Consider the following 55,752-nt stretch of genomic DNA (forward strand, 5'->3'; position numbering starts at 1 on the left):
AATTACACGTTGCAACAACTGTTAGGAATGGATAGAATGACTTAATAGGTGTACTTTTTTCTACTACGCGCTTTTTTCACACATTATTAAACACTTGCGCGTGAGGCATCCTTAAATTCTGATGGAGTCTGATTGGTATATTTCTTGAAAAAGCGACTGAAATAATGGGGGTCGTCAAATCCCAGCTTATAAGCTATTTCCTTGGCGGAAAGGTCTGTATTATAAAGATAGCGCTGTGCTTCCAGGATAACGCGGTTGCGGATATGCTCTCCTGCGGTGATACCTGACAGCTGCTTGCTGATCTCGTTCAGCAAAACCGGTTTTATATGAAGAATGCCGGCATAGTCCGACACATTCTTCAGGGTTGTATATTTTTCTTCGATCAGGTTCTTAAACTGGAGGAATAAGGAGCTGTTATGACTGGCATGTTGCTCGGGTGCCGCCAGCATACTGCTGCCCTTAATACGGGACGCCAGCACGAGGAAATACCGTAATAAACCGTGAAATGCCGTCTCATAATCCGCAGCCTGCTCATTTACCTCCTTCATCATCATATGCACCACCATCTCAAAATCCTTTTCCTGCTCGGTGGTGAGTGTAATGACACTACTGAACTGATTATTGAAGAAAAGAGAAGAATTAATGCCCATCAGGGTGGCAGCCTGGTCTTTCAGACACATGAAAGCATCCTGGAATGCGATCATATATCCTTCTATTTTCTCACTGAACTCCATTTTATGCACCTGTCCCGGAGCCAGGAAGAAAAGCGTGTTCTTTTTCACAGCATGGGTTACTGTGTCAATGGTATTGATAAGCTGCCCTTTTTTAATCCAATAGATGGTATAGAAGTCATGCCGGTGGGGAACGCCATTGCTGGCGAAGAACCCATCGCCCAATTCACACAGGCCGGACACCACAAATTTGGGATCTGTCTGTGCATACCGGGGGAGTGGTACTACTTCTATATGTGCACGCTTATCGCTCATTCAAATGTACCGGGTACTTCTACTTCCCGGTCTTCAGGTTCAATGTAGTCAATTATAAAGTTATTTCTGCCTTCTCCCACCATAATTCCCAGATATTTCATTTGCACGAGTTCCAGCATACCCAGGAACAGGAAGATAGCATGTACTCTATCCCGGCACAGATCGAAGATCTTTTCGAAAGCCATGGTCTTTTCCCTGCTGGCCAGGTCGATCATATATTCACGGGAACCTTCCATAGTGTAGTCATACTTATATACTACGTGCTGTGGCTTGTTTTCCCGCTGTTTTACGCGCTGCATCACCTTTTCGAAGGTCTTGGTCAGCTTAAAGAGCGTCAGGGTCTGTACCTCTGTGCCTTCGCTGGTAATTTCCCCGATAGCAGCCAGTTCTTTCTGGATATTACCACGTTTGATCTGCAACATGCGCTCTGCTTCCTTCTCTGCCAGTTCTGCCGCAGCCTGTTTGAAACGCTTGTATTCCAGGATCTTATCAATCAACTCCTGACGGGGATCTATTTCTAATCCCTGCTCATCCAGTTCTTTACGGGGCAGCAGCATTTTAGCCTTGATACGCATCAGGGTTGACACGAAAAGGATAAATTCACTAGCCAGCTCGATGTTCAGGGATTCCAGATGATGTATATAGTCCAGGAAATCCTGGGTGATGGTCGTAATGGGAATATTATAAATGTCCAGCTCGTCCCTCTCTATAAAGAAAAGCAACAGGTCAAATGGCCCCTCGAACTGGGGCAGTTTTATCTTGTAGGAGTTGTCACTCATAAAGTTATGTATGGCTTTCACTCATCTGCCGGCAACTGATCTGTTATCCGTTGAAAGTGAAAGCCATCAAAAATAACGAAAATTCCCCGCTCGTCAGAACTTGGCCGTAAAACCGACCCCTATCACCTGCTTGACCTGCAATCGTGGTCCCATTACCCCCGTTTTCTCATTTTTAAACACCTTCACATCATCGTCATAGATCATATCTACGGATACATTGGCAGAAATATGTTTGTTCACCTGCAGGTTCAGGCTATTGGTCCAGAACAGGTCAATGTTCTGCGGATTGTGCTTGTAATCGGAAAAGAGGTCCATCCTCGTCTTATACACAATATTCTTGGCGAGGGTCTTTACCCAGTTAACGGTCAGGTAGGCGCCTAACTCATTTTTTACGTGTTTGCCAGTATCCACCCCAAAGGCCCCCTGCGCGGCCAGATAATCATCCACTACCACCACATAACGCGCGGTAACGGGAGAAAAGAACACAGAAAGCTGGTCATTGGGTTTATAATCAAGACCCGGCGATACCAGGATATAAGCAGGCGAAAAGAAACGGGATACCAGGGTTGGCTTTGCTGTATCCGAAGAAGGATATAAATAACCGTCAGTAAACTGAGTACGGAGGTCCAGCAAAGCACTGAGGAACAGGTTCTTACCTACTTCGTAACCATACTTTGTAGTGACGCCGATACGGTCATCGCTTTTACGGCCACCAAGACTGGTTGTATTTACATAACCATAGGCGAGATCCAGTACGTTATCCCAGTTATTCTTTCCCTTTTTATAAAAGGCATATGCGTTCAGATTAGATGCTACTGAGAAGGAGAACTTATCACCACCCGCAGCCCAGTTCGTCAGGCTTCCCTGGTTGATATTCACATTAAAGATTCCTCCTTTTTTCCAGAGGGCAGGTACGGTGTCGTTGGCATCCTTTTTAATCTTTCCGCTGGCTTCTTCCCGGGATGTCTTCATCCAGTCGTTTTGTGCATAGAGCAGTGAAGAACATACCAAAAAACAAATAATAGTCAGAACGGATCTTTTCATCAGTATAAACATTTAATTAATTGCTGTAGATAAAATATTGTCGCTATGTGGCGCTACAAACAGGTCACGCTAACAGGAACGTGCCGCAAAAATATAAAACTAACGGGGAACTTTTCCCAGGCGGGATATAAAGGCAGCCGGCCCAAAGCATGGTCATTGCAGCGATAATGGTACGCTCCAAAACTCAGGGCCGGCGTTGTATGCAGGATTACTTATTCTTCAATGCATCACGGATTTCCATAAGCAGTTTTTCCTCTGTTGATAATTCAGGGGCAGCCGGGGTAGGCGCTTCTTCTTTCTTCCTTGTGAGACGGTTGATAAATTTCACCAGCAGGAAGATGCAAAACGCCATGATGACAAAATCAATACAGTTTTGTATGAAGACACCATATGACACCACAGGTATCCCGGCTGCCTTCGCGGCTTCGAGTGTATCTACTGTACCCTTGCTGTGATCCAGCTGAAAGAATTTTTCCTTGAAGTCTACCTTGCCCGTAAGGATGCCCAGTACTGGCATGAATATATTATCAACCAATGAAGAAACTATTTTTCCAAAAGCAGCACCTATGATAACACCGACAGCCAGATCAATAACATTCCCTTTGGTGGCAAATTCTTTAAATTCCTTGAAGAATGACATAATAAACTTTTTAAGGGTGAAGACAATCTGCGCGCTAAGATAATTATTATACTTTATAACTATATAACTGTTAACATTTTACTTCTCAAGCTTCGGATATTCCATCCTGAAAGACCGAAGTGTGTCCCTTAACGTTTGCGCTACAACGTATTCTTTATACCAGTTCTGATCTGCCGGCACGACTATCCATTTAACATCATTACAGTTTTCAATCGCTTCTTCATACATTTTCATGTAATCCGTCCACAGCTTGGCTTCCGTTGAATCATTCCTATTATACTTCCACATTTTACGTGGATCTTCCAGTCTTTCTTTCAAACGTTCCTTCTGTTCTTTTTCTGAAATATGCAGATAGAATTTCAGGATAGCAGTGTTATTGTGTTCAACCAGCAGCCGTTCAAAATCATTGATGGCCCTCATTCTCTTCTCTGCAGTTTCATCATCTATCCATTTATGTACACGTTGTATCAGGATATCTTCATAGTGCGAACGGTTGAATACATGTATCATTCCCTTAGCCGGTGTAAACTTGTGTATACGCCAGAGGAAGTCATGGTCTTTTTCTTCTTCCGTCGGAGCTTTGAATCCGCGCACATTGACCCCCAAAGGATTCATATTACCCAGTACTTTCCTGATAAGTCCATCTTTACCGCTGGCATCCATTCCCTGCAATACTACCAGTACAGCATGTTTATGCTCTGCAAATAACAGGTTTTGCAATTCATCCAGTTCTTCCACTATTTCCTGGGTTACAGCTTTGACAGCCTTTTTCTCCATTCCGTCGGGGGCTTTTGTACTGATCTCTGAGAGATTGATCTTATTCATCTGTCAAGGGTTAAGTTATGTTACTGTAACAAAATATGCTCCGAAGTGTTGTATCCCGGATAATTTCTCCTCATTCATATAGCAAAATATACGGACCTTTGCTGGCTTAAAACAACCTTGTGTGAACAACCGTGCCCTTAACTGGAGTATTTTCCTGTTATTATCATTGACCTGGGGTAGTTCCTTCATACTGATGAAAATCGGTCTGGAAGCTCTTTCACCCTACCAGGTAGCCAGCTTGCGCCTGTTTAGTGCTGGTATAGCCTTATTACCGTTTTTCTTCAAATTCATTCGTAAGACGCCGCTGAATAAAATCCCTGTCATCATCTTGTCCGGCATCCTTGGTAATCTTATACCGGCTTACCTGTTCTGTATTGCAGAAACCCATATTGACAGCGCCCTGGCAGGTATCTTAAACGGTCTTGTGCCGCTGATGTCACTGCTGGCAGGCTTTTTCATCTTCCGCGCACCTATTGTCAGGCAGCAGCTGCTGGGTATTTTTATCGGCTTACTGGGCGTCGTGCTGCTCTTTGTAGTGAAAGGTGTAGATACCGGCTATTGGTACTATGGCTTGTGGATCGTGTTAGCCACTGCCTGTTATGGGATCAACATTGCCCTGGTACATCATTACCTGAAAGGATATAGTTCCTTGCAGCTGGGCTCTATAGCGCTGTTCTTCTGTGCTATTTTTGCGTTGCCGATCCTTATATACACTGACTTCTTTTCTTTACTGTCAGGCCCTTCGGTTCCATGGCGCTCAATGGCGGCCAGTGTTACGCTGGGCATATTAGGTAGTGGTATAGCCTCCGTATTATTCTATATTCTGATCAATAAGGCCGGGGCTTTATTCGCATCTATGGTCACTTATGCCTTGCCGGTGGTTGCTATTGGCTGGGGTTTGCTGGCAGGGGAGCGGATTTCCTTCCTGCAGGTATTATGCCTGGGCGTTATATTGGCCGGCGTGTATATTGTAAATAAAGCAAAACGCTGATCCTGAGGGACCAGCGTTTTGCTTTAAGTTCTTTCTTCCTGTTAGATTAGATCACCATGATCTCTTTTTCTTTCTGGGCAGTGTGTTTATCTACCACCTCAATATATTTGTTAGTCAGGCTCTGGATATCAGCTTCTGCGTCTTTTGCAGTATCCTCGCTCAAACCTTCTTTCTGTAGTTTTTTGATAGCCTCGATCGCATCCCTGCGGATATTTCTGATAGCAATTTTCGCCTGCTCACCTTCACCGAGAGCGCGTTTCACAAATTCCTTCCTTCTTTCTTCTGTCAGCGGTGGCAGGAACATACGGATAATCTGACCGTCGTTCTGTGGGTTAATGCCAATATTGGACGCGATAATCGCCCTTTCGATCGGCTGCAGCATATTCCTTTCCCATGGCTGGATAGTCAGGGTACGGGCATCCGCCACTGCAATGTTAGCTACCTGCGCGAGGGGAGTAGGCGCACCATAGTATTCTACCGTAATTCCATCCAGTATCTGTGGGTTAGCTTTACCGGCCCTGATCTTGGTAAGTTCCACCTCCAGGTGTGCGATGGCCTTTTGCATTGTTCCGGTGGCATCGTCTATAATTAACGTTAGATCATCTTGCATAGCAAAAAATAATTAAGTGCCTGCAAACCTACAGGATTTATCTGAAATTGGAAAGTCGTTGCAAAGGGAGGGGCACCGGTTAAGGCTAACCGGGCCTTAAATTATTTGTCCTGCAGGATACCTTTTGTATTTACACGCAGGATTTTGGGATGATTAACAGTTGTTTGCGCCTCACTGGCTGCATCCTTAATAGCGGATACTGTAAGCGCACGCAACATAGCTTCCTTTCTCTTTTTCATCTGGTACAGTATGCCGGTAAGCAATAAAGCTGATACCAGGATCACACTCAACAGGTAACCGGAGCCGATGTCCTGCAAGGCAAAAGCCAGAGCGATATAGCCTGCATTGATCATCACCATTACCACGGCAGTCTGTTTGTGGTTCAGACCCAGTTCCAGCAGATAGTGGTGAATGTGGTTACGGTCTGCAGAGAAAGGTGATCTCCCGTGCATCATACGGATGGCAAACACACGTAATGTATCAAACAGCGGCATGATCAGGATAGCGATTGCCACGATAGGTACAGAGGTGACTGGCAGTTTACCGGCGGGGTTACCGGCAACTTCGATGAATTTCACAGCCAGGATGGCGTTTACCAGCCCAACCATCAGGGAACCAGTGTCCCCCATGAATATACGTGCAGGAGAAATATTATAAATAAGGAAAGCTGCCAGGCCACCAGCCATGGCAAAGCCCATCACCGCATACAGCAGTTCGCCCGTATACAGGAAATAGGTGCCCAACACACCGGATACCAGCATACCAATGCTACCAGCCAGACCGTCTACACCGTCAATCAGGTTAAAGGCATTAATAATAACCAGGAATGTAAAGTAAGTCAGTAAGAGGCTGAAATGCGGAGGAAGAGCATCAATGCCCATGATCCCATACATGCTACTGATCTGTAAATTGCCCAGGTATATTACGGCAAAAGAGGCCATTAACTGGCCAATCAGTTTTTTAAGCGGAGAAAGTCCCACTATGTCATCCTTCATCCCAACCATGAAGATTACGATGAATGCAGCCACCATATACTGGAAAGGGGAATCAGCAAAAGCGGGTACACATACCGCAGATGCCATCACAAATCCTGAAAAAAAACCGATACCCCCTAAAGTTGGTATACGAGCTTTGTGAGATTTCCGTTCGTCTGGTTCGTCATAAAGATGCTTCAACTCTGCAACCCGTATCAATACAGGGATTGCAAAATAGGTTATAACAAAACTCAGGACGGTCGCAATTAAAACATTCTCCATGTTGGGAGGGGCTTGATTATTACAAAGATATTAATTTCAATCAAATGTGTATCAAAAAAATAGGAAATTAAATAGATTTGGTTTCCGGAATCATTAAAAACTATTAGCTTAGAGACTAAATATGCCAGGAATCTATCTAATTTTTCTATTAATTTAGCAATTCAAAATTTGCAATTATCATGCCTCAGTTGAAAGACATAGCAACACAAATCAGACGGGATATAGTTCGTATGGTGCATGGCTGCCAAAGCGGTCATCCAGGCGGTTCTTTAGGATGTGCAGATTTCTTTACTGCCCTTTATTTCAAAGTAATGCAGCATAAGCCGCAGCCTTTTGACATGGATGGTGGAGATCAGGACCTGTTCTTCCTTTCAAACGGGCACATTTCACCAGTATTCTACAGCACTTTAGCCCACGCAGGCTATTTTCCAAAAGAAGAACTGGCTACCTTCCGTAAACTCAATTCCCGCCTTCAGGGTCACCCTACCACCCACGAACACCTGCCAGGTGTAAGGGTTGCTTCCGGTTCCCTCGGACAGGGTATGAGCGTAGCCATTGGTGCTGCACTGACAAAAAAGTTAAACAATGATGACCGCTTCGTATTCTCCCTCCATGGTGATGGTGAACTGGAAGAAGGTCAGAACTGGGAAGCTATCATGTTTGCTCCTCATCATAAAGTAGACAATCTCATCGTAACGGTTGACTGGAATGGTCAGCAGATCGACGGTACAGTGGAAGATGTAGCAGGCCTGGGTGACCTGGAGCCTAAATTCGCTTCCTTCGGCTGGAAAGTGCTGCACATGAACGGTAACGATATGGATGAAGTAGTTGCTACCCTCGAGAAAGCTGTTAGCCTGACCGGCAAGGGACAGCCTATCGTGATCCTGATGAAAACCGTAATGGGTAAAGGTGTTGACTTCATGGAAGGTCACCACGAATGGCATGGTATCGCTCCAAGCGACGAACAACTCGCCAAAGCACTCGCACAGTTACCGGCAACAGAACTGGGCGATTATTAATTGATTGATCAGTTGGAATCAGGGAATTGGCAGTCTTCGCAGGATAACTCTTACGGGAGCTATTTCTATATGGCCATCAATTGCGGGTGAGTATTGTAATTTTACATAGCTTCCCGGAACCTTTTTCTGAGAATAATATAAATAAGAAAGCATCCGTCTCAGGGCGGATGCTTTCTTATTTATATTATGTATATCAGATATTATGTTGCTTTTAGCTCAATGTCCTGCCGGCCAGCCCTTCGGGCAGGGTACCAGCTGGCCCCGAGACCGATCACGATAATAGTAACACTTACGAGGATGAAATCGCTCACATGCATACTTACCGGGTAAGCACTTACCAGGAAGGACTCTTCTTCCAGGGTTATCAGTCCGAACTTCTGCTGCAGCAGGCAGAATAAGATGCTGATCCCAAATCCGATCAGGGTCCCTATTCCTGCAATGATCATTCCCTCCATCAGGAAAATACGTGTGATCAGCTGTGGACGTGCCCCCATCGCCTTCAGGATAGTGATATCCTTTTGTTTTTCCATGACCAGCATATACAGGCAGCCAATCATATTGAATGCAGCGATCATCAGGATGAAACTCATGATCACATATACCGCCCAGCGCTCTGTTTGCATAATGGCATACAATGCCTGGTTCTGCTCATAACGGGTTTCAATTGTATAACCATTACCCAGTAATGCCTGTAAACGTTGTTTGAGCACCATGTCATCCAGACCGGGTATACCTTTCACCTCCAGCGCCGACATCTCATCTTCATTCATCCCCAGCAGTCCGCGCATGAAGGCAATATTTGTGATCACGTATTTACTATTGAACTCCTGCTGAATGGCGAAAGATCCCGCAGGATACAATACACCACTACCCAGCGCTTCTTCCGGGGTTGTAAAGCTCTTCACATTCCGGCGGGGCAGATATACGCTGATAGGAGTCATGTCCCGCTCCAGGTCTACACCCAACGCTATCTCTAACTCTATACCCAGTACCGCCTTGTAACCATTTTCATCACCCGTTTCGAATTTACCATGGGCAATACTCTTATCTACAGCCGCCACCTTATTGTAGTTACTATCCACACCTTTGAGGATAGCAATGGTCTGGTCACCCTCTCCATAGCGTAACACTGCTTTCTCTTCCACTACTTCCGTCATATCCGCTACCCCTTTCACTCCGGCGATCTGTTTCAGTTGTGCGGCCGTAAGTGTAATACTCTTGCCAGTCACCGCGCTGATCTTTACTGAAGGATAAAAAGTGGTATATAAAGACTTCACCAGTCCTTCAAATCCGTTAAATACGCTGAGGATTATTATCAGTGCACCTGCCCCCACTGCAATAGCGGATACACTAACCCAGGCAATAATATTGATGGCATTGGTACTTTTTTTAGCCCTGAAATAACGGGACGCGAACTGCCAGATCAAATTGATACGATTTTATTTGTTTTCCTTCCCTCCTTCGTCGTCTTTGATCTTCTTGAACAGTTCTTCCATCTTGAATACGTAATCCAGCGTATCATCGAGGAACAGCGAGATCTCGGGTACACGGCGTAACTGTTTGCCTACGCGATTTCCCAGGTCTTTCTTGATCTCACCCATTCTTTCCTTGATCCGGTTTACCATAGCGTGGTTATCGGGTATCTGGAACATACTCAGGTATACCCTTGCCTCCAGCAGGTCTGGTGTCATACGTACAGCGGATATGGAGATCATTCCCCCTTCCAGTACGTTAAACCCCATACGCTGAAAGATATCACTGAGTTCTTTCTGTAACAGCTGCCCTATCTGTTTCTGTCTTTTGCTTTCCTGCATAATATTTTAAGATTTGAGATTGTATTAACTTGCACCCTTAATTCAATCTTCTCCGGCAAAGATAAGGAAACGGGCATGTGCTGACAGATATAAAATCGGCTCCTGCTTCCGGAAAGGATAAACAGACAAGATAAATAATCGTAAGATGAAGACTTTTTTCAGGTTGCTGAGTTTGTCGAGGCCCTATCACCACTACATTCCGGAATATGTTGTGTATGTATTGCTTTATACCATTTTCGGCTTAATGAACTTTTCATTGCTCATTCCTCTCATGGATGCATTGTTCGGCACCGGTGGCAAACATGAAGCAGTAACGCACCTGCCCTCTTTTTCCCTGACAGCAGCTTATTTCAAAGATGTTTTCTATTATTATCTGTCAGACCTGCTCAGACGGTATAATGGTAATAAATTCCCTGTATTGGTATATGTGTGTATCATCCTCTTCATCAGCATACTACTGAAAAACCTGTTTGGCTACCTGAGCCAGAAGGTGCTGACACGTATGCGTGTGAACATCGTACGCAAGATGAGAGAGATCGTATTTCACCAGTATACAACACAATCCCTGGGATTCTTTCACAACGAACGCAAAGGCGACCTGCTGTCTGTTCTCAGTAGTGACGTGGTAGAGGTGGAGAACTCGGTGATCACTGCGCTGCAGACTATTCTCCGTGATCCATTGGTGATTATTACCACCTTCATTGCCTTGTTCTATATCTCGAAAGAACTGACTTTTTTCACGCTGTTATTCTTTCCTATTTCAGGACTGGTTCTCAGTACCGTTTCCAAAAAGCTGAAAAAGCATTCCAACATAGGACAGAACATCCTTGGTAAAATATTGAATATCACGGAAGAAACATTATCAGGTGTACGTATCATCAAGGCGTTCAATGCCGAGAAGTTCATCAAGGACAAATTCCAGCAGGATAATGTTGCTTATGCCAATACTATTAGGGCAATGCAGAATCAGCGTGAGATGGCGTCTCCGGTATCTGAAATATTAGGTGTACTGGTGGTAATTGTGATCATGCTGTATGGAGGGAACCTGATCCTGTCGGGATCCAATGCATTGACAGCAAGCGCCTTCATTGCCTACCTGGGTTTCTATTTTCAGATCCTGGCCCCTGCCAAATCAATCGGTACTGCCTTTACTGCTTTACCACGAGGTATATCCGCCGGAGATAGGGTATTACGCATCATTGACCAGGCCAATACTATTGTTGATAAACCGGATGCAAAAGCACTGACTGGCTTTGAACGTGAGATCAGATTTGACAATGTTTCCTTTTCTTATAAAGCAAATCCAACAGAAAAGAGCGTAGAACTGGGTCCGGTATTGAAGAACGTACAACTGGGAATAGCCAAAGGCCGCATGGTGGCACTGGTGGGTAAAAGCGGTGCTGGTAAATCTACCATGGCCGACCTGATTCCACGCTTCTATGATGTTACTTCCGGAAGTATCCGGATTGACGGACAGGACATCCGTGATGTGAAAATGCATGACCTCCGTGCATTAATAGGCATGGTATCCCAGGAGGCTATACTCTTTAATGATACTGTTTTCAATAACATCGCTTTCGGCCAGCCGAACGCTGACAGGGAAGCCGTGATCAATGCGGCTAAGATCGCCAATGCCCATGAGTTCATTGTGCAACTTGAAAATGGTTATGATACGTCTATCGGCGACCGGGGTATGAAACTCAGTGGTGGCCAGCGTCAACGTCTGACCATCGCACGTGCTATTTTTAAGAATCCGCCCATTCTCATACTCGACGAAGCGACTTCCGCATTGGACACAGAATCTGAAAAACTGGTGCAGGACGCACTGGACAGACTGATGGAAAATCGCACCACTATCGTCATTGCACACCGTCTTTCTACAATTCAACATGCCGATGAGATTGTGGTACTGGATAAAGGAGAGATCAAAGAACAAGGCACACACGATCAGCTGATAGCCAACAACGGAATATACAGGAAGCTCGTAGAGATGCAGGAGTTCAAATAGCATTAACACAGCAGCCCCTGCTATGGCCCCATTTTTGCGGCCCATAGGCCCTATGTCAGATACGGTCTATGGGCTGTTTTATTTTTACTATAGGCTGATTATTCACTTAAAACAAGCATTCGCCTATGATTTCCATTATTATTCCGGTTCTGAATGAAGGCGCAACATTACGTCAGGTAATAAAAACCATCAAAAAGACAACTAGAAAGATCGAGATCATTGTGGTAGATGATAACTCCAATGATAATTCCGTTGAAGAAGCATTAAAGGAGAAAGTACGTGTGATCACCAGTAGTCAGCGGGGAAAGGGTATATCCATGCGGGAAGGTATGATGGCGGCGAAAAGTGATATTGTGATGTATGTGGATGGCGATATTCTTACCTATCCGGACAATATTGTAGAACTGCTGACAGACCCTATTGCAGATGGTAACGCAGACTTTGTAAAATCCTATTTTGAACGGCAGGCGGGCAGGGTTACCCAGCTGGTAGCGAAACCCTTGCTGAGTATTCTTTTCCCGGAACTGGCCGGCTTCAATCAACCGCTCAGCGGTATGATCGCAGCAAGAAAATCACTCTTGTCGCAGGTCCGTTTTGAAAATGACTATGGTGTGGACATCGGTCTGTTGATAGACATGCACCTGATGGGCGCCCGCATTGTCGAAGCTAATATCGGACGGGTAGAAAATTCCATGCAGACCTGGGAACAGTTGAGTAAGATGTCAAGAGAAGTATCCCGTACTATTCTCCGGAAGGCGGAAAATATTCCCCAGGAGAATCTTGAAACCCTGGGTAAGATCAATATTATCAGGGAGCAGATGGAGTATTCCATCCTGGAATCTATTGACAAGCTGCACAAGATGGTCATCTTTAACCTGGACGAGGCCATCTTCGGGGAAGATTATCTCATGGCTGCCGCCAGGGAATTTGGGTTTGGTCATTCCCTGCAAAGGATCAGGGAGCATTTTGATGACCCCGCGATTGTCCTGGAGCATACGGCGACCCTGTTCCAGGACAGAAATCTCGCAGAATTGCTGGAGGTAGCGGATGCCATTCCGCTGGTGCCGGATATTAAGAGCGTAGTGAGAGAATTGAAAAAGCGGGGATATACCTGCGGTGTGATTACTGATGGCTTTGAGTGTGTGGCGCGTCATATTAAGAATAAACTGGGGATGGATTTTGCCTTTGCGAACAAGTTGCACCTCTACAATAGTGTGGCTACAGGAGAGGTAACGATCCCGGAATACTTCCTATGTCCGGATAAAAATATACCTTCGCAGCCCGCCGTTTATTGTAAGAGCAATATATTAACCTATATTGCAGACAAATACCACGTCACGTCACAGAACATTATTTATGTAGGCAGCGGTTCTGATGGCATACAACTACTCGAAGAAGCAGGAATAGGTGTCGCATTTGATGCAGTAAGCCCCGACACAGAAAAAGTTGCCGATAAAATTATTCCCGGCCCATGGATGGAACCGTTGTTGCAGATAGCCCAGGCCAGTCCTGAGAGGTTTAAGCTACGCCTACCGGCGATCAGTAAGAAACAGGCAAGACGGATAGGCGTAGGCAGTCTTATCGGATTAGCGTCCGCTGGATTGTTATACTTTGCGGCCAGGCAGATCAGTAAAAGCAAGAAACCAGTGGTTTCATAAAGATAATCTCCTTGAAGCCCCTGTTTATTTACACTGGCGTTCCTTCTGTTGACAGGGGGGACGCTTTTTTTATGAATCTGAATCCTTTTGAAATTTATTAGCCAATCGTCCGGACTTAAAGGCAACTCAATTAGAAAGAAGGCAACTAAAACCAGCCACAAAAAAATCCTGATCTGCCCTCCGCTTTCGCACAGTGGCAGTGCCATTTGTGTGCTTAACGGATTCGTAGATCAGGATCTTAATATGATCGAACCGGTATTCGGTTACTTTTCCTTATTTGCTTTTCGCCAGTTTCGCTTCGATGCTCAGCGTAGCATGCGGTACAGCACGCAGACGGGCTTTATCGATCAGCTTACCGGTAACACGGCAGATACCGTAGGTTTTGTTTTCGATACGCACGAGGGCTTTCTCCAGGTGATCAATAAACTGGATCTGGCGGCTGGCCACCTGGTTGAGCTGTTCCCTTTCCTGGGAGCCGCTGCCATCTTCCATGCTCATGTATTTGTTTTCAGTGTCATCAGTACCAGCTTCATCTTTACGGGTAATGAGACCCTGCAGGTATACCAGTTCCTTTTTAGCTGCTTCCAGCTTTTTCAGGATGAGGTCTTTAAATTCCTGCAGATCAGCGTCACTATAACGGTAAACCGGACCGGCTGGTTGTTCCGGCTGGTCAAGAACAGATTTAGTGAACTCTGGCTGGTAGGTAACCAATGTAGTTGCTTTGCTGCCTTTTTTGTCAGTTTTTTCAGCACGTTCAGCAGGCTTTTCAGCTTTCGCTGGCGCTGCCTTTTCAGTTTTTTGCACTTTGTCCGCTGTTTTTTTACCGGCGTCCTTTGCAACAACTTTTTCTTTATCTTCTTTATTATTCTTTACTGGCATTATTACTTCTTTTTCTTCTGGCTTGGAAATTAGTTTTACTTTATCTGCAGTAACGCTCGGCGTCACCACTTTCTTTGTATCAGGCACTTTCGCGGAAGAAGCTGCAGGCTTAGCAGTAGCTGCTGCTTTCTTTACGGGTTGCACCGCCGGAGCTGCTATGGGTGCTTTCTTTACTACAGATTTACTGGACGAAGCCGTCTGGGAAACCGTTGATTTGCTGGCAACAACTTTCGAATTTGCAATTGGTTTGACCTGTTTGGTAGCAACTTTAGGCGCTGAACTCTTGGCGGCCGGTTTTGCCGGAGCTGCTGCTTTACTGGCGGTAGCAGGCTTAGCTGCCGCAGCCTTTTTTGCAGGCGTAATCTGCTTCGCCGGAGCTTTTTTGGCCGGTGTCGCTGCTGCCTTTTGGGTCTTCTTAATAGCAACTTTCTTGCTTGTTGCCATGGGATTAGCTTTTTTTGTTAACTAATACGTTGAATGTCAAATCATTTACTTCTATTTCAATACCTTCCTGTAATTCCGGCACTATCTCCAGACTATCTGCCAAAATTTCCGTGCAAATATAGTCATTATAGTTAATAATCGCCGATTTCAGACTGTCTATTACTGCCACTTTTACGTGTATTCTGTCAGTAAGTTCGAAGTCACTATCCTTCCTGATTTTCTGTATACGATTCACCAATTCACGGGCATTTCCCTCATCAAGCAGCTCTGGTGTAATAGTAATATCAAGCGCTACCGTAAGGGCGCCTTTATTAGCTACTGTCCAACCGGGAATATCTTCTGAGATGATCTCTACGTCTGATAACTGTATAGGTAGCTGTTCATCTTCAATCTGAAGGATAAATTCTCCACTGCGTTCAAGGGATGCGATATCTGCTGCTGAGAATGCACTGATAGCTGCTGCCACGGCTTTCATCTTGGCCCCCATTTTTCCACCCAGGGACTTATAATTCGGCTTGATCTTTTTCTTTATGAAACCTTCCGTTTCCGTAAGATAGTCAATACCTTTCACATTCACCTCACTTTTTATCAGGTCCTCTATTTTTTCTATTTGCTCTTTTATATGAGCATTCTGAACAGGTATTAATATCTTCTGTAACGGCTGACGAACCTTAATGTTCACTTTCTTCCTGAGAGATAGTACCAGCGATGATATATCCTGCGCCAGCTGCATTCTTTCCTCCAGGTCGGCGTCTATTGCTGATTCCACCACTACAGGAAAATTCAAGTGGTGTACTGAAGCATCCGCATGACGATTGCTTACATTATTGAGGTTGCCAAATAACCAATCTGCAAAGAACGGTGACACAGGCGCCATTAAACCAGCCAGTGTTTCAAGACATTCATACAAGGTCTGGTAAGCCGAGATCTTGTCATGAGCGTATTCACCTTTCCAGAAACGGCGACGGCACAGGCGCACATACCAGTTACTCAGGTGCTCGTCAACAAAAGCCTGCACGGCCCTGCCCGCCTGGGTAGGCTCATAATCATTAAAGTAACCTGTTACGTCTTTCACCAGTGTGTTCAGCAGGGAAATAATCCAGCGGTCTATCTCCGGACGGTCCTTCAACGGGATGTATGCTTCCTTGAAAGTGAAGCTGTCCAGGTTGGCATACATTGCGAAGAAATTATACGTATTGTACAGGGTGGAGAACAGCTTACGCTGTACTTCACGGATGCCTTCAATATCAAATTTCATGCTATCCCATGGGGAAGCGTTGGTGATGAGGTACCACCGTGTTGCGTCCGCCCCAAATTGTTCCAGTGTAGCGAACGGATCCACAACATTACCCAAACGCTTACTCATCTTATTGCCGTTCTTGTCCAGCACCAGTCCGTTTGACACCACCGTTTTATACGCCACACTGTCAAACAGCATTGCAGCCAGTGCATGTAGGGTATAGAACCAGCCACGTGTCTGGTCAACACCTTCAGCAATGAAATCGGCCGGGAAGCTTTTCGCAAACTCTTCTTTATTCTCAAATGGGAAATGCCATTGTGCATAAGGCATTGCTCCACTATCAAACCACACATCTATCAGATCCGGCTCACGTCTCATCGCTTTACCGGAAGGACTTACCAATATTATATTATCTACATAAGGCTTGTGCAGGTCTTTTGTAAGGTACTGGATATATTCCTGTACTGTGGAAGTACCTGCTGTACCAGGGGTATATTCCATGATACCGGCATCCAGGGACTTAGCCAGTTCAGTGCGCAGTTCTTCTATGTTACCGATGCAGATCTCCTCTGATCCGTCTTCCGTACGCCATACCGGCAAAGGAGTACCCCAGTAACGGCTGCGGCTCAGATTCCAGTCCACCATATTTTCAAGCCAGTTACCAAAACGGCCTGTACCTGTGCTGGCAGGCTTCCAGTTGATGGTCTTATTCAGTTCCACCATTCTGTCCTTGAGAGCAGAGGTTTTGATGAACCAGGCATCCAGCGGGTAATACAACACTGGCTTGTCTGTACGCCAGCAGTGAGGATAGGTATGCTCGTATTTTTCTACTCTGAAGGCCCGGTTCTCTTTCTTCAGTTTCACTGCGATATCCACATCCACATCCTTATAATCAGGATCGCTCTTGTAATTCTTTACATAACGGCCGCCAAATTCCCCTACTGTATCAAGGAACTTACCCTGGCGGTCTACCAGTGTCATAATACCGATACCATATTTCTTTCCTACACGGTTGTCATCTGCACCGAAAGCAGGAGCTGTATGCACGATACCAGTACCATCTTCGGTGGTAACAAAGTCGCCCAGCAGCACACGGAATGGATCGCCTTCTTCCGGTTGTACATAAGGCAACAGTTGTTCGTAGCGGATATTCTCCAGCTGGCTACCTCTGAAAACAGACAGTATCTGCCACGGAACGATCTTGTCGCCTTCTTTATAGGCAGCAAAATCACCATCCTCACCTTCTTTCTTAAAATACTTACCGATCAGGTCTTTCGCCATTACAACAAACACCGGCAAGTGCGTGTAAGGATTGAAAGTACGTATGAGTGTATATTCTATATTAGCGCCTACTGTCAGACCAAGGTTTGATGGCAGGGTCCATGGAGTAGTGGTCCAGGCCATAAAGAATACTTCCGCTGCAGGATCCGCTTTTCTGGCAGCTTCAAAGAGGAAAGCAGATTTGTCTGATTCCAGGGCTTTGAACATCGCCACCACAGTTGTATCCTTTACTTCTTTATAACAACCTGGCTGGTTTAGTTCATGAGAACTGAGACCGGTACCGGCAGCAGGAGAATAAGGCTGGATGCTCACACTCTTGTATAACAATCCTTTCTTATATAATTCCTGCAGGCACCACCAGAGACTTTCTATATATGTATTGTCGAAAGTAATGTATGGAGATTTGAGATCTACCCAATAACCCATTTTACGGGTCAGGTCATCCCACTTATCTTTATATTTCAGTACTTCTGTGCGGCAGGTATTATTATATTCCTCAATGGTGATCTTTTTACCAATGTCTTCCTTCGTGATACCGAGCATTTTTTCCACACCCAGTTCCACAGGTAATCCATGGGTATCCCAGCCACCTTTACGTTTTACCTGGAAACCGCTCATTGTTTTGTAACGGCACACCAGATCTTTCAGGGTACGGGAAATAACATGGTGAATACCAGGCATACCATTCGCACTGGGCGGACCTTCATAAAATACGAAAGGAGTAGCGCCTTCGCGCAGGGACACGCTTTTCTCGAAAGCCTGTATTTTTTCCCAATGCGCCAATATGTCCTTTTCTATCTGCGGTAAATTCAGCTGGTTATATTCCTGATATTTGCTGGCCATAAAACAATTCTCCGCCCTTTGACGTTATAAAATAAGTTGATTAAAATTCTGCAAAGTTACGGATTTTAGAGCAGCCTGGAAAAAGGCCTGACCACTAAAAAACACAGATTTGCTTTTAATTGCGGTTTTTTTTGTATTTTTACCGGGCATTAGTTCGTTGCTAGCCTTTTTGGCATTGTTTTGGTAACTACGACGGAAGAATAAGTTGAAAAACTCAACCCAATTGAAAAACCATATCTGATTATTTATGAAAAAGTTAGTATTAATAATTTGTGTGGCACTCATATCTTCCGGCACAACTTTTGCACAAAAGAAATCAGCAAAAAAAACAAAGAAGGTAGTTGCTAAAGAGGTGGTAGCTCCCGTAGCTGTAAAAGATGCATTTCAGCAGACTTTTTCAGGATCGGAAGCGAAGTGGTCAAAGAACTATAGCGGACATTGGGTCGCAAACTTTACAAAAGAAGATGTAAAGACTGCAGCTGAATATGACGCAGATGGTAAATGGGTAGCTACCCGTAGTTCATATGCAGGTGACAGGATACCAGAAGCAGTATCCTCTACACTCAGATCAAAATATCCAAGCGCCACTATAAAAGATGGCTGGAAAATTGAGAGATCAGATGTAGCTGCATATTATAAGGTTAATATTCAGGATAACGGTGTTGAAAAGGTGGTGTTGATTAATGAAAATGGAACCGTTACAGAATAATAACCACATTAATTAGTATTTCATAGGTATAGGGATAAATAGGACAGACCCTGCTCTTTTGGGCGGGGTTTTCTTTTTCTATCTGTTTGTTAATTAATACGTTCTCTCCTTATACACATAATGTCACATGATGCGACTATCTGTCGTCCGGACTGCCAAACCTGGCGATATCCCATCCCCTTTCAAACACCACCAGTCTTAACATTAGTCCATCCTTTGCATCAATCTATATATTAATCAATGCATTAATATTCCCCTACCTGCCTTCCTATCACTCTTTAAACCTGCCTTGTATTCAGTACGACTGTAGTGGAAAGGCGCAGCTATGCCTGCCTACTTTTAAAGTGGGAAGCAATACATGTCAAAATCTGTGCTGGCAAATTGAAGAATATGCAGGATAATGTTTGCCGGGAGTACCTCGTACAAGCTGTATGAGAATATTCTTTAACAATGGCCATAAAAATGGCTTTGAGGTTATCAATACAAAAGCTTGCTGTCTTAGTGCGACTAATATACAAATAGCTATGCAACCGGGCATCACAATAGTATTTATAGGTCACCTCAATATCCCTTTGATATATAGATACCCTTTAAATAGCCTCTTGATGTCATTTAACCACCTTAATAGTAAGCCGATTCCAGGCCGATGGTAAGCCGACAGTAAGCTATCCGAACGCTGTGGAAAGATTATTCAGCTCTGCAGTCTATTATTTTGATGTGCACGGTAGATCCGGATTGGCTGCTAATAACAAACAGGCTATATAAAACACAAACCGTCTCGTTTGAGACGAGACGGCTTTATGTAATTACGGTAGAAAGCTTACCTGGCAAAAATTGCACTTTCCAAAAGGTCAAAATTGGGTGTTAATGAGGTGCAAAAAAAATTAATGGCTTTACTCATTTTTGCCCTGTAAGCTCTCACCATGGTCAAATCTGATAAGGAAGCTTATAAGGAAGATCAGGATAAATATCTGCCGATCGTGATACAAAGAAACGCCAATATTCCGGGGACTGTTTGTGTATTCGGGAAAACAATTGATCAAATCGGGAAAAGTATGTGGCAGGAACGGAAATAAAAAATCCCGCTCTGATCAGAGCGGGATCCCTATATAATAGCTTTCGATCTTAACGATTGATTTTCAATTATCTCAACAACAATTCACAAGGCTTCAAACCAGTATGTTTCTTAAATGCCGTAGAGAAATGGGAAATACAGGAATAACCCATCAGGATCGCTACTTCAGAAACAGACATGCCTCTTTCATACAACAGGTTCTTCGCCTTCTCCATTCTTTCCTTCTGGAAATAATCATAGATAGTGGTGCCATACATTGCCTTGAAGCCCTTCTTCAGGTAACATTCGTTCATGGCAACCCGGCGGGCCAGATCACGGATCGTGATAGGCGCATCCAACTGCTCTAATAATATATCACGGGCTTTTTCTATCTTCTCGCGGTCTTCCAGTTGTGTCAGAAAGCGGCAACCGAAACGGTCGTCGGTATCATTCTGGGCAAACTGGTCTGAACTGAAGAGGAGTAATTCCAGCGCCTTGCTCTGAAGGAAGATGTTTTTGAGAGCGCCATCATAGTTATGATGCACCATTTGCTCCAATACTTCTTTGGATTTGGTACTGGGCTGGATCGTTTTAACAAAAGGCTTGCGGGACTGCATGTCGAAAAGGGTGGAATTAGTGGCCCCTTTCTGCAGCGATTGTATGAAGGAAGGTTGGAAACGGACAGTGATCATGTCGATGGAGGGAGATTTCTGCACGCAGTTATCTTTATGTCCATCCACACACACACGGTCAGTACAACCCGGATTCTGGCAATACTTGTTACCCGCCACGCAATAACGTAATTCGATGGCAGCAGTCTGCCCTCTTTTAGCCGGTTGATATACCACCATGGCCACATCCTCTACCGGCAACGGACGATCATACGTAAACCGCTGCAAAGTAAAATCGAGACAGTCCGGCACCGTAACGGCGTCGTCTTCTGCCAATAGCAGCTGGTCGCTCATAGCGGGCTGCCGGATGGCCAATGATAATATGTCCTGTACCTCTTTCACGCCATTCGTTTTGTTAAATCCGTCACAAAAATAGGCATTCAAATTTTATTCAGAAACGTTTTGACATTCAGGTTACAAAGGGAAAACGCCTAAAAAGTGTAAAATTCACATCTAATTTAATGAAAAATAGCCACTTATCATTCATTGACAAGTTTCAATATTTTTTCTGTAATGGCAAACAGGCAGCTTCTTTTCAGGATGGGGTAAATTATTATAGGGGACTATTGGTATGAATTTCGTTTAATTGTATATGATGCAGAAAAGACCACTTATTCAACGGATCTGGAAAAAGGTACTCCTATCAATAGCCATATTAATACTACTGGTGCTTGGTGCAGCGTGGTACATCGGGCAGCGTTGGAATAAACAGATCCAATGGCAGTTAAGGGCCTATATCCAGGACATGTCAGATAGCCTGTATACCCTACGCTATTCGGATCTCAACCTGAATCCCATCACCGGTAGTCTTACACTGGAAAAGGTAAGCCTGATAAGAGATCCGGAGGTATATAAACGCCTTCAGAATGAACAAAGGGCTCCTAAGCTGATTTACAGCTTTACGGCCGACCGGGTGTCCCTAAGCTACTTCAGGGTATGGCGCTATTTCATGAAAAAGGAACTCAATGCCGGCTCCCTGGTGCTGAGCAATCCGGTGGTTATGCTGGAGCTCAATCTGCAGAATAAAGACACTACCGTCCGGAAGAACGCATATCAGAATATCTCTTCAAAGATAAAATCGCTCTACCTGGGCACCCTCCAACTCAATAATACGAATCTCAGGTATACCGTCGTAAAACGGGACAGCGGCCTGGTAATGACCCACCTGGAGCAGCTACGGATACAGGTAAAAGACTTTCTGATAGACTCTGTGGCACTGGAGGACCCCACCCGTTTCCTCTATGCCAGAAACTATGAATTCGGTTTGAAGGAATACCGGTACCGTACACCGGATAGTCTTTACTGGATGCATGTCAAGGATGTCCATTACAGCGCTGAGGAGCAAACATTACGGATCGGCCAGTTTGCCGTCGAACCCCGGTACCCCAGGGCGGAATTTGATATCCGTTCCAAAACCCAGCGTGACCGCTTTGATGTAAAACTGAACAACATAGAACTGGCCCGGCTGCAGCCGCGTATGCTGCTGGAACACCAGGTCATCTGGGCCGATAAGCTGACCATTAATAACGGAGTCCTGGACATCTACCATAACCGCAAACTGCCAGATGCGCCAGGCAACAAACTGGGACAATTCCCCAATCAGCTGTTCAAAAAACTGGCGATACCTATATATATAGATAGCCTGGTAGGGAAGAAAACTGATATTTCCTACACGGAGATCAACCCGAAATCGGACGAAGCGGGGAAATTGAGCATCAAACAGGTGCACGGTATCTTCCGCAATGTGACCAATATAGACAGCATGGTTGCCAAAAACAGCCATATCACGGCCGACCTTAACGCGATCCTGATGAATAGCGGGAAGCTGAAGGTACACTTTGACTTTTCTATGAAAGACACCCTGGGCGGATTTGGGGTCTCAGGACAGGTGAAAAGCATGGACGGGAAAGATCTGAACCCGGTATTGAAGCCCTTGGCCATGGTACAGGTGAAATCCTGCGATATAGAAGACCTGTCCTTCAGCATGACGGGCAACGAACGCAGGGCTTCCGGCCAGGTAAAATTCATTTACAGCAATCTGAAAGTGAATATTCTGAAAAAAGAAGAGGGCACACATGAGTTTAAAAGGAAAGGGCTAATGAGTTTCCTGGCTAACGTGCTGATCATCAAGGACAGTAATCCGGCCGACGGAGAAACCCGCCTGGCGCACCCTCACTATGAGAGGGATATTAAAAAGTCTTTCTTCAACCTGGTCTGGAAGACCTTATTTACGGGTATAAAAGAGACCGCTTTGGGCGAAAATTCACCCATCTAAAATATGTGGATATCAACGATTCAAAAAGCACCTCTTAAATATTGAAATAAGGCTCATTTTTCGTATTTTTGCACAATTCACGAGAATCCAATTCTAAACAGACTTTACACCCAAATATGAGCGAAGAAATAGCGCAAATAACTACACCTGCACAGGGAGGATATGACGCGGACAGTATACAGGTACTTGAGGGACTCGAAGCGGTGCGGAAACGCCCGGCGATGTACATTGGTGATATCGGCATAAAAGGACTTCACCACCTTGTGTATGAAGTGGTTGACAACTCAATAGATGAGGCACTGGCCGGTTATTGTAAGAATATTGATGTAACGATCTGCGAAGACAACTCTATCCGTGTTGTGGATGACGGTCGTGGTATTCCTACAGGTATGAACACCAAGGAGGGCCGTTCCGCCCTGGAGGTGGTAATGACCGTATTGCACGCCGGTGGTAAATTTGACAAGAATACATATAAGGTGTCCGGCGGTTTGCACGGGGTGGGTGTGAGTTGCGTTAACGCGCTCAGTACCCTTTTACATGTAACTGTACGCCGTGAGGGCAAGCTGTTCGAGCAGGAATATCAGCGTGGTATCCCACAGTACGCTGTGCGTGAGATCGGTGAGGCCGATACAACCGGAACCACCGTTCATTTTAAGCCGGACAACGAGATCTTTAAAGATACGACCTATAACCGCGAGATCCTTGCAGGCCGTCTCCGCGAACTGGCCTACCTGAACCGTAAGATCAGGATCACCCTGACTGACGATCGTGAGAAAGACGAAGCAGGTAACTCCATATCAGAGACTTTCTACAGCGAGGGCGGTATCATTGAATTCGTACAGATGCTGGATCGTAGCGGTCGTCGTAACGGACTGCTGCCTGATCCGATCTTCATCGAAGCGCACGATGCCTCCAGTAACGTAGCGGTGGAAGTAGCCGTGATCTACAATGATTCCTTCAGTGAGAATATCTTCTCTTACGTTAATAATATCAACACCATTGAAGGTGGTACACACGTAGCTGGTTTCCGCCGTGCTATTACCCGTGTATTCAAAAGCTATGGTGATAAGAACAAACTGTTCGAAAAGACCAAGATTGAAGTTACCGGTGATGACTTCCGCGAAGGTCTGAGCGCTATCATCAGCGTGAAAGTACCAGAACCACAGTTCGAAGGACAGACCAAAACCAAACTGGGTAACTCCGATGTAATGGGTGTGGTGGACAGCTCCGTAGCAGCCGTACTGGATGCTTACCTGGAAGAACACCCCCGTGAAGCCAAGATCATCATCAATAAGGTGGTACTGGCAGCACAGGCCCGTGAAGCAGCCCGTAAGGCACGCCAGATGGTACAGCGTAAGAGCGTATTAAGTGGTAGCGGATTACCGGGTAAACTGGCTGACTGCTCTGAAAATGATCCTGAAAAATGTGAACTGTACCTCGTTGAGGGTGACTCCGCGGGTGGTACAGCAAAACAAGGCCGTAACCGTAGCTTCCAGGCTATCCTGCCACTGAGAGGTAAGATCCTCAACGTGGAGAAAGCCATGGAGCATAAGATATATGAGAACGAGGAGATCAAGAACATCTTTACCGCCCTTGGGGTGACCATTGGTACCGAAGAAGATGATAAAGCCCTCAACCTCTCCAAACTGCGCTATCATAAGCTGATCATCATGACGGATGCTGACGTGGATGGTAGCCACATCGCCACACTGATCCTGACCTTTATATTCCGTTATATGAAGGCAATGGTGGAACAGGGTTATGTATACATCGCCCAGCCGCCGTTGTACCTCGTGAAAAAGAGCAAGGAACAGATCTATGCATGGACAGAAGACGACCGTAAGGCCGCTATCCAGAAATTAGCGAATGGTAAGGAAGATAGCGTAACTATCCAGCGTTATAAAGGTCTTGGTGAGATGAACGCAGAACAGCTGTGGGAAACTACCATGAACCCAGATAACCGTACCTTAAAACAGGTAACGATCGAAAGCGCTGCAGAAGCAGACCGCGTATTCAGTATGCTGATGGGTGATGAAGTTCCGCCAAGAAGGGAATTCATTGAGTCACATGCAAAATATGCGAAGATCGACGCATAATTTCAATCAGTAACAAAAGAGCAGGCGCCAATACCTGCTCCTCTATAGATAACTTAAAGAGGGTGTATCAGCAGTATGATACACCCTCTCTCTTTTCGGATACCCGATGGAGTCAGTTAGTCATTTAAGAAATTTCTCAGGACCTTCATCTATTTTTGATATACTCTTTTTATTTTCAATTCATACCCGGTTAATCAGGTCACTTTAGAGCATTAACACTTACATGCGCCTATTTATTCCCCAATTCCTGATTTTTTATGTCTTTCATTTCCAGACACTTCTCTGTTTATTGCCTCATAGCTGTTAAAAAACTTATAAATATTTTATTTAATTCATCAGAAAGTAACTAATTTGCAGTCCTATTTATCACTATACCTGAAGAAATTACCTATCCTATGAAACTCAATTCCCTCCTGGGATTCCTGTGTCTGTGTCTGATCGCTTTCACGTCTTGTGATAAGGAAGAAGTAGTTAAGGCATCCGGATCCTGCTCTTTTAAATTTGACGGTAAATCTTTCTCCGCAAATACCTCCTACGGAGAAGCTTTCGATACCACCGGAATAGGTAAGAAAGTGCTGCTCATTCAGGGATTAACCGGTACACTGAACAGCGCCATTGCAATTATGGTTGTTTTCCCCGACACATTAAAAACAGGCACCTTTACAGCTGCAGAACATGCCAATATCGTGTTCACCAACTCTGTATCAGGCGCCGAAGCTTATGAAAGTACCAGCGCTACTATAAAGATTACAAGCATAAATAGTAAGTATGCCGAAGGCACATTCGACGGCATTTTAAACAATGGCGAAACAGAAAAGCCATTAACGGACGGAACGTTTAAAGTAAACATTAATTGATCATCGTTTTTTTTGAAATCTTTTTCCATCGTGTCCCGCCTCTCAAGGCGGGACTTTTTTTTGGTTAATATCCGTCTATAGATAGTCAAGAATCATAAAAAGTTAGCCCCCTTCTACTATTACATTTGGGTACACATCATTTTAAGTCATTTGCGCAGATGACGGGATAAGTTATTTAGAGAGGGGAAATCACAAAAACCAATATCTAATCTCGTTGTATGAAAAGAATCTTATTTAACCTGCTGGCATTGCTTGCGGGACTGCTGGTCTATTCCTCAATAAATGCACAGTCGAGGGGGATAGAGGGAACAGTGACCGATGAAAAAAAACAGCCAGTCAGCTTTGCCTCCGTTATTATTAAAGGCAGCTCAAAAGGGACAACCACCAAACAGGATGGATCATTTAAACTTGAAGTAGCCCCGGGTACAATACTCCTTATACGTGCGGTAGGATACGCAATAAAAGAAGTTCCGGTGGGCAGTGAACAACATTTTAACATTACGCTTTCAGAAAACGCCAGTGATCTGAATGAGGTAGTGGTAACCGCATTGGGCGTCAGGAAAGAGAAAAGAAACCTCACCTTTAGTGCACAGGAAGTAAAGAGTGATGAGATATTGCGGGCGAAAGAACCGAATGTACTGAATGCGCTTACCGGTAAAGTAGCCGGCGTTCAGATCACCAGCTCCTCCGGTATGCCAGGTAGTTCCGCACGTATCGTGATACGTGGTATTACTTCTATTTCCGGCGAAAACCAGGCATTGATCGTAATGGATGGTGTGCCCATCAACAATGATGAAAGTGGCGGTACTTATAATGGTGGTCCGGGTTCCAACAGACTGGCCGACATTGATCCTGCTACTATTGAAAACATCAACGTGCTGAAAGGTGCTGCCGCTACTGCGCTATATGGTTCTGCCGGCGCCCGTGGCGTTGTGCTGATCACCACCAAAAAAGGAGCTGCAGGCCGTAAACCGGTACTGACATTATCCTCCGGTCTTTCTTTCGAAAATACCATCTTCCCTGACAGACAATATACTTATGCACAGGGCGATCAGGGCAACTACATCGATGGCGAGACCAGGAAGGCCAGCACCTCCTGGGGACCACGCATGGATACATTAACTGTCAACGGACAAAAAGTCAAAGCACACAATCCGCTGAAAGAATTTTTCCGCACGGGTGTTACTTCAAACAGCACTGTTAGTGTATCTGGCGGCAATGCGCAGTCTAATTATTTCATGTCCTATTCCTACTTTGATCAGAAAGGTACTATACCCAAAACATCTTATGCCCGTCATAGTGTATTCACCAAATACAGTACACAGATACTGGACAAACTGAATGCTACATTTCAACTGACCTATACTACTGCAAAGAATAATAAAATGCCTGAAGGATATGGGCTGGAAACACCGCTGTGGACTATATTCACCGCTCCTGTTTCCTACGATCTCAAACCGTATCTCAATCCTGATGGCTCACAACGTTTATACCGCAACAGCCGTAATAACCCATACTGGGTATTGGATAATGTATTGAACACTACAACCGTAAACAGGTTCCTGCCGGTGGTTACTTTAGTATATGCTCCGTTTGATTGGTTATCTATTACTGAAAGAGCAGGTGCTGATATCTATGCAGATCAGCAAAGCTATCACGTGAACATGAAAGATATTACTTACAGTACCGGTCTGACTTATAGCAACAACAAAAACTTCAGGCAGTTCAACCACGACTTCATTGTACAACTGAAGAAACAATTCGGTGCAAAAACCAATACCAGCCTGCTGTTAGGTAATAACGTTTATTCTGAGCACAACGACTATATGACTGCATTGGGCCTTGGTCTTGCAAAAGCAGGTTACTACAATATGGCGAGTGCATCATCTGTTACTTATACAGAATCAACAACCCTGCGCAGGAAAGTTGGTTTTTATGCACAGGCGGAAGTAGACTATAACCGCTTACTGGTACTGTCTCTCACAGGAAGATATGATGGAAGCTCCGTATTATCTTCAGAAAATACTTACTATCCATACGGCTCTGTAGCAGGTGGATTTATCTTCTCAGAGTTATTCCATGATAAGCTGAAAGAAATAATTCCTTTCGGTAAAATAAGAGCATCCTATGCTTCGGTAGGTAATGACAATGTGAAACCATATGCTACTACTACTCCTTATTACCAGGCCATCATCTATGGTGATGTGAGCAGCAACCTGACATTCCCTTATAATGGACAGAACGGCTTCCTTGTGAGTTCTTCATTAGGCAATCCTAATCTGAAAAATGAATTACAGAAAGAATTTGAACTGGGACTGGAAACTAAGTTACTGAACAACAGAATAGGACTGGAAGCATCCTATTTCGACAGACGTATGTCGCAGGGTATAGTGGAAAACATCTCACTGGCAAATTCCACAGGTTATGCCAGCACTACTATCAACTCTGCGAAGATGTCTACAAAGGGAGTGGAAGTGTTATTAACACTTACTCCTGTAAAAACAAAAGACTTTACCTGGGATGTAACAGTGAACTATACAAAGCTCAAACAGAAAGTTGAACACATCGGGGGTGGACTCACTCAAACAAGTATCGGAAGTATCTATGCAAAAGAAGGAGAACCATGGGGGCTTATCTATGGCACCAAATACGCACGTACTGCAGATGGCCAGTTGCGTATCAATGAAGCAGGGCTGCCTTATGCTTCCGGCGATTTTGATGTAGTGGGCAATATTACTCCTGACTGGATAGGCGGTATTACAAATCAGCTGCGTTACAAACAATTCGGTCTTAGCTTCTTCTTTGATACAAAACAAGGCGGTGATGTGTTGAACTCTGATGATGGTTATGGCCTGTATTATGGCACCTCTGTAGCTACTGCAAAGAGAGAAGACAGGGTAGTACCCGGCGTTAGTGATGTAACAGGTGCACCGAATAAAGTATCTGTTACGGGGCAAAGTTACTTCCAGCAGATCAGTGGTATCACAGAAGCTGTTATACAAAACGCATCGTATATCAAACTGCGTAACGTAAGTCTGTCTTACACCCTCAGCAAAGGTGCGCACAAATTGCCTTTCAGAGATGCATCTATCGTATTAACAGGCCGTAACCTGTGGATACATAAAGATGCCAGCTTCAGCGGCGGTGATCCGGAAGTGAATTCATGGGGCGCCGGCAATGGTGGCTTAGGCGTCTACACGTTCTCTGCTCCTACTTCCCGCTCCTTTGACTGTACGTTAAAATTCACCTTCTAGTAAATCATTGCTATATGAAAAGATCGTTCATTAATATATTCATGCTGGCAGTTATAACGCTGTCAGGATGTAAGAAATACCTCGACGTCAATCAGAACTCGAATGTACCTTCAGATGTATCTGAAAACCTGTTGCTGGCTCCATTGGAAGCAGGTGTTTCCCAATACATCGCGGCAGGTAATGCAGCCAGTCTTGTTAATCAATGGATGCAGAACTGCGTGCCTAATCAGCCTTTGCCTAATACCGTCAACTACATGGTGACCAGTTCCACATTTGATGACTTCTGGAACTCTCATTATGTAGTAGTGCTGAACAACCTCAGCATACTCGATAAACAGGCTACAGCCAATGGTAACAGCATGTATGCAGGCATTGCAAAAGTACTAACCGCTTATACACTGGGTTCGGCTACAGATCTGTGGGGAGACATACCATATTCCCAGGCATTCACCGGAACAGGCAATACAACACCGGCCTATGACAAACAGGAAGACATTTATAAGTCAATACAGTCATTACTGGATGAGGCCATCACACTGCTGAACTCAGGTGCAGGTGCTACTCCCCGTGCAGATGATTATTACTATGGTGGAGATATGACAAAATGGGTGAAGATGGCTTATACATTGAAGGCACGCTATTACATGCACCTTACAAAAGCACCGGGGTATACTGCTGTTGCACAGGCCAATCTTGCATTAACTGCATTATCTAACGGGATGACCAGCAACGATGATGATTGTGCGTTCGCTTACAACGGAACGTCTACTTCATCCAATGCATGGTACCTGCATTTCTACAATACATCGACACTGGTACTTTCCTCACACTATGTAGATTCATTGAAACAATACAATGATCCGCGTTTGCCCTACCTCGCCAGCAAAGCAGAAAATACAGGTTTATATACAGGCAATGTGATCGGTTCGGGGGCAGGCAATTTGAAAGACTTCTCAGTAGCAGGTAGTTTTTATGGCAGCATTTCATCCAAGGTATATATAGTGAACGCAGCAGAAGCATTGTTCCTGAAAGCAGAAGCAACTTACATCACTGCCGGTTATACGGCCGCACAGCCAGTATTCCGGCAGGCTGTTGCAGGCAATCTGCTGAAACTGGGTATTGACACTGCCAGCGCTGCCGCACAGGCATATTTGTCAAAAAGAGGCGTATTGACTGCAGATAATGCATTGCAGCTTATCATTGAAGAGAAAAACACCGCTAACTTCTTTTCAACTGAAAACTATGTAGACTGGCGCCGTACAGGTTATCCTGCATTAAAGATGATCACTAACAATCAGGTAACAAGTTTGCCTCGCAGGTTCCTGTATCCTTTGAATGAGATCACTGCCAATCCACAGGAACTACAGAAAGCGAAACTGACTGACAAGGTATGGTGGGATAATTAAACACTACTATAAAAAAGGAAAGGGAGCAACACATTAAGTGAGCTCCCTTTTTTATTATGCTACAGGTTATTATTTGATAAAGAAGACTGCTCTTACTTCAGCGCGTACTTTTATCTTTTTGAAAGAAGATGCATCTGCTGATTCAGCATTCGCTGCACGTGCAAAACTGTTAGCAAATACTGCGGGAGGAACATCTGCATAGTTATCAGTATTGATCTCCTGTACTTCCAATACACCATCAATTGCACTGCCAATACCTTCCAGCATGTAAGTTGCTTTTGCCTTCGCAGCCTGTAATGCTTTAGTCTTTACCTGCTTGCGATAGTCTTCCATTTTGCTGTGTGTATAGCTGCTGATATTTACGCTTTCAATTCCTTCAGCATCTACTGCACCCAGGATATCATTTACTTTATCGAGGTTGCTGAGTTTAAGACGATACTGTTTACGCGCCATGAAATCAGGATCTTTCTTCTTTTTGCTCCACCAATTGTCATAGTTGGTACCGAATACATTGGCAATGGTCAGATCTGAGGCAGGAATACCGGCTTCTTTCACTGCTTTCTGCAACTGGGCTTCCAGTGTAGCCATTTCTACCTTTGTAGTCTTATTTTTGAACTCGCGCAATGCGATATCGAGATAGATTTCATCCGGTGTAATCTCTATTTCTGCGGAGCCTGTTACTTCGATCTTTTTAACAGGGGGCTTATTGTCTGTTTGCTGCGCCTGGCTTAATGATGCTACGAATAATCCTGCCAGTAAAAACATTACCTTTTTCATACTGTTCTGATTTGATGTTAATTGAATGTTATGGTTTCCGTTGTTTGACTATATGATGCTACTGTATATCGTGATTCCATAAAAGGGGTAAAATATTTCTCCGGTATGCCAGCATACAATACTTTACGATAAAAGATATATCGGTCACCAGCCTGTAACGTTTCAAACTACTATATGTTACACTGATTATTTTTTTTATCTTACCTGAGAGAGCAATTATCCTATGACCAGACTATTCCAACTTTTGACAGGCTTGTCATGGCTGCTATTGTCCAACTTATCATTATCCGCGCAGTTACAAACCCCGTATATATTAAATGGTGCAGCAACTCAACAGTCATGTAACTGTTATGTGCTGACTGAAAATGTGACAAATACGAGCGGTACTGCGTGGAATAAGAATAAGATAAGCCTGAATAACTCTTTTGACTATTACTTTGATGTAAATCTTGGCTGCAAGGATGAAACCGGTGCAGACGGGATCGCTTTTATACTACAGACGCAGGGCACCAATCTGGGTGCAACGGGCCAGGGAATAGGGTTTCAGAATATCAGTCCTTCACTCGGTGTATTGATAGATACCTGGCAGAATATGTCTGACGGAGACCCGGTGTATGACCACGTTTCTATTCAGATGAACGGCGATATCTCCCATCTGGATTCCAATAACCTGGCAGGCCCTGTCACTGCGCTGGCTGGTAATGACAATATTGAAGATTGCGCCTGGCACATTTTCAGGATCAAATGGGATGCGACAAGCAAACTGCTGGAAGTTAGCATTGATGGCGCACTACGTGTTTCCGTACAAAAAGATCTTGTGGCAGATATATTTGGCGGAGCTCCGATGGTGTATTGGGGCTTTGGCTCAGCTACCGGTGGAAGTGCTAACAAACAGCAATTCTGTGCTGCTCTCCGGCCTCAGTTACGATTTGATAATAACCAGTTGTTTTGTGAAGGTGAGCCTATTGTATTTGGTGATGATTCCAAATCATTTGGCGACATTACCCGCCGCTTATGGGATTTTGGCGATGGTACCACCTCGACTGTTGCAAATCCTCCACCACACCTGTATGCGAAAGCCGGAGAATATAAAGTACGTTTAGTGATTGAAGACAATAGTGGCTGCATTTCAGATACCATGAAACAAAATGTGACCATCGGCTCTTATCCCGTCACTGACTTTACTATTGATCAGTTATGTACAGATCGTTCCGTCACTATCACTAATAAAACAACATTGGATGTAGGCACCATCCGGCAATGGGCGTGGGACTTCGGTAATGGGCAGACATCCGCTGTGCAACAACCTGCTGTGGCATATGCTGACACGGGTACCTATAAGATAACGCTACAGGCAACCACCACACAGGGATGTAGTACCAGCAGTCAACAGACAAGCAAGGTATATGCAACACCGCGTATCAGTGCTATAGGAGAGAATGCCTGTATTGGTCAACCTATCAGCTTTACCGGCACAGATGAGACGCCATTAGTTCCTTTATCTCAATGGTATTGGGATTTCGGTAACGGGCAGCAGCAAACCGGCCAGCAGATCGACTACATTTATCCGGCAGGAGGTACCTATCAGGCCACATTACATGTTGCAAGCCACGACGGCTGTTTATCCGATACGTCTTATGTACCTGTTAATGTGACTGATATCAATCTGTTTGCCGGCAATGACACACTCGCTGCCCGTGGTCAGCCATTACAGCTGAATGCCCGTACTAACGGCAGTGGTCTCCAATTTACATGGTCGCCCACCACAGGACTGACCGATCCCGGTATAGCAGATCCGGTCGCCTACCTTGAACGGGACCAGGTTTACCATCTCACTGTAACATCGCCTGAAGGTTGTGTTGAAATAGATACCCTAAACGTGAAAGTTTATGCCGGTCCGGAGTTCTATGTACCCACCGCATTTTCTCCCAATAATGACGGCCGTAATGATGTTTTCCGGGCTATCTCACCCGGGGTATCCCAGCTGGACTTTTTCTGTGTATGGAACAGGTGGGGACAGGAGGTATTCAGAACACAATCATTGTCTGCGAGCTGGGACGGTTATTTCAAAGGAACTCCCATGCCAGCGGGTACCTATGTGTGGATGATACAGGGAACGGATTATCAGGGGAGAATGTTTAACAGAAGAGGGACAGTAACGATCGTCAGATAAATAACAGTTCTTATAAAAACTCTTAGTTGCCAATCAATGCAGGAGGATGTATGTGGCTTATTTATAAGACCACTCTTTTGAGTTTGCATGTGGCATCCTATAGAACATAATACAGGAAATTGCAGCTTGCATGGCGATGTCTGCTTAGAGAAAATTGTTTTTATAGGAAAAATAAAGGCCAGCCTAATTAGACCAGCCCTTAAACACCAATCCGGTATACCACCCATTCATCAATCATTCCTCGCATCTTCCATCGCCTTCAGGAAATCATACAGGTCACTCATTGATCGTATACGATCTGCCACCAGCATGAAATTCTTTCCTACCTGCTTCAGTTTCGCGTTATTCACCCTCGTTTGCAGATAAGTAAGAATATGATTAAAGGTTGGTGATTCGAAGTATGGAGAATCCGGGTTGTTGATGAAATAACAACGCAGGGTTTCGTCTTTCAGCATCATCTTTTCAAAGCCCAGCTTGATCGCCATCCAGCGGCAACGGATCATGCAGAGCAGGTCTTTTACAGGCTCCGGTACTGGTCCGAAGCGGTCCTGCAGTTCAGCTTCAAACGCCTGGAGCTTGCTTTCCAGTGTGATATTATCCAGTTCCTGGTAAAGGTTCAGACGTTCCTGTATGCTTTCCACATAGCTGTCGGGGATCAGTATTTCGAGATCTGTATCGATAGTACAATCGCTTACGAAATCCTTCTTCTCTTCCAATTGCTCCTTGAAGAGATCACGGAATTCATTCTGCTTCAGCTCGCGGATCGCTTCATCCAGGATCTTCTGGTACATATCAAATCCTATCTCTGCCATAAAGCCACTCTGCTCGCCACCCAACAGGTTACCAGCACCGCGGATATCCAGGTCACGCATGGCGATCTGGAAGCCGCTACCCAGCTCACTGTGTTGTTCCAGCGTCTGCAACCTTTTACGGCTATCAGCAGGCAGTGTACTCATAGGAGGCGCCAGCAGATAACAGAAAGCCTTCTTATTGCTACGGCCTACACGTCCGCGCAACTGGTGCAGATCACTTAATCCGAAGTGATGCGCATTGTTGATGATGATGGTATTCGCATTTGGAATGTCCACACCGCTTTCCACGATGTTGGTACATACCAGTACATCATATTTCCTGTCAATGAAGTCAAGGATCACTTCTTCCAGCTGATGACCTTCCATCTGTCCATGTGCAGTGGCAATGGAGAGATCAGGACACAGCCCTTTAATGAGGCTGCTCATTTCGCCCAGTCCTTTCACCCTGTTGTACACGAAATACACCTGGCCGCCACGTTCTGTTTCATAATAGATCGCATCGCGGATCAGGTCATGATCAAATACATGTACTTCCGTTTCTATCGGCTGCCTGTTAGGCGGTGGTGTATTGATAACAGACAAGTCCCTGGCGCCCATCAGTGAGAACTGCAATGTTCTTGGGATAGGTGTTGCCGTTAGTGTCAGCGTATCTACATTCACCTTCAGCTGTTTCAGTTTTTCCTTGGCAGATACCCCGAATTTCTGTTCTTCATCTACTACCAGCACACCAAGGTCTTTGAATTTCACTTCTTTCCCCAGTAATGCATGGGTGCCAATGATGATATCTATCTTTCCTTCCGCGAGTTTCTGAAGAGTTTCTTTCTTCTCTTTCGCCGACTTGAAACGGTTCAGGTAATCTACTGTACAAGGGAAGTCTTTCAGACGTTCCGCAAACGTCTTATAATGCTGGAATGCAAGGATAGTAGTCGGCACCAGCACCGCAGCCTGTTTACCATCCACGATGGATTTAAAGGCAGCACGGATGGCAACCTCAGTTTTACCAAAGCCTACATCACCACACACCAGGCGATCCATCGGAGAAGGCGATTCCATATCCTTTTTCACATCGGCGGTGGCCTTACTCTGGTCAGGTGTATCTTCATACAGGAAGGATGCTTCCAGCTCTGTTTGCAGATAGGTATCCGGCGTATGAGCGAACCCTTGCTGTGCCTTACGGACAGCGTACAGTTTGATCAGGTCTTTGGCGATATCTTTTACCTGGGTTTTAGCCTTTTCTTTCAGCTTATCCCATGCATCGCTACCCAGTTTATTCACGCGTGGTTCCACGCCTTCCTTGCCGGAGTATTTGCTGATCTTGTGCAGGGAGTTAATGTTTACATACAAGAGGTCATTGTTCTTGTAAATAATACGGATGGCTTCCTGCATCTTACCACCTACTTCGATCTTCTGCAGACCGCTGTACATACCAACCCCATGATCTATGTGCGTCACAAAATCGCCCGACTGCAGTTCACGCAGGGTTTTCATTGTGATCGCCTTATTTTTGTTGTATGCCTGCTTTACCTTGTATTTGTGGTAACGCTGGAAGATCTGGTGATCGGTATAACACACCAGTTTCAGCGTATGGTCTATAAAACCATGACTGACTGGAGATGGGATCGGGTAGAATGTAAAATCTGCTTTCAGGTCTTCAAAGATGCTGCGCAGCCTTTCCAGCTGGCGGGCATTCTCAGCGAAGATGAAGAGTGAATATTTATTCTTGTTGTGAGCATCCAGGTCTTTGATCAGCATTTCAAACTGCCTGTTAAAGACTGGTTGTTCCTGTGTTTCAAAGTTGAGCGGAATAAAGGGACGGTTTGTCTCTTCCCACCACTGGCGATTGCTGAATATAACACAGTGTCTGCGCAAGAGCTCCTGCATCAGCGGATGCGCTTTTACGAAATCAGCTTCTGCAAGTTCTATCTTCTCATCGTCGCCTACCTTTACCGGCTGGCCGGTTTGCAGGAATGCGTCCAGCTTTTCTTCCAGTTGCAGCACTACATCCTGTATGAAACCCGGGTCTTTCATCCAGATGATGGTATTCTCCGGCAGGAACTCCAGCAGAGAGGTCTTCTGGTGGTTCAGACCCTGTGTATCCATATTGGCAATGAGGGTCACCTGTGTCAGCTTGCGTTCGCTCAGCTGCGTTTCGGGGTCGAAGAGGCGGATGGAGTCAATGTCTTCACCGAACAGCTCAACACGGTAAGGTTTCTCATTACCGAAAGAATAGATATCGAGGATACCTCCGCGAACTGCATATTGTCCCGGCTCGTATACGAAGTCGGTATACTCAAAACCCCAGCTAACGAGTTTCTCCAGCAGCTCATCCACTTTCAGCACATCCCCAACCTTCAGTTGCACCATGTTATTGCTGAATGCCACCGAGGCCGCTACCTTTTCCCAGAGCGCTTCCGGGTAGGTCACCAGGATCTTTTTATGAATGGCTGGTCCGGAGAACTTCATAAGCGCTTCGGTACGCAGCATGCTATGGCTGCTGTTGATTTCGTTGAAGTAGCCGGCTTTTTTGAAAGAGTCCGGAAAGTAGAAGATATCCAGCGCCTGACTCAATGACTCAAGGTCATTATGGAAGTAGGCAGCCTCTTCTTTGTCGTTAAGAATGAAGAGATGATTGACGGAATTGGCCAGCTCCCACGCTCCCGCCGCGATAAAGGTGGTGGCACTTCCGGTTAGTCCTGTTAATTGAAAATACTGTGGATCGGACAAATGTATCCCTTTCACCAGCTGTTGCAGGCGGGAATCTCGCTGGTACAGTTGTAAAACAGCCTGTATATTCATGAGGGTTGCAAAGATACGGAATTACTGCATTTGTCCAGCGCCGCTTATACGGCTGAAAGCCAGCGGGCTATGGACAATTTTGGTTATATTTAGTATAAATTCCACACAAATGCTGGACCAATGGTATAAAGGGCAGGTAACCCGTATCGTACAGGAAACGCATAACACACGCCGGTTCTGGATACAGATTCCCGAAAAGGAGCGCTTCGATTTCAAAGCTGGTCAGTTTGTTACCCTCGACCTCCCCATACACGAACAAAAGAACAAACGCTGGCGCAGTTACTCCATTGCCTCCCCTCCCGACGGCACGAATACGATAGAACTGGTCATTGTACTCCTGGAAGGGGGCGCAGGCACCACTTATCTGTTTAATGAGATAACGGAGGGCAGTGAACTGATACTAAAAGGACCGCTGGGCCATTTTACGCTACCGGAGCAACTGGACAAGGATCTGTTCCTGATCTGCACGGGCACCGGCATTGCTCCCTTCCGGTCTATGGCCCAGTACATCAAGGCACACGATCTGCCACATCCGCCCATCCACCTCATCTATGGCTGCCGGCAGCAATGTGATCTGCTCTATGCGTCAGAAATGTGCCAATTGGAACGGGAACTGGTTGATTTTCATTACATACCCACTCTTTCCCGGGAAGACAATCTCTGGACGGGGCGTAAAGGGTATGTGCACCTGATCTATGAAGAGCTGGCCCGCAGGCAACCAGCGCATTTCTTTTTATGTGGCTGGAAGAATATGATAGATGAGGCGAAACAGCGGATACTGGCGATGGGGTACGACAGGCATGATATTCACCAGGAACTATATGGCTAAACCTACATATCACTATATATCTTAATGAAAAAGGCTCCCGCCTGTGGTGAGAGCCTTCGTTCTATCATCGTTTTTATCTTCTATTCATTGATCTTATTCAGCACGATCTCTTTCACTTTGTCCATTGGCACCCTTTCCTGCTCCATACTGTCGCGGTAACGGATGGTAACAGTGTTGTCTTCTTTGGTCTGATGATCGATGGTTACGCAGAACGGAGTACCGATAGCATCCTGACGGCGGTAACGCTTACCGATGCTGTCTTTCTCCTCATAATAGCAATGGAAATGAGGCTTACATTGAGCAATCAGTTCATTAGCGATTTCAGGCAACCCGTCTTTCTTGGTCAGTGGGAAGATGGCCAGTTTGATCGGAGCTAATTTCGCAGGAAACTTCATTACCACACGGCTGTCTTCTTTACCGTCTTTACTCAGATCCTGCTCTTCATAAGCATTGGAGATTATCAGGAGGAACATACGGTCCAGACCAATAGAAGTTTCTATCACGTATGGCACATAGTTCTGATTGATCTCTGTATCGAAATACTGTAATTTCTTCTTGCTGAATTCCTGATGTCTGCCCAGATCGTGATCTGTACGGCTGTGGATACCTTCTACTTCTTTGAAACCGATAGGGAACTCAAATTCGATATCTTCCGCAGCGTCTGCATAGAACGCCAGCTTGTCGTGTACATGGAACCTGTATTTGTTAGGATCGATACCCAGGCTGAGATGCCATTTCAGACGCTCTTCCTTCCAGTATGCAAACCATTCTTTTTGTGTGCCAGGGCGCACAAAAAACTGCATTTCCATCTGTTCAAATTCACGCATACGGAATATAAACTGACGAGCTACGATCTCATTACGGAAAGCCTTACCTATCTGCGCAATACCAAAAGGTATTTTCATACGGCCGGTTTTCTGCACATTAAGGAAGTTGACAAAAATACCCTGTGCTGTTTCCGGACGCAGGTATATTTCATTTGCTTCCTCGCTCACACTACCCAGCTGGGTAGAGAACATTAGGTTAAACTGACGTACGTCTGTCCAGTTAGCAGTACCGCTGACACTACATTTGATATTATAAGTTTCTATAAGACTTTTCAATCCGGCCAGATCATCCGCAGCTAACAACTCATTCATTTTACTGATCAGTACATCCCCATTGCCTTCAGGCAGCGTTTCTGCATGAGCTTCTATCAGATGATCAACACGGTAGCGCTTTTTGCTATCCTTATTGTCAATCATAGGATCACTGAACCCATCAACGTGACCGGAAGCCTTCCAGATGGTAGGATGCATAAAAATAGCAGAATCTATCCCCACGATGTTATCATTCATCTGGGTCATGCTTTTCCACCAGTAATCGCGGATATTCTTCTTTAACTGAGCTCCATATTGGCCATAGTCATATACTGCACTTAAACCGTCGTATATTTCACTGGACGGGAACACGAAGCCATATTCTTTACAATGCGAGATGATCGCCTGGAATTTGTTCTGATCTGTAGCCATAGTGGCGCAAATATAATAAGGGTTTTCGGATTTAAAGATGGCGTTTAGCTACCTTTTTCTTTCTCAATTGGGGCTGTTAAAGGCAATTCATCAGTTTCCACGGGCACTTCCTTCACATATACAGCATATTCATTGGGCCTGATCTTACCTCCGAAATGCTGTACATATACTTGAGTAAACTCAGCGCCGAAGTACAGGATAATGGCTGAATAGTATACCCAGAGCAGGATGATTACGATGGAACCGGCTGCCCCATAGGCAGTGCCGACTTTACTGGAACCAAGATACATCCCGATAGCAAACTTTCCTATCATAAACAGGATGGCGGTTGTCACAGCGCCGATTATAACATGTTTCCACTGCACCTTGGCATCAGGCAGCACTTTGAAAATGATAGCGAACAGCACGCTGATGATCACAAAGGTCAGCACCAGGTTAATAATGTACACCAATACCATCGTTACCTGCGGAAAGAGAACCGACAGCTGGTTGCTGAACAGTGCAATAATACCGTTTAATGCCAGGGACACCATCAGGATAAATCCAAGGCTGATAACTATTGAAAACGACAGCAGGCGGTTGAGCAACATCTTGAGCAGCCCATTCTTGGGCTTGGCCTTTAGCTGCCAGATGAAGTTTATAGAATCCTGGATCTCACCAAATACACTTGTGGCACCAATTACCAGGGTAACAACCCCTACTATGGTGGCCCAGCTGGAATCGCCCGAAAGAGCGGCGTTTTTGATCATCTGCTGGATCTGGATGGCGGCTTCGCTTCCCACCATATTCTTGATTTGTCCATATATGCTTCCTTCGATCGCCTCCTTCCCCAAAAACACGTCGCAAAGCGTAATGATCACGATCAGCATAGGGGCAATGGAAAAGATGGTATAATAGGATAGGGCGGCGCTGAGTTTGAGCACCTTGTCGTCCATGAAATCATGAAAGGTCTGTTTCAGGATCTGCCAGAGAATTTTTAATTTCTTGAGGATCTTCATATAATAGCTTTAACAAAAAACCTGCCTTATTGGAGCTTTTCATTGTCCCTGTGCCTGCTGGCATCCCGGATATTTTTCTTCTCGAAGTTCTTTTCCAGGGCGGCTGTCATATCCACCCCTGTCTGGTTGGCGATGCAAAGCAACACCCACATCACGTCCGCCAGCTCATCTGCCAGATCTTTCTGTTTGTCAGATTCCTTGAAGGATTGTTCTCCATACTTGCGGGACATGATACGGGCCACTTCCCCCACTTCTTCCGTCAGGATGGCCATGTTGGTCAGTTCGCTGAAATAACGAACCCCTACAGTCCTGATCCAGCCGTCGATCTTTTCCTGTGCTTCCTGGATGGTCATATTGATGATTTATTCTTTTGATTTTGTGTCAATGATGATAGTAACGGGACCGTCGTTCAGCAGTTCCACCTTCATATCCGCTCCGAAAATGCCTGTAGCAATGGTTTTTCCCATATCAAAAGTCAACTGGCTGATCATCTGTTCATACAGGGGAATAGCTATATCCGGCTTGCTCGCTTTGATATAGGAAGGCCTGTTCCCTTTTTTGGTAGCAGCATGTAGTGTAAACTGACTCACCAGCAGAATATCTCCCCCGACTTCCTTTACAGAACGGTTCATGACGCCTTCCTCATCATTAAAAATACGGAGGTTGACGATCTTGTTGCTTAACCAGGTAATATCTTCTGTATTATCAGCATCCTCAATGCCCAGCAATACCAGCAAGCCTGTCTGGATACTGCCGGTAACATTACCATCTACGGTCACGGATGCCCTTGATGCACGTTGTATAACTGCACGCATATGTGTAGTAAGTTATTTTAATTGCGCCGGGAAATTAAAATATTTATGCGGTATGTGTGAAAATATCGCCGGCGTCAGGGTCCTGTACTTTCACAGTGTCCTCTATTTCCAGCTTAGGATAAAACAACTCCTGCATCAGGTAGTAGTAGAGATAGAGGAACGATAAAGACAACAACAGGTATTCATTTAGCGCAAACAGTATTGTAATGGTATTCAAACCCATTACCAGTAACAGATACGTCTTACTACTACGCAGTTTTATATAGGCGAAGATCTTTAAAAGATATAGTGCTCCCAGCAACGCCGCGCCCGACAAAGCAAGTCCGGTGGGCGCTGTCAGCAAGTGATAAATATTATACACCGTTACTGTAATTCCGGCAATGATCATCGCCTGCCGGGCAGCATGCCTGTCAGATTCGAGGTATAACACCGCGTGTTCTTCCTGCGTAGCTGGTTTATCCTCTGCAAACAATAGTTTTAACACAGCTGCAATGTTGATCACAGGAATATAGTGCATAATGATCACCCAGGGATTATATTCTCCGGTAGTCAATGCCCGGCCGGTGATGATATTTCTTAACAAGCCGGCAAGAGAATAGATACACAGCACTGCCAGCAATAACTTGAAAATAACAAAAGCGGTAAGCGTTAATGGCAATGGAGTGCCTTCAAAGAAGTTGGCCATTAAATAGGTAAGTTCACCAATGCTACCCATGTAGACAAACCATATTGAAAAGAAGATGAAAAAATATTCCCACCCGCTGATGGTCTGTATACGGGATTGCAGCTTTATAAAAAATGCAGGCCATCTGAAACTGTTCTCTGTCAGGAATATAATTGAGTAGTAAGAGATAAAGGTAGCGAAGCCTGTCAGCAGTGCAACAAGGGTGCTCACCACCTCCATCCAGACGCCGGATGGATCCAGCCATCCCAATGGAATCGTGCCAGTTGGACTGCCCGTTTTAGGGATCACAAAATAGATGACCGCTGCCAGCACCGCTGCGCCCATTTTGTCACTCATTCCGTTCAGATAAAAGCGGGTGATAATAATCAGCAGGAAGACCGCAAATGAATTGAAATAATAGATCAGGGCAGTATGTTGTTGACCGCTGCTGGTTTTCAGAAACTCATTCAAAATAAACTGCAGACTGAAGGCAGAGAGCACCACAAATGCCAGTACACCGAATTGCTTTACATCCTTTTTAATAACCGCTTCCCATACTACCATACAGAGCGTGGTCAGCGCCAGGAATATTGCATATTGTGTTCCCAGGTTAAGCGATAATATTGATGGAAATATGATGTCTGCACCCTTTTTTATCGTGCAAGCTATAAGCACAGGAATCCAGCTTGTTTTAAGTATACGCAACTGTACAGGTGTAAAGAAATTCATGGGATACAGGATTTATAAGGATGGCCGGCAAATAAAATCATTTACCTTTAGTTAAATTACGATAATCAATTATAAAGAAACGTTAATTAAATGAGTGTAGATCTTTCCGCCGAAATTACCTTCCGCACCGCCAGGAGCGGGGGAAAGGGCGGACAAAACGTGAATAAGGTGGAAACCATGGTGGAGGGTTATTTTGATATTGCCGCTTCATCTTTGTTAACCGAAGAACAAAAAACACTGGTGCAGGAAAAGCTGGCGCACCGCATCAACGCAGAGGGACTGCTGCAGGTACGCTCCCAGGAAGAACGTACCCAACTGGGCAACAAACAGCTGGTAGTAAAGAAGATGAACGAACTGGTGAGTAAAGCCCTCATCAAACCCAAAAAACGGGTACCCACCAGACCCTCCAAAGCAGTGAAGGAAAAGCGTATTCAATTCAAAAAAAGACTGTCGGAGAAAAAACAACAGCGCAGGAAAGGGCTGGAATAATTAATTTTGGCTAAAATTTTAGGGAATTGAGTATAAAATCACTGGCAGGACAGACGATCTATTACGGCTTTAGTAACATAGCGAGTAAGCTCCTTAACTACTTCCTTACACCGCTCTACCTGGAGCTGATGACACAGGCTTCGTACGGGGAGATGTCTACAGTGTATGCTTATATCCCATTCCTGAATATTATCCTGACCTATGGTATGGAGACGGCCTTCTTCCGGTTTGCCAAGAAGGAGAACAGCCAGACCGTGTTGAGTACGTCCACTATCTCATTACTGTTTTCTACCATTAGTTTTACGATATTACTCTTTTTCTTCCGGGGACCTATTATCCACTCCTATATTGGTAAACTGAGCGGGCTTGACACACATCCGGTATTCTTTACTTACCTGGTGCTGATCATGGCTTTTGATGCACTGACGGCCATTCCTTATGCCCAGCTGCGGCTGGAGAACAGGCCCGTCCGTTATGCCGTTATACGCCTGACGAACATTCTTACCACTATCGGGTTTAACATCCTTTTCCTGGTCATCATCCCTAAAATGTATGCAGCAGGGCATACCTGGCTGCCGGATGTACGCCCGGGCAACCAGATAGGTTATATTTATCTCAGTAATGCACTGGGTAGCGGCATCGCACTGTTGCTGTTCCTGCCTCAGATGATGCGCATCCGTTGGCAATTTGATACTGCGGTGTGGAGACAGATGCTGGACTATTCCATTCCGCTGATCTTCTTCGGGATGGCAGGTATGGTGAATGAAACCTTTGACAGGGCATGGTTCCTGCCAGAATTCCTGCCGGGGAATAATATGACGGATAAAAAAGAGTTGATCGGGATCTATGCGGCCAACTACAAACTGGCCATCCTGATCACCATGTTCATACAGGCATTTAAGTTAGGTGCAGAACCATTTTTCTTTAAACAGGCAGAAGGCAAAGATCCGCAGAAGATGTATGCCCGCATCATGAAACTCTTTGTAGTGTTGTTATGCATGATGTTCCTCTTTGTAAGCTTGTACCTGAACGTCTGGAAGACCTTCCTGCGCAGACCGGAGTATTATCCCGGTATGAAGATCGTTCCTGTTCTGCTGCTTGCCAATATGTTCCTGGGCATCTACTACAACCTGACTATCTGGTTCAAGCTGACCGACCGGACAAAAACAGGCGCTATGATCACCATTGTTACCGCAGTACTGGCCTTTTTGCTGAACTGGTGGTGGATCCCGGTAATGGGATACTTTGGTGCAGCACTGGCTACGATGGTGTGCTACTTTGCCCAGATGACCATCTGCTATATACTGGGGCAAAAGTATTATCCGGTACCATACCACCTTCCACGCATTCTCACTTACATGATAACCGCAGTGCTGACTTTTTACCTGTACGATATGCTGAACAGGACTCTCTTGTCGCCAGGTGATATATATGCACTGAAGCCCTTATCGCTGTTTGTGGCCACAGTCTTCTTTATCGGCTATATCTGGTTCCTCTTGAAAATGGAAAAAAAGGAGTTTTCCAGGTTACCTTTTATCGGAAAATTTGTGAGCAGGATTTAAACCTTTCACTGTCCTGAAGAGTCTGAGTACTTACTGCAGGAAAGGATTGTACTGCTTTTCAAAACCAATGGTGGTGGACTGTCCGTGACCCGGATATACCCTTACCTCATCCGGCAATACGAACAATTTCGTCTGAATACTGTTAATTAAAGTTTGATGGCTGCCTCCAGGCAGGTCTGTACGGCCAATACTCTGGTAAAACAGCACATCCCCGCCAATGAGGAATTGCTGGCTGGCGGAATAAAAACACACACTCCCCGGTGAATGACCAGGAGTCAACAACACCTCCAGCTCATCATCGCCAAAGCGTATTTTTTCTCCGTCTTCCAGGAACCGGACAGGTTCAGGAGAAGGTTCAAAGGGAATATTATACATTTTGCCTATTTCAGGAGATCGGTCCAGTACAATTTTGTCCTGAGGATGCATTTCCAGGCCAACTCCATAGGTCTTCACAACCAGTCTGTTACCGAAAATATGGTCGATGTGGCAATGTGTGTTCAGGAGCCGTGTAACTTTCAAACCTTCTTTTTCGATATACGTGAGTAATTGTTTCCTTTCTTCTTCAAAATAACAGCCCGGGTCTATAATTATACATTCCCTTTTTTCGTTAATGAGTAAATAGGTATTTTCCTGAAACGGATTAAAGGTGAAATGTTGTATTTCCATCATTGTTGCCGATTTTTGCTATTTTTAATTCAGAACGCAATATTATCAATACTTTCTGTATGAACCGACTTACTACCAGGTTATTATTAATTACCGGTACCCTATTACTTGGCTCGTATCTATCCCAGGCACAGACCAATACCGTGGAATTTGGACAGAACCGCATACAGCATAAGAATTTTAAATGGCGTTACTATCAAACCCGTCATTTTAATACTTACTTCAGCCAGAACGGTCTGGAATTAGGGAAATACGTAGCACAGGTAGCAGAAAAGGAATTGCCACAGCTGGAACAATTCATGGAATTTACCTTCCGTCAGCGGGTAAATATTGTCGTATACAACAGCTTCGGGGAAATGAAGCAATCCAATATAGGCATTGGCGTTGACTGGCAGAATACCGGTGGTATCACCAAGCTGGTGGGTAATAAACTGATCGTATACTTCGATGGTGATCACGAACACCTGTACAAGCAGATCCGGGAAGGGATAGCCCGTGTAATGCTGGAAAACCTGTTGTTTGGCGAAGATATCGGAGAGTTTGCCGGCAATACAATACTCATTGATTTCCCGAAATGGTTCACAGACGGATTTATAGCCTATGCAGCCGAGAACTGGAATACTCAACTGGATGATGAACTGAAAGATGCTATCCAGTCAGGCAGGTATAAGGACTTCTATCAGCTGGCATATGAAAAGCCTACGCTGGCCGGACATGCCTTCTGGTATTATGTAGAAAGTAAATATGGCAAGGACGCTGTGCCTTACCTCATGTATATTTCACGTATCAACCGCGGACTGAAAAAAGGATTTGAGCAGGTATTGAACCAGAAGCCTAAAAATGCACTGAAAGACTTCATGGTATTCAATGCCAAACGTTACCAGGACGATAACCGCCGCCGCCGTCAGAGTACCCGTGGCGCCCGTACCATTGCAGCCAGGGAACTGAAGAAGTCTGACTTCTACCGCTTCCAGGCCAATCCGAAGAGCATCTATTATGCTGTGGTGGAATTTTCCAAGGGACTGTACAAGGTGCAGATACAGCTTGCCGACGCGAAACCTAAAGTATTGCTGCGTAGCGGAGTGAGAATGCAGGCCAGCCAGCTGGACCCTAACTATCCGCTGCTGGCATGGAACCAGAAAGGTAACCGCCTGGCCATCATCTATGAGCATGAAGGCGTGACTAAGCTTATGGTATATGACCTTGTTACCCGAACAAGTACCAAACAAGATCTTCCACGCTTTGACAGGGTGATCGATATGAAGTACTTCTTCGAATACGATAACTCCCTGCTGCTCTCAGCTGTGAAGAACGGTCATACAGATATCTACACTTACAGTATCACAAAACAGACAGCAGAACAGATCACCAACGATGTGTATGACGACCTCGATCCTTCTTTCGTTGCCTTCCCTGGTAAGAGCGGGATCATCTATTCGTCCAACAGACCATCTCCGACTGCTAAAACCGGAGATACCGTGCTGCCGGCAGGTCACTACAATATCTTCCTGATCGACAACTGGAACAAGAGCGCTGACAAGCAGATCTCCCAGCTGACCGACATGAAATACGGCAACGCACGTTCGCCACTGCAATACAATAACACACACTTTACGTTTGTATCAGACATTAACGGTATCCGTAACCGTTATGCCGGTTTCTTTAAGACAGAAAGAACAGGAGTAGATTCCCTCTTCTTCATCGGATCAGAGATCCTGCATAACCCTGATAAGGCTGACCTGGATTCTGCGTTGGCAGAATACGGCGCTACTGCACCTGATTCCGTAATGGCAGTATCGCTTACCAAAGACTCTACTTATACCTTCCCAATGTCGAACTACTCTTATGGTATCAAAGAATCCAGAGGAGCAGGCGACCAAAGCGAAGTATCGCAGGTGATCCAGCAATATGGCTTTAAAACCCTTCAGAAGCTGAAGATCGATACAGTAACCCTGCGCAAGAGAAATGTAAACAGCCGTCCGACTACTTTCAGAGCCCATCAGATGCATGACGACAGTCTTCGCCTGGGTCTGCCGACTTACCATGAAAAGTTGAAGGTCGACACCGTGAAACATGACGATTTCTTCCAGAGCGAGTTTGGAAAAGAAGAACAGGATTCCAGTGTAGCAGCAGAAGCCCATCAGGCATCACAGATCCCACTGATGGAACCTGTACTGAAAAAGGCCAAGCTGTTTCCTTACAAACTGAAATTCGCATCTGACTACCTGATCCTCCAGATAGACAACTCTATCCTGATCAACAGGTATCAGCCGTTCACTGGTCCCCCTTCAGGTCCTATCAGGCTTGTTGATCCTGTGAATGGTCTGATCCGCATAGGTGTAAGCGACCTGTTTGAAGACATTAAGATCAATGGTGGATTCAGATTCCCTTCCAGCCTGGATGGTACTGAATACTTCATCTCTGCTTCTTATCTCAAAAAACGTTTTGATTATAAATTTACTTACTACCGCAGGGTAGATAAATATAGCGGTATTGGTTTTGATACATCAGGCAACCCACTGGATCTTCCGGCCAAGATGAAGACCAATCTCTTCCAGTTCGATGTACGCTATCCATTTGATCAGGCCAGGAGTGTCCGCTTACAGGTGGGCTTCCGTAATGATAAATTCGTAATAGCGGCTTCAGATGAAAACACATTGAAGATGAAGAACTTTGCCGACAACTATGCGTTGTTGCGCCTGGAATATGTGTACGACAATACCATAAACCCTGCTATTAACATCTGGCATGGTACCCGCTACAAGATCTATGGCGATATGAACGCACAGATCAATGGCGACCTGAATGATGTATTCGACCAGGGAGCTTCTACAGGCAAGGGTAAGTTCACATATAATATGGGTATTGATGTGAGACACTACGAATCCATCTTCCGCAACTTTATATGGGCAACCCGCTTCTCTGCTGATTTATCATGGGGTACCCGCAAGTTGTTGTACTATCTGGGTGGTACCGACAACTGGCTGAATCCTAAGATCAATACCAATACACCAGTGAATATGAATGCCAACTATGCATACCAGACACTGGCTACTCCATTACGTGGTTACAAACAGAATGCTCGTAACGGTAATAATGTAATGGTGCTGAATACAGAATTACGTCTGCCGGTGTTTGCCACCTTTATGAACAGGCCTATTAACTCTGCTATCGTACGTAATTTCCAGGTGACCAGCTTTGTGGATATCGGTACTGCATGGAACGAGAAACTGAGCTTTAAAGATGCCAACTACACTTATTATGATAATGGTAGCGGCGTAACAGTGAAGGTGAAAGAAGGTTTCCTCGGACCATTTGTAGGTGGTTACGGCTTCGGCGCCCGTACAACTATCGCTGGTTACTTCCTGAGAGTAGATGCTGGCTGGCCTGCAGTTGCCTTCTTCCGTGGTAAACCGATCTGGTACTTTGGAATGGGAGTTGATTTCTAAGAAGAATGATCTTCACAATATATGGAAGGGTCTCGCATAAAGCGAGACCCTTTTCTTTTAGCACAGGATAGGGATAAAAATGACAGCGCCTGTAATTGCAGCTACCAAAGCCGAAATAAGTACTGCACCTGCCGCAACGTCTTTGATCCATTTCACCCTTGGATGGTATTCGGGAGATAGATGGTCCATGATCTTTTCAACAACTGTATTCAACATCTCTGTGGTCCATACCATTCCCGTTACTATCAGGAGAGCAATCCACTGATTGGCAGACAATCTGCAATAAAAGCCAGCCGCTACCACGAGCACCGTTGCTACAGCATGAATACGCGCATGCGGTTCACTGCGGAGAAAGGCGTAGATTCCCTGAAAGGCATATTTGAAACTTTTTAAACGCTGCTGCAGATAGCGACCGGCTTGCATGAGTATAACTGTTTATAATTTTATAATTCTCCCCACTTGATCCTCCGGCTAAAGTACATCACAATAGCCAGTATTATAAACAGTCCCAGACTACCCATGAGCAATGCCTGATCTTCTGAGCGGATGATGACGTAAATGAATCCATAGAGCAGACTTAATACACCGCCGATACCGATGGCCATGCGGACGCTTCGTAATACGCTGGCTGTATATATGGCTACCAGCAGAATAGTCAATACAGCTGCGATCAGGTAAGCAATACTAAAATTTAATTGTTCTGCGAGGGCGATCAGCAGGGTATAGAATACACATAATGCCGCGCCGACTAATATATATTGTAATGGATGAACAGCTGAGCGATAAAGTAACTCAATAAAATAGAATACGAGGAATGTAAGACCGATGATCAGGATAGCATATTTAACCGCGCGGGTGGATTGTTGATAGGTATCCACCGGCAGGAATAATTTCACACCAAAATCGGCAGAGTGCAGGTTGGCATTGGCGCCAATCCAGCTTTGGGGGAAGTTGCGATTCAGGTTAGACACCTGCCAGGAAGCGGTGAAGCCTTTTGCGTGAACATTGTGTGTATTGGGCAGGAAGGCGCCATCGAAACTTGGGCTCTTCCAGTTGGAATTGAGGTTAACGGTGGTCGTCTTTCCCACAGGTGAAAAGAACAGCTGGCCGGAGCCTTTTAAATCAAGATTGACAGCAAAGTTGCCCGTTACAATACCAGAGTCGGACATTGTCAGCGGCACTTTTACCTGCATGCCATTCTCAAACAGGTTGGTAGCAGGGATGCCAGGATTAAAATAGTAATTCTGACCATTCCATTCCACACCCGCCTGGTTAGTGATGCCGCGCATATCATTAATGCCGACAGCCAGGTAAGCGTCTTTCAGCAGTACAGTTGCCGGATCAATATTTAAGCCGTTCAGGTCCAGCGCAGAGAAAGCGCCGGAGATATGTAAATGCGAACTATAAACAGCCACCTCATAAATCCCGCGCCGGCGTATTTCAGGCAGCAGTTCTCCATTCACGGCCAGTTTATCCGGCAGGAATACAGCATTGGATGTTACTCCGGGTTTGCTATAGTAGGGTATTACCAACACAGGACCGGTAATGGTCTGGGCGTCTCCCCACTTTCCGCTGACTTCTCCCTTGGCTTCAAATTGCCGTTGTTCTCTTTCAGAGATAAGGCCCATGATCATAGCGGTAGGTATCAACAGCAATAGTACAAGGATACCGATGAGCAGCGCTTTTATACCATAGGCATAACGTTCGAAGAAGGAAGGCTTTTCTTTATCTTCCTGTAAACTGTTTCCTGTAGCAGGGGAAGGCTGGCCGGGAGGCAGGGGATTTGTTTCGTTGATGTTACTTGTTTGCATATAATTATATTTAAAAGCACTTTGAACTTCAAAGTATAAAGACAAAAAAAATTACTCCATAGAACGGATCATGTTTTCGAGTGCGGCCAGGTGGCCTTTGAAAGCTTTTTCACCGGCTTTCGTAATAGAATAGGTGGTATTGGTTTTACGTCCGATAAAACCTTTATGCACTTTGAGGTAACCGTTTTCTTCCAGTGTACTGAGGTGGGATGCCAGGTTACCATCGGTCAGTTCCAGCATCTGTTTCAGATCATTAAAACTGACTTCTTCATTTACCATGAGGATACTCATTACCCCAAGCCGTATACGGCTGTCAAATATCTTATTTAAGTTACCAATGGGATTGTTCACGAGTACGTCTTTATTGTTTCCACTTAGTTCCGATCTGCATCGGTTTTACTCTACTGTTGGCTGCCGCTCATATTTCCACCACATAATGATGCCATATAAGATATGCAACACACCAAAACCGATAGCCCAAAAATAAAGCCCTCTGCGCAAAAAGAAAACATTTAATATGCCAAGTCCTATTTCAGCAATACCCAGGTAACGGATATCAGAGAACGTATACTTGCTGGCATTCAATAATGCCATACCGTAGAATATAAGACAGGAGGGAGCTACCAGCACATCCAGCCTGTTATATATCAGACCGGCAATAAAAGCGCCCCCGGCCAGCATCGGGATCAATGCGTTGAACAGTACCTTACGGGAAGTAGCATCCCAGACAGGAAGATTGTTCTGTCTGGCTCTCCTCCAGGTGAAGTAAAGCCCTCCAAAAAACGCCAGGGCCATTACGCCCAGCCCCAGTATGATCAGCTGCAGCCGCAACATGGAAAAGTCAGCATCATCATAGTGCCCCCTTATTTCCCAGCGATCATAATAAGACCTGAACAGGGCATAAGCGGTTGCCGCACCAGCCAGGGCAGAAGCGCCAGCAAAAACGCCACTTAATCCACTAAGGGAAAGAAAACGGGTGCTCCGTTCCATCATGCGCCTGATATCACTGATTGCCTCCAGGTGTTGCTGATCTGTCATACTTAAAGTACTTTGTACATCAAAGTTACATATTTCAATGAGACGACAAAATATATTTTTTCGTTATAACTACATTTTAACATAAAAGCCCCAGGACAATAGAAAGAAAGGACTCAGATCGGGTAATACCCGATTATTACTGACAGGAAAGAGAAGCTTTGTAAGCTAAACGAAGCACAAAAATAAACGAAGGTCTCAGAATCGCTTAAATGAGTACCTGATCCTTCAGGTACCAAAACGAAACGAGGCTGCCCGGTCGTCTGGGACAGCCCCGCTTAATATATCGTCAGGCAGTAGCTGTTGTTATTTCATTTAACACATCAATAATGATCTTACATGCCTGTCTGATCTCTTCTTCACTGATGATCAATGGTGGAGCTATACGCAGACATTCAGGCGCAAACAGGAACCAGTCAGTCAGCAGCCCTCTTTCAATACAGGCATCTATGACCTTTTTATTCATTGGAAAGCCTTCAAACTCGACGGCCATCATCAATCCAAGTGAACGTACTTCTTTAATAGCCGGATGCTGCAGATATTGATGAAATAACTGCTCTTTCGCCTTCACACTATCTATTATGTTGCTTTCCAACAGTACCTTAAAACCAGCCATACCCGCCGCACAGATCACAGGGTGACCTCCAAAAGTGGTCATATGGCCCAGTACCGGTTTATTGGTCAGGCTCCACATGATCTCCTTATCTGCAATAAAAGCACCCATCGGCATGCCGCCTCCCAGTGCTTTCCCCAGCAAGAGGATATCAGGCACCACTCCTGCCTGCTCAAAGCCCCACAGTGTACCATTCCGCCCCAGGCCGCACTGTATTTCATCCAATACCATCAGGGTACCGGTAGCCCTACATTTCTCCCGGATGGCCTGCAGCCATTCCTTTTGCGGTACGCGTACGCCCGCTTCCGCCTGCACCGTTTCCAATATGATACAGGCAGTACGCTCGGTGATCTGGTCTATCGCTTCCCATGTATTGTAAGTAAGATGCTGTATATCAGGCAATAGCGGCCTGTAAGCATTCCGCCAGGTTTCATCCCCCATTATGCTCATAGCGCCCTGTGTAGAGCCATGATAGCTCTTCTCAAAAGCGATAATCTCCGTTCTCCGGGTATAACGTTTGGCCAGTTTCATAGCACCTTCTACCGCTTCGGCGCCAGAATTGGTGAAATAAACGCTATTCAGGGAGGCGGGCAGATGCTGTGTTAACAATGTAGCAAAGCCCACCTGTGGAGACTGGATCAGTTCTCCGTACACCAGCAGATGCATGTATTGCTCCGACTGTTCTTTAATGGCTTCCACTACGGCAGGATGTGAATGGCCCACATTACATACACTGATACCGGCAATCAGATCCATGATCTTTTTGCCTTCGGTATCCCACATATACATACCGGATGCCTTCACTATTTCAAGTGCCATTGGCGCATCTGAAAGCTGGGCCACATGGCGTAAAAAGAGTTGTCTGTTATTCATGCTGCAGCAAAAATACATCAAAGAATCAGTAGGGCCCTGATAAGATACCAGCGCTGCATGCCGCTTACAGCAGACCTATACGAATTTCTTTACTTTTGCGTTAAAACTTACTATATGCCTGTCATCTTACCGGTTAAAGGAATACTGCCAACAATAGGGAACGACTGTTTTATTGCTCCTAATGCAACAATTGTGGGAGATGTGGTAATGGGCGACCAGTGCAGCGTTTGGTTCAACGCAGTGATCCGCGGAGATGTGAACAGCATCAGGATGGGAAATAAGGTAAATGTGCAGGATGGTGCTGTCATTCACTGTACCTATGAGAAAACAAAGGCTATTATCGGCAACAACGTTTCTATCGGACATAATGCTATCGTGCATGGCTGCACAGTTGAAGATAACGTACTAATAGGCATGGGCGCTATCGTGATGGATAATGCACACATTGGCAGTAATACCATCATCGCCGCCGGCGCCGTTGTGCTGGAAGGAACCAGGGTAGAAGCCGGCTCCATCTATGCAGGCGTACCCGCCAAAAAGGTGAAAGATATCAGTCAATCCCTCATCAGTGGCGAGATAGACCGCATTGCCAACAACTATCTCATGTACTCCGGCTGGTTTAAGGACACGCCGGAAAGTAAATGACATATTTTAATTATCTTGCATCTAATAATCACCTTGCCCTATGAAAAAACTATTACTACTAATGGTGGTGTGCGGTATGCTTGCTGCCAGCTGTAAGGTAGAGCGCACCGGTTGCCCCAGCAACAACTACTATTCTACTAAGAATGTAAAGCAAAATAAGTCTTCATCCAGGCAGATGAATGGCAGAGTGTTTTAATTAATACAGCACCCTATGAAAAAACTTTTACTCTTTATACTGGTGATATCCCTCACCGGACTATCCGCCTGCCGTACCAGGAAAACAGGTTGCCCTACTCCCCGTAAGAACTGGGGGGCTGAGAAGCTGCTGGACGAGATGAGCGCTCCTAAAAGGAAAAAACATCGATAATTATTACAGATCAGGTATCGTAGGTATTGGAAGCCCTGTAGCTTACTTCATATCCCTCTTCCAATTTGTTTATCAGATACTTATGCTGCTTTGCGGTGGTCAATACTGGCTCGTAGCCTCAATAGTGATCAATACTGCTCTTCCTGTATGGTTTCCAGGATAGAGGCATAACTTACGTACCTGTTTACATCGATCTCTCCGGCTTCTACCGCTGCTTTTACGGCACATCCGGGTTCATTGATATGCAGACAGTTATTGAACTGGCACTGAGTCAAATAGGGCTGCATTTCGAGGAAATAATGCGATAACTCTGTCTTGCTGATATCTACAATGCCAAACTCACGTACGCCCGGTGTATCAATCAGTTTACCACCTCCAGGCAGGTCGTACATCTCCGCATAAGTAGTAGTATGTAATCCTTTCCCGCTCCATCCACTCACCGCTTTGGTACGCAGGTCGAGACCCGGCAACAAACGATTGATCAGGGAAGACTTACCTACACCGGAATGCCCGGACATCAGTGTAGTTTTATCCTTCATCTCAGCAACTAGCTCGTCTATGCCCTGTTCTTTTTCGGCAGATACCAGCAGCACTTTATACCCGATATCCTCATACAATGCCTGCAATTCGGCAAACTTGTCCAGGTCTTTCTCTTTGTAAATATCCCGCTTGTTGAATACCAGCACCACAGGTATGTGATAGGCAGCCGCCGTTACAAGAAAGCGGTCCATAAAGCCATTGGAAGTACGGGGTTCCTTTACCGTACAGATCAACATAGCCTGGTCCAGGTTGGCAGCTACAATATGCTTCTGGTTCTTTTTATGAGGAGAGCTGCGCACTATATAATTCCGGCGGTTCGCTATTTCAGTGATCATGGCATTTTGTGCGGTAGCATCTCCGTCTTCCCGCACAATTTCAACCATATCGCCCACAGCGATAGGATTAGTAGAGGTGATATCCTCATCTATCTTCATTACCCCTTTAATACGGGCCTGGAACACTTCTCCCGTAATTGTTTTGGCTGTATACCAGCTTCCGGTGGATTTATAAATAGTTGCTTGCAAATTCTCGTACTAGTTATTTAGGGTGTAAAGTTAGGGGGTTTTTCGGATCAGTTGAAAACTTGAGATGAAGTCATGTAGGTCAGCTCCGCCAGGAGCTGTGTGTTGTGGCGCGGGGACATGAGATATCACGCAACACGGCGTCCAACACATCATCAACAAAACATAATAGGACTCCGTCAGGAGTCCCAGTGTTTGTAGCGCGGGGTTTCACCCCCGGGGCATGAGATGTCAAAGCAAACCTGGACCAAAACATCATTAACAAAACATAATAGGACTCCGTCAGGAGTCTCGTGTTTGTAGCGCGGGGTTCAACCCCGGGGGCATGAGATGTCAAAGCAAACCGGGACCAAAACATCATTAACAAAACATAATAGGACTCCGTCAGGAGTCCCAGTGTTTGTAGCGCGGGGTTTCAACCCCGGGGCATGAGATGTC

General features: G+C 45.3%; 43 protein-coding genes and 1 pseudogene. 18 read left to right on the plus strand and 26 right to left on the minus strand.

All coding sequences use genetic code 11. The features are described from left to right. Positions 1-86: 86 nt before the first annotated feature. The 5 genes from BLR32_RS04170 to BLR32_RS04190 all read right to left on the minus strand — a co-directional run bounded on the left by BLR32_RS04170 (position 87) and on the right by BLR32_RS04190 (position 4,274). Complete coding sequence (locus BLR32_RS04170; protein ID WP_089828969.1) at positions 87-986, minus strand: helix-turn-helix domain-containing protein; 900 nt, start codon at positions 984-986, stop codon at positions 87-89. Then, the gene (locus BLR32_RS04175; protein WP_089828970.1) at positions 983-1,765 is read right to left on the minus strand and encodes a segregation and condensation protein A; all 783 of its coding nucleotides are present in this window, start codon (positions 1,763-1,765) and stop codon (positions 983-985) included. Before BLR32_RS04175 ends, BLR32_RS04170 begins: the two co-directional genes overlap by 4 nt. Before the next feature lie 93 nt (positions 1,766-1,858). Continuing rightward, positions 1,859-2,809, minus strand: coding sequence for a DUF3078 domain-containing protein (locus tag BLR32_RS04180; protein WP_089829927.1), 951 nt, complete (start codon positions 2,807-2,809; stop codon positions 1,859-1,861). Positions 2,810-3,017: 208 nt separating this feature from the next. After that, on the minus strand, positions 3,018-3,449 hold the full coding sequence (mscL, locus tag BLR32_RS04185; protein ID WP_089828971.1) for a large conductance mechanosensitive channel protein MscL: 432 nt from the start codon (positions 3,447-3,449) through the stop codon (positions 3,018-3,020). Positions 3,450-3,527: 78 nt separating this feature from the next. Continuing rightward, entirely contained in the window at positions 3,528-4,274 is a 747-nt protein-coding gene (locus BLR32_RS04190; RefSeq protein ID WP_089828972.1) for a PPK2 family polyphosphate kinase, read from the minus strand. 121 nt (positions 4,275-4,395) lie between these two features. On the opposite strand from BLR32_RS04190, the gene BLR32_RS04195 reads away from it, so the two are divergent. Further along, on the plus strand, positions 4,396-5,265 hold the full coding sequence (locus BLR32_RS04195) for a DMT family transporter (protein WP_089828973.1): 870 nt from the start codon (positions 4,396-4,398) through the stop codon (positions 5,263-5,265). 46 nt (positions 5,266-5,311) lie between these two features. On the opposite strand, the gene frr is transcribed toward BLR32_RS04195, so the two are convergent. Continuing rightward, positions 5,312-5,875, minus strand: a complete 564-nt coding sequence (gene frr / locus BLR32_RS04200; protein WP_089828974.1) for a ribosome recycling factor — start codon at positions 5,873-5,875, stop codon at positions 5,312-5,314. Between the two features lie 101 nt (positions 5,876-5,976). Next, entirely contained in the window at positions 5,977-7,131 is a 1,155-nt protein-coding gene (locus tag BLR32_RS04205) for a glycosyltransferase family 4 protein (RefSeq protein ID WP_089828975.1), read from the minus strand. Between the two features lie 179 nt (positions 7,132-7,310). On the opposite strand from BLR32_RS04205, the gene BLR32_RS04210 reads away from it, so the two are divergent. Continuing rightward, positions 7,311-8,150, plus strand: coding sequence for a transketolase (locus tag BLR32_RS04210; protein ID WP_089828976.1), 840 nt, complete (start codon positions 7,311-7,313; stop codon positions 8,148-8,150). A gap of 200 nt (positions 8,151-8,350) precedes the next feature. On the opposite strand, the gene BLR32_RS04215 is transcribed toward BLR32_RS04210, so the two are convergent. Further along, complete coding sequence (locus tag BLR32_RS04215) at positions 8,351-9,577, minus strand: FtsX-like permease family protein (protein WP_089828977.1); 1,227 nt, start codon at positions 9,575-9,577, stop codon at positions 8,351-8,353. A 12-nt stretch (positions 9,578-9,589) separates the two neighbouring features. After that, positions 9,590-9,964 (minus strand): 30S ribosome-binding factor RbfA, encoded by a 375-nt coding sequence (gene rbfA, locus BLR32_RS04220; RefSeq protein WP_089828978.1) that lies wholly within the window; start codon positions 9,962-9,964, stop codon positions 9,590-9,592. 145 nt (positions 9,965-10,109) lie between these two features. Here rbfA and BLR32_RS34545 point away from each other — a divergent pair, with 145 nt between their 5' ends. Both BLR32_RS34545 and BLR32_RS04230 read left to right on the plus strand, forming a co-directional pair. Beyond that, a complete protein-coding gene (locus tag BLR32_RS34545) occupies positions 10,110-11,972 on the plus strand; it encodes an ABC transporter ATP-binding protein (protein WP_089828979.1) in 1,863 nt (620 codons plus the stop codon). Positions 11,973-12,097: 125 nt separating this feature from the next. Next, positions 12,098-13,630, plus strand: coding sequence for a glycosyltransferase (locus BLR32_RS04230; protein WP_089828980.1), 1,533 nt, complete (start codon positions 12,098-12,100; stop codon positions 13,628-13,630). A 273-nt stretch (positions 13,631-13,903) separates the two neighbouring features. On the opposite strand, the gene BLR32_RS33935 is transcribed toward BLR32_RS04230, so the two are convergent. Continuing rightward, positions 13,904-14,953, minus strand: a complete 1,050-nt coding sequence (locus BLR32_RS33935; protein ID WP_176842160.1) for a TraR/DksA family transcriptional regulator — start codon at positions 14,951-14,953, stop codon at positions 13,904-13,906. A gap of 4 nt (positions 14,954-14,957) precedes the next feature. Beyond that, a complete protein-coding gene (gene ileS, locus BLR32_RS04240; protein WP_089828981.1) occupies positions 14,958-18,317 on the minus strand; it encodes an isoleucine--tRNA ligase in 3,360 nt (1,119 codons plus the stop codon). 247 nt (positions 18,318-18,564) lie between these two features. On the opposite strand from ileS, the gene BLR32_RS04250 reads away from it, so the two are divergent. Continuing rightward, positions 18,565-19,026, plus strand: coding sequence for a PepSY-like domain-containing protein (locus tag BLR32_RS04250; protein WP_089828983.1), 462 nt, complete (start codon positions 18,565-18,567; stop codon positions 19,024-19,026). A 1,143-nt stretch (positions 19,027-20,169) separates the two neighbouring features. Here the strand turns inward: BLR32_RS04250 and BLR32_RS04255 are convergent. Next, positions 20,170-21,093 (minus strand): helix-turn-helix domain-containing protein, encoded by a 924-nt coding sequence (locus BLR32_RS04255; protein ID WP_143011358.1) that lies wholly within the window; start codon positions 21,091-21,093, stop codon positions 20,170-20,172. 253 nt (positions 21,094-21,346) lie between these two features. Here BLR32_RS04255 and BLR32_RS04260 point away from each other — a divergent pair, with 253 nt between their 5' ends. The 5 genes from BLR32_RS04260 to BLR32_RS04280 all read left to right on the plus strand — a co-directional run bounded on the left by BLR32_RS04260 (position 21,347) and on the right by BLR32_RS04280 (position 30,639). Next, positions 21,347-23,026, plus strand: a complete 1,680-nt coding sequence (locus BLR32_RS04260) for a hypothetical protein (RefSeq protein ID WP_143011359.1) — start codon at positions 21,347-21,349, stop codon at positions 23,024-23,026. Positions 23,027-23,142: 116 nt separating this feature from the next. Continuing rightward, entirely contained in the window at positions 23,143-25,122 is a 1,980-nt protein-coding gene (gene gyrB, locus BLR32_RS04265) for a DNA topoisomerase (ATP-hydrolyzing) subunit B (RefSeq protein ID WP_089828986.1), read from the plus strand. A 395-nt stretch (positions 25,123-25,517) separates the two neighbouring features. After that, on the plus strand, positions 25,518-25,979 hold the full coding sequence (locus BLR32_RS04270; protein WP_089828987.1) for a hypothetical protein: 462 nt from the start codon (positions 25,518-25,520) through the stop codon (positions 25,977-25,979). Positions 25,980-26,197: 218 nt separating this feature from the next. Beyond that, entirely contained in the window at positions 26,198-29,233 is a 3,036-nt protein-coding gene (locus tag BLR32_RS04275) for a SusC/RagA family TonB-linked outer membrane protein (protein WP_089828988.1), read from the plus strand. A gap of 14 nt (positions 29,234-29,247) precedes the next feature. Then, on the plus strand, positions 29,248-30,639 hold the full coding sequence (locus BLR32_RS04280) for a SusD/RagB family nutrient-binding outer membrane lipoprotein (protein WP_089828989.1): 1,392 nt from the start codon (positions 29,248-29,250) through the stop codon (positions 30,637-30,639). A gap of 69 nt (positions 30,640-30,708) precedes the next feature. Here BLR32_RS04280 and BLR32_RS04285 read toward each other — a convergent pair whose 3' ends face one another. Beyond that, positions 30,709-31,416, minus strand: a complete 708-nt coding sequence (locus tag BLR32_RS04285) for an SIMPL domain-containing protein (protein ID WP_089828990.1) — start codon at positions 31,414-31,416, stop codon at positions 30,709-30,711. Between the two features lie 223 nt (positions 31,417-31,639). On the opposite strand from BLR32_RS04285, the gene BLR32_RS04290 reads away from it, so the two are divergent. Continuing rightward, complete coding sequence (locus BLR32_RS04290; RefSeq protein ID WP_089828991.1) at positions 31,640-33,589, plus strand: lectin-like domain-containing protein; 1,950 nt, start codon at positions 31,640-31,642, stop codon at positions 33,587-33,589. A 230-nt stretch (positions 33,590-33,819) separates the two neighbouring features. On the opposite strand, the gene mfd is transcribed toward BLR32_RS04290, so the two are convergent. Beyond that, the gene (mfd, locus tag BLR32_RS04295) at positions 33,820-37,197 is read right to left on the minus strand and encodes a transcription-repair coupling factor (protein WP_089828992.1); all 3,378 of its coding nucleotides are present in this window, start codon (positions 37,195-37,197) and stop codon (positions 33,820-33,822) included. A gap of 109 nt (positions 37,198-37,306) precedes the next feature. On the opposite strand from mfd, the gene BLR32_RS04300 reads away from it, so the two are divergent. Then, positions 37,307-38,026, plus strand: a complete 720-nt coding sequence (locus BLR32_RS04300) for a ferredoxin--NADP reductase (RefSeq protein ID WP_089828993.1) — start codon at positions 37,307-37,309, stop codon at positions 38,024-38,026. 80 nt (positions 38,027-38,106) lie between these two features. On the opposite strand, the gene BLR32_RS04305 is transcribed toward BLR32_RS04300, so the two are convergent. From BLR32_RS04305 to BLR32_RS04325, 5 genes are read right to left on the minus strand one after another with little or no spacing between them, the layout of a single operon-like run. Then, positions 38,107-39,537, minus strand: a complete 1,431-nt coding sequence (locus BLR32_RS04305; protein ID WP_089828994.1) for a glycine--tRNA ligase — start codon at positions 39,535-39,537, stop codon at positions 38,107-38,109. Between the two features lie 44 nt (positions 39,538-39,581). Further along, complete coding sequence (locus BLR32_RS04310) at positions 39,582-40,535, minus strand: YihY/virulence factor BrkB family protein (protein ID WP_089828995.1); 954 nt, start codon at positions 40,533-40,535, stop codon at positions 39,582-39,584. Between the two features lie 26 nt (positions 40,536-40,561). Then, positions 40,562-40,888, minus strand: coding sequence for a nucleotide pyrophosphohydrolase (locus BLR32_RS04315; RefSeq protein WP_089828996.1), 327 nt, complete (start codon positions 40,886-40,888; stop codon positions 40,562-40,564). 9 nt (positions 40,889-40,897) lie between these two features. Beyond that, positions 40,898-41,350 (minus strand): D-aminoacyl-tRNA deacylase, encoded by a 453-nt coding sequence (gene dtd / locus BLR32_RS04320; RefSeq protein ID WP_089828997.1) that lies wholly within the window; start codon positions 41,348-41,350, stop codon positions 40,898-40,900. 43 nt (positions 41,351-41,393) lie between these two features. Continuing rightward, a complete protein-coding gene (locus BLR32_RS04325) occupies positions 41,394-42,743 on the minus strand; it encodes a hypothetical protein (RefSeq protein WP_089828998.1) in 1,350 nt (449 codons plus the stop codon). 108 nt (positions 42,744-42,851) lie between these two features. Here BLR32_RS04325 and arfB point away from each other — a divergent pair. Both arfB and BLR32_RS04335 read left to right on the plus strand, forming a co-directional pair. Then, positions 42,852-43,232 (plus strand): annotated as a pseudogene (arfB, locus tag BLR32_RS04330) (alternative ribosome rescue aminoacyl-tRNA hydrolase ArfB); the annotation flags it as partial. A gap of 26 nt (positions 43,233-43,258) precedes the next feature. Continuing rightward, entirely contained in the window at positions 43,259-44,794 is a 1,536-nt protein-coding gene (locus BLR32_RS04335; protein WP_089829000.1) for an oligosaccharide flippase family protein, read from the plus strand. A 30-nt stretch (positions 44,795-44,824) separates the two neighbouring features. Here BLR32_RS04335 and BLR32_RS04340 read toward each other — a convergent pair whose 3' ends face one another. Beyond that, a complete protein-coding gene (locus BLR32_RS04340) occupies positions 44,825-45,463 on the minus strand; it encodes an MBL fold metallo-hydrolase (RefSeq protein ID WP_089829001.1) in 639 nt (212 codons plus the stop codon). 56 nt (positions 45,464-45,519) lie between these two features. Between BLR32_RS04340 and BLR32_RS04345 the strand changes: the two genes are divergently transcribed. Then, a complete protein-coding gene (locus BLR32_RS04345; protein WP_089829931.1) occupies positions 45,520-48,909 on the plus strand; it encodes a hypothetical protein in 3,390 nt (1,129 codons plus the stop codon). A 57-nt stretch (positions 48,910-48,966) separates the two neighbouring features. Here the strand turns inward: BLR32_RS04345 and BLR32_RS04350 are convergent, their stop codons facing one another. The 5 genes from BLR32_RS04350 to BLR32_RS04370 form a co-directional block, all read right to left on the minus strand. Then, positions 48,967-49,332: a diacylglycerol kinase family protein gene (locus BLR32_RS04350; RefSeq protein WP_089829002.1), complete on the minus strand. Its 366-nt coding sequence runs from the start codon at positions 49,330-49,332 to the stop codon at positions 48,967-48,969. A gap of 20 nt (positions 49,333-49,352) precedes the next feature. Next, the gene (creD, locus tag BLR32_RS04355; RefSeq protein WP_089829003.1) at positions 49,353-50,720 is read right to left on the minus strand and encodes a cell envelope integrity protein CreD; all 1,368 of its coding nucleotides are present in this window, start codon (positions 50,718-50,720) and stop codon (positions 49,353-49,355) included. Between the two features lie 51 nt (positions 50,721-50,771). Continuing rightward, the gene (locus tag BLR32_RS04360; RefSeq protein ID WP_089829004.1) at positions 50,772-51,071 is read right to left on the minus strand and encodes a winged helix-turn-helix domain-containing protein; all 300 of its coding nucleotides are present in this window, start codon (positions 51,069-51,071) and stop codon (positions 50,772-50,774) included. A 45-nt stretch (positions 51,072-51,116) separates the two neighbouring features. Beyond that, complete coding sequence (locus BLR32_RS04365) at positions 51,117-51,758, minus strand: hypothetical protein (RefSeq protein ID WP_089829005.1); 642 nt, start codon at positions 51,756-51,758, stop codon at positions 51,117-51,119. Positions 51,759-52,044: 286 nt separating this feature from the next. Then, positions 52,045-53,241 (minus strand): aspartate aminotransferase family protein, encoded by a 1,197-nt coding sequence (locus BLR32_RS04370; RefSeq protein WP_089829006.1) that lies wholly within the window; start codon positions 53,239-53,241, stop codon positions 52,045-52,047. 114 nt (positions 53,242-53,355) lie between these two features. Here BLR32_RS04370 and BLR32_RS04375 point away from each other — a divergent pair, with 114 nt between their 5' ends. From BLR32_RS04375 to BLR32_RS33945, 3 genes are read left to right on the plus strand one after another with little or no spacing between them, the layout of a single operon-like run. Further along, entirely contained in the window at positions 53,356-53,886 is a 531-nt protein-coding gene (locus BLR32_RS04375; RefSeq protein ID WP_089829007.1) for a gamma carbonic anhydrase family protein, read from the plus strand. 40 nt (positions 53,887-53,926) lie between these two features. Next, complete coding sequence (locus BLR32_RS33940; RefSeq protein ID WP_170117718.1) at positions 53,927-54,082, plus strand: hypothetical protein; 156 nt, start codon at positions 53,927-53,929, stop codon at positions 54,080-54,082. 15 nt (positions 54,083-54,097) lie between these two features. Further along, positions 54,098-54,253, plus strand: coding sequence for a hypothetical protein (locus BLR32_RS33945; protein WP_176842161.1), 156 nt, complete (start codon positions 54,098-54,100; stop codon positions 54,251-54,253). Between the two features lie 128 nt (positions 54,254-54,381). On the opposite strand, the gene rsgA is transcribed toward BLR32_RS33945, so the two are convergent. Next, on the minus strand, positions 54,382-55,317 hold the full coding sequence (gene rsgA / locus BLR32_RS04380; protein WP_089829008.1) for a ribosome small subunit-dependent GTPase A: 936 nt from the start codon (positions 55,315-55,317) through the stop codon (positions 54,382-54,384). Positions 55,318-55,752: the final 435 nt, after the last annotated feature.

This window comes from Chitinophaga filiformis, from assembly GCF_900102545.1.
Classification (GTDB): Bacteria; Bacteroidota; Bacteroidia; order Chitinophagales; family Chitinophagaceae; genus Chitinophaga; species Chitinophaga filiformis.

Bases quoted from the DNA above. Each gene is read 5' to 3' on its own strand.
- BLR32_RS04250 (WP_089828983.1), top strand. From the start codon at position 18,565: ATGAAAAAGTTAGTATTAATAATTTGTGTGGCACTCATATCTTCCGGC.
- BLR32_RS04325 (WP_089828998.1), bottom strand. From the start codon at position 42,743: ATGAATTTCTTTACACCTGTACAGTTGCGTATACTTAAAACAAGCTGG.
- BLR32_RS04350 (WP_089829002.1), bottom strand. From the start codon at position 49,332: ATGCAAGCCGGTCGCTATCTGCAGCAGCGTTTAAAAAGTTTCAAATAT.
- BLR32_RS04305 (WP_089828994.1), bottom strand. From the start codon at position 39,537: ATGGCTACAGATCAGAACAAATTCCAGGCGATCATCTCGCATTGTAAA.
- BLR32_RS04280 (WP_089828989.1), top strand. From the start codon at position 29,248: ATGAAAAGATCGTTCATTAATATATTCATGCTGGCAGTTATAACGCTG.
- rbfA (WP_089828978.1), bottom strand. From the start codon at position 9,964: ATGCAGGAAAGCAAAAGACAGAAACAGATAGGGCAGCTGTTACAGAAA.
- BLR32_RS04315 (WP_089828996.1), bottom strand. From the start codon at position 40,888: ATGACCATCCAGGAAGCACAGGAAAAGATCGACGGCTGGATCAGGACT.
- BLR32_RS04310 (WP_089828995.1), bottom strand. From the start codon at position 40,535: ATGAAGATCCTCAAGAAATTAAAAATTCTCTGGCAGATCCTGAAACAG.
- BLR32_RS04260 (WP_143011359.1), top strand. From the start codon at position 21,347: ATGCAGAAAAGACCACTTATTCAACGGATCTGGAAAAAGGTACTCCTA.
- BLR32_RS04290 (WP_089828991.1), top strand. From the start codon at position 31,640: ATGACCAGACTATTCCAACTTTTGACAGGCTTGTCATGGCTGCTATTG.
- BLR32_RS33940 (WP_170117718.1), top strand. From the start codon at position 53,927: ATGAAAAAACTATTACTACTAATGGTGGTGTGCGGTATGCTTGCTGCC.
- BLR32_RS04370 (WP_089829006.1), bottom strand. From the start codon at position 53,241: ATGAATAACAGACAACTCTTTTTACGCCATGTGGCCCAGCTTTCAGAT.
- mscL (WP_089828971.1), bottom strand. From the start codon at position 3,449: ATGTCATTCTTCAAGGAATTTAAAGAATTTGCCACCAAAGGGAATGTT.
- BLR32_RS34545 (WP_089828979.1), top strand. From the start codon at position 10,110: ATGAAGACTTTTTTCAGGTTGCTGAGTTTGTCGAGGCCCTATCACCAC.
- BLR32_RS04275 (WP_089828988.1), top strand. From the start codon at position 26,198: ATGAAAAGAATCTTATTTAACCTGCTGGCATTGCTTGCGGGACTGCTG.
- BLR32_RS33945 (WP_176842161.1), top strand. From the start codon at position 54,098: ATGAAAAAACTTTTACTCTTTATACTGGTGATATCCCTCACCGGACTA.
- dtd (WP_089828997.1), bottom strand. From the start codon at position 41,350: ATGCGTGCAGTTATACAACGTGCATCAAGGGCATCCGTGACCGTAGAT.
- creD (WP_089829003.1), bottom strand. From the start codon at position 50,720: ATGCAAACAAGTAACATCAACGAAACAAATCCCCTGCCTCCCGGCCAG.
- BLR32_RS04210 (WP_089828976.1), top strand. From the start codon at position 7,311: ATGCCTCAGTTGAAAGACATAGCAACACAAATCAGACGGGATATAGTT.
- gyrB (WP_089828986.1), top strand. From the start codon at position 23,143: ATGAGCGAAGAAATAGCGCAAATAACTACACCTGCACAGGGAGGATAT.
- BLR32_RS04205 (WP_089828975.1), bottom strand. From the start codon at position 7,131: ATGGAGAATGTTTTAATTGCGACCGTCCTGAGTTTTGTTATAACCTAT.
- BLR32_RS04285 (WP_089828990.1), bottom strand. From the start codon at position 31,416: ATGAAAAAGGTAATGTTTTTACTGGCAGGATTATTCGTAGCATCATTA.
- BLR32_RS04375 (WP_089829007.1), top strand. From the start codon at position 53,356: ATGCCTGTCATCTTACCGGTTAAAGGAATACTGCCAACAATAGGGAAC.
- BLR32_RS04230 (WP_089828980.1), top strand. From the start codon at position 12,098: ATGATTTCCATTATTATTCCGGTTCTGAATGAAGGCGCAACATTACGT.
- BLR32_RS04175 (WP_089828970.1), bottom strand. From the start codon at position 1,765: ATGAGTGACAACTCCTACAAGATAAAACTGCCCCAGTTCGAGGGGCCA.
- BLR32_RS04190 (WP_089828972.1), bottom strand. From the start codon at position 4,274: ATGAATAAGATCAATCTCTCAGAGATCAGTACAAAAGCCCCCGACGGA.
- BLR32_RS33935 (WP_176842160.1), bottom strand. From the start codon at position 14,953: ATGGCAACAAGCAAGAAAGTTGCTATTAAGAAGACCCAAAAGGCAGCA.
- BLR32_RS04345 (WP_089829931.1), top strand. From the start codon at position 45,520: ATGAACCGACTTACTACCAGGTTATTATTAATTACCGGTACCCTATTA.
- BLR32_RS04180 (WP_089829927.1), bottom strand. From the start codon at position 2,809: ATGAAAAGATCCGTTCTGACTATTATTTGTTTTTTGGTATGTTCTTCA.
- ileS (WP_089828981.1), bottom strand. From the start codon at position 18,317: ATGGCCAGCAAATATCAGGAATATAACCAGCTGAATTTACCGCAGATA.
- BLR32_RS04300 (WP_089828993.1), top strand. From the start codon at position 37,307: ATGCTGGACCAATGGTATAAAGGGCAGGTAACCCGTATCGTACAGGAA.
- BLR32_RS04340 (WP_089829001.1), bottom strand. From the start codon at position 45,463: ATGATGGAAATACAACATTTCACCTTTAATCCGTTTCAGGAAAATACC.
- BLR32_RS04270 (WP_089828987.1), top strand. From the start codon at position 25,518: ATGAAACTCAATTCCCTCCTGGGATTCCTGTGTCTGTGTCTGATCGCT.
- BLR32_RS04365 (WP_089829005.1), bottom strand. From the start codon at position 51,758: ATGACAGATCAGCAACACCTGGAGGCAATCAGTGATATCAGGCGCATG.
- BLR32_RS04170 (WP_089828969.1), bottom strand. From the start codon at position 986: ATGAGCGATAAGCGTGCACATATAGAAGTAGTACCACTCCCCCGGTAT.
- frr (WP_089828974.1), bottom strand. From the start codon at position 5,875: ATGCAAGATGATCTAACGTTAATTATAGACGATGCCACCGGAACAATG.
- mfd (WP_089828992.1), bottom strand. From the start codon at position 37,197: ATGAATATACAGGCTGTTTTACAACTGTACCAGCGAGATTCCCGCCTG.